The sequence below is a fragment of the Pseudomonas sp. MH9.3 genome (assembly GCF_034354675.1).
Lineage (GTDB): Bacteria > Pseudomonadota > Gammaproteobacteria > Pseudomonadales > Pseudomonadaceae > Aquipseudomonas.
On sequence record NZ_CP133785.1, the window covers coordinates 3,896,722 to 3,953,249 of the forward strand.

The following is a 56,528-nucleotide window of genomic DNA, read 5'->3' on the forward strand; positions in this document are numbered from 1 at the left end:
TATTGGATCTATAACTTCGCTTTTATGCATTTCCTGCAATCCTTGCAAATGACATGGCTTGGTTTGTGTCGGTTCTGCAGCTTGAAAAATAGATAAGTTTTTAAGGGGCGTTTTACCTGAGCTTTTTGGAAAGTCTTTCGAGATTTATTGTCATTCACTAAATGATAATTGTCCCTCACGTCTGCAGCATGTGACATTTTACGGGTAGGGTCATTCCTTATTTTGTTACAAATGCTCAGCTCCGTAGGCCCTCATATAGGGTAGGCGGCATACACCTTCGTAGCGACATACAAGAAAAACGAAAGCATCATCGTGAGGTTGCGCAGCCTGTACATGGCCTGCGTCCGGCTGGCGTATTTTTCAACAGACATTCTCGCAAGCATCCGCGCCGAGTGATCGTTTAACACTCCCATCTCGATTCCGTGCAGATAAGCCGAGTTAGCGTTTGTTGTAGTAATCGTAGCCTCAATGCGTAGGAATCCGAATACGGCGCTCAATGCCATGATTAATAGGGTTGCCAAGTACATCGTTGATACGTTCATGCCTATAGGACCAAAAGGCATTGTCTGCGCCAGATAGGCGCAAGCCGCCATTGAGGCTCCGAGGACGAAGCGGTCAAAGTTGGCAGATTCAGTGCTCGCGCTTTGGTGGAGCTTTACACTCCGTTCATCCGCACTCATTTTCAACTCCCATGAATGGTTACTAACGGTGGTTACCGATGTGGCTACCAGCGGTCTGCGAGGTGGTGAGCGAGACAGACGATTTGGTCTGAATGAGACCATATCGTCTGTCTCGACCAGTCAGCTAAATGGAACTTGGGCGTATGTCCGTTCCATTCTGAGTACCCGAAATCCTGAATTTTTGGGTTTCTCCTGAGCTGACCTCGGCTGCCGTTTCCTTCACAGGCTGACCGATCTGCATTGCACAGAGGCCGTTGCCTTCGTCATCGCCGGCGATGCCAACGATATGCCGACCTGGCTTGACCTTGAATTTCACAATTTCGCCGGTGTCGATGCGCGCGACCTTTTTTCCGTCGATGAGCACGGTGGCTAAGCAGCCGCCAGACGCCCAAAAACCATTGTCTCGACTAACTGCCAGTGTCGCACCACCAGCAACGTCTGACTGATAGGCGTAGACCCTGTCGGCAGGCACCCGCTTTGCAGCGCTAGGCGCTACTGGTGTGCTTGAACATCCAGCCAGTAGTGCGAAGGTGACGGTGGCGAGCAAAATCCTGTGCATGTTTCTTCCTCCGTGGTTGATGGATCACTTTACACCAGCCCCCTACATCTGGTCTTCGGCGTAAATCGCGGCGCTGATGATCGCACCACCAACTCGACGCTTGCCGTAGCACAACGGGACCGGGTTGCCGGAGGCGGTGGTGTTCTTGGCGCTGCCAAAGGCGTAGCCGGGGGTGTTCTCTGGCGCGGCGCTGGTCTTTAGGCCGCCCGCCTGGGGGCTGAGCATTTGGATAACACCACCAGCAGCGAGAGCAATCCCTGGGGCAAGCGTAGCGCCGTTGGTGAACGGACTGGCCACGATCAGCACAATTCCGATGATGGTCTGAAGTATCCCAGCACGCTTGCTACCGGTGATCACGGGGACGACCCGTATCTCCCTGGCTCCGCCGAGTGTCAGCTCGGATTCGCCAACATTCTTCCTGTTGCGGAAAATTGCGAACTCCAGACCGATGGAGCGTGCTCGCGCGATATCGCTCAGGAGCCCTGGGTGATTCACATCTATTGCCCTCAGCGCCTCCCTGGTGTCGCCATGAGCGGATAGGGCATAGGTGTGTCTACGGCCGTACTTTTTGGCCAGTGAACCACTGAGCAGAATGGTTGTGCGCGGTGAATATTCGATGGCAGTCATACCCGATCCTCAGCGTAAATAGCAGCGCTGATGATCGCGCCACCCCAGCGGCGATGGCCGATGCAAAGAGGTACGGGCAAGCCTGATGCAACGGTGTTTTTTGCACTACCAAAGGCATAGCCAGGAGTGTTCTCGGGCGCGGCGCTAGACTTCAAGCCCTGTGCTTGCGGGCTCAACATCTGAATTACGCCGCCGGCGGCCAGCGCGATGCCCGGCGCAAGTGTTGCGCCATTTGTGAAAGGGCTCATAACGATCAGTACGGCCCCTATGATCGTTTGCAAGATACCTGCCCGCTTACTGCCGACGATCACGGGGGCGATAATGATGTCGCCATGGCCTTGATAATTTAGCTCACTCTCCCCGATGTTTTTCTTTCCTCGGAAAACAGCAAACACAAGTCCGCGCGACCTGGCGTTTGAGATGAATCGCTCAAGGCCGGGAATCTGCATGCACAGCGCTTTCAAGGCTTCCGCTGGCGTGCGCACGGCAAGGTCGTAGGACCTGCCGAACTGCCGGAGTTGTCCGTAGAGTTTGATGGTGGTCATAGGGGAGTTATCGAATGCGGTAGCGGCCATGTGGCCTCCTATACGGTGATCGAAGGGGCAGGTAGCCCAAGGCGAATGGCGAGCACTGCGCGTGACATATGCGCCTGGTCGATGGTCAGCTGTTCCTGGCGCGGGTCGTAGTTCCACACCCGGTTGTAGATCGTTTCGCTTGCCCTGGCACCGCGGAATGTTCCCCGCATCAGATCCGCCGAAACCCGGGCCTCTTCCTCGGTGAAGTAGGGGCCATCGATGGTCACTTGCTGGCCATTGCGGACGTGCTGGACCTCCCACACCAAGTAGCCTGCGTCCGGCCCCTGAATCAGTTCGTAGGGTTTGAATTTAAGTGTGTTGCATGCGTCGGTGAATCGCTCCTGATAGGTGGGCGTGTGGTCCGCGGTGTTGCTGTCTTGGTCTGTCATGGTTTCCTCTGTGCGCCGCTGGCGCTGGTCGTGGGCTGGTGCTCGGTGGTGTTGCTCGGTGTCGCGCCACGTTTTCGTGATTCGCAAAACGTGGCGCGGAAAATAGTCATTTGCCGACGATGCTCAGGGCGGGCGGCAGCTTTGGGCCGAACGGCGCACCAGGGGCGAATGGATCTGGCAGTTGGTCTTCTGGGCATTCCCTGATGAACCGGATCATGGCGGCGTGGCAGGCTTGATACAGCGGGCCACCGGCGCCCCATTCCTCGCTCTTGCGGTCGGCGCTGTCCTCTAGCTGGGATAGGTAGGCCAATCCGCGAAGGCTGGTGTCATCGTCTGCGCTGGCCTGCTGGCGATGTACTGGGTTGACGCCCAGCAGGTCGCACATCTGGTCGAAGCCCAACGCCTGCGCCAGCCCCTCGCGGTCGAACATCAGGGATTGGCCAAACCCAGCAAGTGCGCTCCACGCTCCGCTGCGGGTGGCCTCTTGGTGTTCCTGGGCTCGCTCCTCCAATTCAGCAATGGCCTGCCGGGTGAAGGGGAGGAATGCTTTCAACTTTCCCGCCTGCCGACGAAGGGCTCGCCGCTCACTGCGGATAACGTCGAGCTGTTCAGCAATGGCGCGACAGATTCGCCGGGTGGTGATGAGCTGTGTGGCGGCGCTGCTGCCGGGTTTCATACCGATGTTGCACAAGCGGGTGATAAGGCTGGGCGTCATTGGTGCGCCTCCAGAGGTGTGGCGTCGTAGCTGGCGCGCAGGTCGGCGCCAGCCGTGCAATGGCGGCTGGTGGGTGCGTAGCAGCTCCGACAAACCATGATGTGGTTGAGGTAGCGGTCACGGGCTTGTCGCCACTGAAGTGTGGCAGTGGCAGCGCTTGCGTGTGGGCTTGTAATGAGCGGTGGAGTGCGCTCGACAGGGCTGGCCAGGACCAGCCGCGGGCGAGGCCGGCCATCCACTTTTGGCGAGTCGACTCCGGCGATAGCTGGCGGCATGTGATCGAGCAGGCCGGAAAGGAGACTCATGGCGTCACCTCGGTCTGATCGCCGGTGATCCATTGTTCCTGTGATTCTAAAAACACCGGCAACAGCGGTAACAATGGCAACAGCCCCGTAAACCGTGGCCTCCAGACGTTGCCGATGCTGCCAAACTGTTGCCACCGGTTTTTTACCGGCAACAGTGATAACCAAATGAAAGGAGAGAGCGGATCTCTTATGTTGGAAGTGAGGTGTGCGTTGCCAGTTGTTGCCACTTTATTTATAGGGTGGCAACGGCTGTAAGCCACGCCACACAAGGCCGTTGCCGGTGTTGCCACTGTTGCCAGTGATTCTAGGTTCCTGTGAACTTGGGCAATCTGGATTGCTGGTCTTTGAGTGACGTTCATACGCCACCGCCTTCACGATCCATGATGTCTGGATCGATCACATAGAGACGAGCCTGGCCACCACCAGGGAGTCGGTAGTTTTTGGTTTTACGCTCGTTGTCGCGGCGTGCGAGGACGTTAGCGCTCTCCAGAGCCTTGATGATGCGAGACAGGCCATAGCCGTGCGCCGCCTCGATAAGCGCCGGCTTGTTGAACAGGTATAGGCGGTTGGCGCCCACCAGCTCCCAGTAACCGGCCCGGTTGAAAACCTTGGTGTCAGGCGTTTGATCGTCGACATCTGAAAAGCGGCTGCTACCGTGGCGGTCGATAAAGTCCAAGATGCCGGCCAGGATCTGCCGGTCTTCCGCGTTGCCGCTACCCACCCTGCTGAGCCATTCGCCGTACAGTAAGCGGCAGTCAGCTAGGGCCGTACCCGGCACCCATGGCAGCAGGCCGTAGGCGATGGCCATCTCGCCGGCAAGCGCGATCACGGCGAACCGATCAGCCACCCGGCCTGCCTGGGCGTTGTCTTCCACAAAGCTGGCGCGAACGCCGGCGAAGTCTTCCAGCAGGCCTGTGCGGTCGTCGCTTTCGAGCAGCTTCTCGACAAAGACTGGCCCAAGGTGGCCATGGTGGGCGCCGACGGCCACGGTGAGTTGTCGGTGAAAGTCCGCTCCCTCAAGCCCGTGCAATTCGTCAAAGGCCCGGTGTGTCCGTGTGCCGGCGTTCACGTCGACCATGCGCAACTCGGCGCCAGCGTGTGCGGCATTGCCGGATATGGCCGCGTGTTCAGAGAGTGAGCGCTCGCCGCTGGAGAGTGTCAGCAGGCGCCAGCTCAATTTGGCGCGGCCTTCGCGCTCGCGGGTCATGGTGCCTTTGCCCTGGCCGTTGGCGAGGGAATACGCCATTTCCTGTACGCGCTTGGGGTCGGCGCGCTTGATCTCATCCAAGGGCAGGATGGTGTCATTCCGGCTCGATGCCTCGATCTCCAGGCCGCCCTTGGTCATGTCCCAACTGGCGGCGAACACGCCCGGGTCGCCCCATACCGACGATCCGATCAGTTGCGCCAGTGACTTGCCGCTTGAGCTGTCGCCCACCAGATGAACACCACCGCCCAGCACACCCACCAAACTCAGCAACGGGCCTGCCAGCGAGCAGCCGATCGCCAGCGTCAGTACCGGGTTGCCCGCGCACTTGGCGGCCACCTCTGATTGCCACAGCGCCAGCTCGCCACGCCGGCTGAAAAGTACCTGAGCCTTGTTGCTGGCCTGGTACCGCACATTGGCGCTACCGATGGTTCGCCCAGGCAGCACAAACGCGCCCGACTCATGCCAACCCGGCCGGCTGGTGGTGGCAAACACTTCTGCAGGATGCTGGTCGAGCAGGTACTCCATGAACGTGCCGCGCTTCTTGAGGGCAATGATGACGCCCATCCCGAACAAGGCTCGCCGGGCGTCTTCGCCGCTGCCGCCGAACACCTCCATGGCGATGATCCATTCTTTGATGCCGCCCTCTGTGACCAGGCGCAGCAACCGGCCTTCGCTGCCATCGTCGCTGTTGGTGGTGCGGGCGACGACGGTGACGGGGCTTGAGATCCACTCATCAGTGATAGGCCGGTCGCCGGTATCGCCCTCGGCGTCGTCCTGGTCAGCGGCTGCGCGCTTGAAGCTATGCCAGTAAACGCCCGGGCGCAGCTTTCGGCCCTTCTCGTTGATTACCCAATGCTCATACACCGCCCAGCAGGGGCGATCTGGCGCAATGGTCGCGGCGTCCGGCCGAAGGTTGATCACGTTGGTGTCAGGCTTGGACATGGGCGAGTTTCCAGTTGGCGAGGTCGTTGAAGTCGGTGAGGTCATCGGGGGCGCCTTCCGGCCACTCAGGGAAAGCCACTTGGCCACCCACGGCCGCCGCCGCTGCGTTTGCCGCTGCGCGCCCCGGGTTGCCATCGGTGAGCCGGTCGTCGTCGCCGGCGATGACGATTGGCTGGCCCGGGTAGCGAGCGCGAAGTGCCATCGCCGCCGGGATCAAGTTGCCCGCGTTCATGGCAGCGGCAACGACATAGCCGCCGTGCTGGTGGAGGCTGGCGGCCGTCGCCCACCCTTCGCAGATGCAAAGCACAGAACCTGGCTCGATGATGCCCAGCGGTGAATAGGTGCCCTTGATCCGGCCGCCGAACAGGAAGCGCTTGTCGCCGTCCGGCCCGATCCTTTGCAGGTTGACCAAGCGCCCATCCAGGTACAGCGGAATCAGCAGGTCAGCGCCACGTTGGCGCAGGCTGTAGGAACGAACCGCCTTGGCGACCAAATACGGATGGTCGGGCGCGGCCCGGCGCGCATTGCGCCACCAGTGGTTGGCCTTCTCGGCGGCCTGCTGCTGGCGCCGGTGTTGCTCGGCTTCGCGCTGGCGCCGGGCCTGGTCAACTCGCTCGCGGATCTGGGCCGCTTCGCGGGCGTCCGCCGGTTCGCGACTACACCAGGTGCTGGCGCCGCCGGCTTTCCAACTGCCGAAAGCGCCTGATGCAATGCCGTCCAGGTACAGCACATACCAGCCGTTGAGCGAGCCAGGCTTATCCTCTGGCACACGGAACCGGTGGATTGCACCGTCGGGCAATGGTAGCCAGTCGAGAGGGCCATAGACGGCCTGGAGCGCATCACGGAATTGGATCGTTGCGTCTGTCATGCGGCCCCCTTCGGCGGGGTAAACCGCTTGGCCAAGCTCTCCAGTTTCTGAGTCAGGCGCTCCAGCTCATCGCAGTGGCGGCCTTGGTCGCCTTCCGAGATGCGCAGCTCTAGGAAGCCGATCAGGGTTTCCACCAGCAGGGCATAGCTGGTGCTGTCGATGTGGGCGCCCGTGGTGGGCGGTACGTCGCTGCCCTTGCGCTTGATTGGGGTCACATTACCCATGGCCGACCTCCCGGCGATCAGCGCCAGCAAAGGCCCGGCAAACTTGACCGTTGTTCACGCCGTGCCAGCGGGTAATGTTGTCGATTGAATCAACCAGGCAGGCCGTCACTTGGGCACCAGCACTACGCATAACTACGCGCCCGCACTCTGCGTCGGCCTCGCTCAAGAACGGCCCTAGCAAAGCCTTGGGCGCCTTCGGGTGAGTGACGTAAAACAGTTCGGTGGCTTTTTTCAGGCAAGCCGATCCCGTCGACGCAGATGCGCCGTTTTGAATTTTCATGCTTAACCTCTTAGGTCAGGGCGTCGGCGCTTCACGTGAGTGCGCGGTGGCTTTGTACAAAATGTGGGGCTGATAAAAAGGATCGAATGTGAACGCGTGTGCTGGCTCATAGGGCGACCTCGCGGTATTGCTGAGCGCCGCCCAGGTCGTCCGATCCGAATAGGGCTTGATTGACGGCCTTCCGGCTTTCCAGCATCAGATCGTGTTCATCGTGCGTGCCGACGCCCGCCGCCACCCAGTCAGGCAGTTCCTTGCGGCGCCGCATCTCGTTCAAGTGCGTCCACCACCGGGTAGCGTGTGTACGCTCGGCAGAAATCGCCTCGGCCACCTCGTTACTGCGCTGGTCCTGCAGGTAGTGCGGCAATGGCGCTGCCTTCTGCACTTCGCCGTTCGCATCATCCAGCTCGTTTTCCATGCACTCACACCACTGGTAAACCTTGGTGTTCCAGTCGGTTATTTCGATGGTGCCCAACTGCGCGAAGGCGTGAGGCGTGCTGTCTTCGGGGAAGGTCTCAAGCATCAGCGTGAAGATTGCGCGCACGCTCTCGAGCGCACTGGTCACTTCGTACAGATCCTGGACGCCGGTCTCGGCTATTTGCTTGTAGGAACGGCTCATAGGTCCCCCCCGGCGCCCAGGCCAGCGAACCCGGACAGAGCGGCGGAAATTGCCTCGCGGTTGCAGTCGGCGGTGTTGGCGCCGTCAGCGGCTAGGTTCCACGCGACATCTACCAGATTGCGGACGTGCTGACTCGTGCCCTTGTCTGCCAATGCGGCATAGAGAACGGCCTCAACCTTGCGCAGGGCGATCTGGGCGCTTTCGAGATCCTCAAGCGTGTCGTGGGCGATTTCTTGGATGGTAAGGGCGAGATTATTCATTGCGCACCGCCGGCAGACTCCAGGGTACGAGCGATGGCCATGTGGGAGTTGTAACGGGCGAGGCGAACGGAGAGTGATGAGTTTGCGCGGAGGGCGCTCAGGGCCATGCGGCGGTGAGCAAAGGCGCGGATTGCGGACGGAATAAGGGCGTGATTCATCGGTACGGCTCCTAACGTTGAGGAACCGCCACTACCTGCTGCAAAACAGAATTGGGTGGCGGCTGTACGCAGGTTTGCAGACCGGGACGTTAGGAACCCGGCGCGCTCGAGAGCGCCCCACGCACAGCCACCATAAAGCGAAATAGCGGCCATGAAAAAAGCGCCAGCTTTCGAGACGGTGGCGCTTATGCGCCTAACGATAGTCGGGCTGCAAAACCCGGTCGCTGAATTTGCAGCGACGGGCAAACCATACCGACGAGCACGATTGCTTGCAACAAAAGTTATCGACCGTTTATCGCTGATCATGAGCATAGCTGTCATACCGCAACACTCCGGAGGTGCTTGGCCGTTAGGCTTTGGACGTAGCGCAACAGGGATGCTTTGCGGGCTGCGAAGTCCTTGCCCTGGCCGATCAGCAGCACGTCGCGTATCTCGATTAGGGTGACCAGCACCAGCTCATGGGCGCTGAGTTCGTCGCGATTGCGGCCGGCGAACTGTCCGGTGATTACCTGGTTGATTAGCTTGGCTTCATTGATGAAGTGATGGCGCTGGGGAGTTTTACCGCTCTCTTCGTACGCGATTGCCAGCGCATCACACAGGCCGCGATAGCCGACGGCCGATTGCTGGCGGGCCTGTTGCCATTTGGTCTGGTCACCACGTACCAGAGCGTCGATCTGCTCGTCGCACCAGATCTCAAAGTCCACAGAGAGCCAGCGAGCGAATTTCACCGCCAGCTTCTGATGGAGCCAGGTACCGCTGTTGGCAGTATTGCCTCGATGGGTCGTAACAAGAGTAATGCGGGATTTTCCCGTATTACTCTCAATCATCCTGCTCGCCAGTTTCTCTATGTACTCCTCGGTGGAGCCGAGACGCAGCCACTCGTTGGGAACCTTATCGAAGCGGGCAGCTGCAACGGTCGCGTTGATCCAACCGTCAGCATTGAAGTTGATGGCCTGGCCCTCGTATGAGAGGGGGACAATACGGGCGCTCATGCCGCCACCTTCGCACCTGGTTCCGCGATTAATGTGTAGACGGCAACACCACGGTGGATTCGGCCCCATTCGTCCGTCATCGTGATGCGGTTGGTGATGATCTTGTAGCCGGCATTGCGCAAGTCGCAGATACGGGCACCAGGACGGCAGATGTTCAACTCGCGCATGATGGTGAACGTGTCAGCAGGGCCCTTGCGAAGACGCGGAACAAGCCGTACTAGTTGGGCGTGGTTACTGGTATCGTAGAGGTGAGTTTTTTCTGGGCTGGCCTTATTGGGTTGGCCTTTTTTTTGGTCGGCCATTTATGCCGCCTCCCCTCGCAAGGCGATGCGCTGGCGCACCCAGGCGTGGACCTCAGCCAGCACAAAGCCAACTGGCGAACCACGCGACTTACTGTTGCTCAGCGGCACAGGACGGGGGAAGGTCGGGTCGTCTTTGAGGCGTTTGTAGACAGTGGCGCGGGCGAGGCCGGTGATGACTTCTACTTCAGGGAAACGAATGATGGTATTCGCAGGATCGAACCCTGTAGCGGAGGCAACTTCAAGATGACGTAGGTTGCTCATATCTGTTTCCCGTTATTGATGAGGACGGGAACAGGTTAAGGAGATAGGTGAACGCCTTCGATCCGAGTTTGGGCGGGTGGAAGTTTCCGGAAGGTTTCAGCTTGAGAAAGTTTCCGGATTGGTCCTCGCCCGAGAGGCCGCTTCGACGGCTACCAGAGACTTAATCTCTGACAGATCGCGCATCAGCCCATCGGCTAGCGGCGCCACAGTCTTGCGTAAGTTGCTCTCTCCCGCATCATATCTGCTGATCGCAGCTGACATTATGCGATCGGGAATATCGTTGTCTGTTTCCATCTCCCAGATTCTTAAGTCAAGGTAAGGCAGCAACCCATAGCGTGCCCACCGGTCGTAGAGGGGCTTGCCTCTTTTTGGGCTTGATTTTTTTTGGCCGGCTCTAGCGTCTCTCAGCCATGTGGAAAATGCTTCTTTTAGAGCGGCATCTGAAGCGCCAAGGTCAACCTGGACGATAGGAATCTCATTCCCGCCTCCACTGTAATGGCTGCCCTCTTCATCGTAATAGTTCAGCGACAACGGCGACGTAGCGTGTTCAACAGAATCCCACACCGAAATGGAGCTAGGGTTAATCGCCGCCCATCTTTTGCTGATCCCTTTTGCTGCTCTGCCGTTCCGCTCTGCTTCTAGGTCTCTGGTCCCTTGCCATACCAAGTCCATGACGCGTACTGATCTGATTGGCTGATTGTCGGCATGTGCCATCCACTCACTGATTTTTCCCTTTGAAGGGCTGTCGACAGGTCTTTCTCTAACACGCTTAGCTGACTCATTTATGGTCAGTGCCCAGAATTCTAGAGCAAATTCCAGCCACTGTTGTTCGCCGTGCTGAGAGATCCTTTCGTTGTAGAGGGGGTGTAACACGAGTAAGTCGTGACGGCGTTCTACTTGCTCGAGCCACTCAGCGGCACCAAATGATTCGCACCCCTGGTATTTAGAGAGATCGAACCAGTCGGGCAAGTCGTTTATTCGATCAATCTTTGCCATCCTTCTGCCCTCCCAGGCGACCGCATATTGGATAGATCGGGCTCATAGGCGAAGAGGTCGTCTACCTATCGCTCCGTCGCATTAGGCCCATTGGGGCCGTCTTATGAATACTGGCTATCTGGACAGTGGTGGCTTTCAGTCTATATACGTCTATGCGGACAATGGAAGGCCCGCATCAGGCCCGCTTGATCGACACGACATTACCCTTGGCCAAGTTGTCCAGATAGTCGGCATACCACTGCATCATGGTGGCGCGCTGGGCGAGGTACTGGGCTTTGTTGTAAACGCCAGCTATGCCTTGCTTGATATGCGATAGCTGCGCCTCGATGTGGTTTTCGTCAAACCCGTGCTCGTTCAGAATCGTCGAGGCGATATGACGAAAACCGTGCCCGGTCTGGCGGCCTTCATAGCCGAGACGACGTAGAGCCATCAGAAAGACCGTGTTGCTGCGGGGCTTGGTGGTGTCGCTCCGTCCAGGGAACAACATCGGGTAGGCACCAGTGAGCACCTGCAGATTTCGCAGTAGTTCGACTGCCTGAATTGGCAGCGGCACTAGATGTTCGCGTCGGCGTTTCATGCGCTCGGCCGGGATCGACCACAGAGCTTTATTTAGATCGAACTCCGACCATCGCGCCTCGCGCAGTTCAGACGGTCGACAGGCGAGCATGGAAAGCAAGTGCAGGCCGATCCGCACGTCAGCGGTGCCGTATGCCCTGATTGCGCGCAAGAGAGCCGGAAGCTCATCAAGGGATACATGGGCATAGTTCTCGGCAGGCTTGGTCAGGAGGAATTTATGCAGCCCCTCCAGCGGGTTGTGAGTGGCTCGGCCTGTTACTCGGGCCAGGTCGTAAATCTCCCGGCACATGCCGCGTACGCGGCTGGTCTGTTCAATGATGCCCTTCTGTTCCATGGAACGCAGGAACTCCATCCATTCCATGGGCAGGATCTCACGATAGATACGCTTACCGAATGCCGGGAAGACGTGGAGTTCGAGCGCGCCAATCATTCGCACGGCGGTACCGGCTGTCCAGCTCAAGCGCTTGGACGCGTACCATTCCCGCGCTAGCGCTTCGAAGGTCTGGCTAGAGGCTTCAGCCTCTGCGGTTTTTCTGGCTCGCTTGGTGGCAAGGGGGTCTCCGCCCTTGGCGGCGTCCTCTCTAAGCACAGCCGCTTTCTGTCGGGCCTGTGAGCCGGATAGCTGGTGGTCGCCCGTGCCATAGCCGCCCAAGCCAAGCCATGACCACTTGCCGTCTGGCTTCTTGTAGCGCAATTGCCAAGACTTGTTACCGTCTGGGCGCACTCGCAGATACAGAGCGTTGCCGTCCAGCTCCCGGTATTCCTTGGCTTCTGGCTCCAGTGTGGCTAGCACGGTGTCGGCTAAAGGGCGGCGTTTTATCTCGCTGCGCTTCATGTTTCTTGTACCCCTCAGTTTCAATTATTTTAAAAGGTACATGAAGGGGTACACGAAGGGAAGATATAGGGAGAGGCAAGGAGAGATAGCCAGAAACAAGAAAGCCCGCACTAGGCGGGCTTCTTGAGGTGATTCGTAGACTGTCTGAGACAGGTCTAAACAGCTATATGGTGCACCCGGCGGGATTCGAACCCACGACCCCTGCCTTCGGAGTCCTAAAAGTCGACGTTTAGAATCAATACGTTAGCGGGGATTAGCAGGGAAATCAACGGGTTGTGTTCGCTAAGGTTAGCTGGTTTTAGCCACGTTTAGCGGAGCGGGTGTGGCAAATTTGTGGCAATTTAGAATGTTTTTTCTGGTAGCCGCCCGCCTTCAATACTTATATCTGTCGAGTCCTTTGATGCTGGCACTTTGTATTTGAGTTATTTTAAGCTGAATGGGATGCAGGTCAGCCTCCAGGAAGCTTGTAATGACGGATCGACAATCTAACTTTTCTCACCTAGTAACGCTGAGCCCAGAGCTGGCAAAGCTAGGATCACGAGCCGAGCAGTATTTCAAAGACGATCCGAACACAAGCCTGCTCAAGTCACGCCAATTCGGTGAGTTGCTCGCTCAGGAGACTGCTGCGCGTCTTGGAAAATACAAAGTCGAAGCAGAGCAAACCCAATTGGAGCTAATCCAGACGCTCAGCCGTCTTGGTGTCCCGCGTGAAGTGACTGATTTATTTCACGTTATTCGAAAGCTGGGTAATCGAGCTAATCACCAATTTGCTGATGATCTACGTTTAGCCCTCCAAGCACTTAAATTCGCAGCCCAACTAGGCCTATGGTTTCAGCGCACTTTTGGTCGGGAGGGCATTCAGGCTAAAGCTTTCGTCATTCCTGAAGCACCCATGGTCATTCCTGAAGAGGTACAAATGGAATTGGCCAAGCTGCGCGAGCACAAAGCGCAGCTAGACGCCCAACTTACGGCCGTCCAATCCGAGGCTAGCGCAGCCAGTCTACGTGCTGAAGCATTAGCTGAAGAGGCTCAACTCTGGGCGACTCTTGCCTCAGAGGAAGAGGCAAGTAAACAGCAACTGCAGGCCAAGCTAGCTGAGCTTCAGGTGCAAGGTGTTGCTGATATCTCTTACTCAAAACAGTTCCTGCAGCGTGCATTTGCTGCAGCAAAGTTGGTAGAGATGGACGAATCTGCTACTCGCGTGCTAATCGACGGCCAACTTGCCGCCGCAGGTTGGCAGGTGGATACAGTGAATCTGCGCTACAGCAAAGGAGCTCGCCCAGAAGCCGGTCAATATAAAGCCATCGCGGAATGGCCAACGAAGAATGGCCCAGCAGATTACGCACTGTTTCATGGGTTAGAGCTGCTTGGCTTGGTTGAGGCCAAACGCCAGAGTCGTAACGTTTCTGGGGACATCGACCAGGCCAAGCGCTATGCCTGTGGTGTGACCGCAACCGATTGCAAACTACCTGGCGGTCCTTGGGGTGAGTTTAATGTGCCCTTTGTTTTTTCCAGTAACGGTCGCCCGTACCTCAAACAGCTGGAACATCTTTCCGGTATCTGGTTTTGTGACTTGCGCCAAGCCAGCAATCTACGTCGCGCTCTGGATGGATGGTATAGCCCAGAAGGGCTATGGGAGCTGTTCAAACAAGACATCCCCCGCGCGGAAACAGAGCTGGGGCAAATGCCATTCGAATTCGGTTTCGATCTCCGTGGTTACCAGCGCAAAGCCATTGAGGCCGTTGAAGAGAGTCTGCGTGAGGGTAAGCGCTACTGTTTGCTGGCCATGGCCACCGGTACCGGCAAGACCAAGACTTGCATTGCATTGATCTATCGCCTGTTAAAAACTCGCCGCTTCCGCCGTGTACTTTTTCTCGTAGACCGTGCTGCTCTGGGCGAACAGGCTGCAAACAGCTTCAAGGACACACGCGTTGATACCTTACAGACCTTTGCCGACGCCTTCAGCATCAAGGAGATCGACGAGGCGCTGGCTGACCCGGAAACATGTGTGCACATCGCCACTGTACAGGGCATGGTGGCGCGTATTCTCGGTAACGAACCGAGCAAGGTTCCACCAGTGGATGCTTACGATTGCGTGATTATCGATGAATGCCACCGTGGCTATCTACTCGACCGCGAGCTCTCGGAAACCGAATTTAGCTTTCGTGACCAGCAGGACTACATCTCCAAGTATCGCAAGGTGGTCGAACATTTCGATGCCGTACGTATCGGCATGACCGCCACTCCTGCCCTACATACCTCAGAGATCTTCGGACATCCGGTGTACTTCTATAGTTACCGCGAGGCAGTTTTGGACGGGGTATTGGTTGACTACGACCCACCACTGGTGATCAAGACCGAACTCTCGGAAAACGGTATTCACTGGAAAGCTGGCGAAAAGGTGCAGGTCTACTGTCCGGATACTCAGGAGATTGAGTTGTTCGATACCCCGGACGAGCTCTCCTTTGAGGTCGCCGAATTCAACAGAAAGGTTATCACTGCGCCTTTTAATGAGGCCGTATGCGGCGAGCTGGTAAAGCATATCAACCCGTTCGGCCCGGACAAAACCCTGATCTTCTGCGTCACTGACGAGCATGCTGACCTAGTGGTTGATAGGCTAAAAAAGGTCATGGCCCAGCATTACCCCGACGAGATTGGCGATGATCACATCCGCAAGATTACAGGCCAGTCGGACAAGCCATTGCAGCAGATTCGCAATTTCCGTAACGAGCGCCTGCCCGCTATCGCCGTAACCGTGGATTTGCTGACTACCGGTATCGACGTCCCTGCTATCTGCAACCTGGTATTCCTGCGCAAGGTGAATAGCCGCATTCTCTTCGAGCAGATGCTCGGTCGCGCTACCCGCCGCTGCGAGTCCATAAACAAGGAAGAGTTCCGCGTCTTCGATGCCGTAGGTACGTACAGCGATATGCTGCAGAACACCAACATGCGTCCAGTGGTGGTCAACCCGAATATCAGCTTCAACCAACTCAGTGAGGAATTTCGTGAGCAGCAAGGAGAACAGGCCCAGGCGCTGATCCGTGATCAGTTCTTGGCTAAGTTCCAGCGCAAGGCTCGTCACTTAGATGACCGCCAGCAGGCCTTGTTGCAAGAAGGCGTCGGCATGACTCCCCAAGAATTTGGCAAATTCCTCAAAGAAACCCCACTGGTAAAGATTGCCCAATGTTTTTGTGATAACCCTTGGCTCGGGGAGCTACTGGATGCAAAATCGGGCAAGCCACGTGATGCCATTCCGATCTCTCAGCAGCCCGATAGAATCGTCGATGTCGCTCCTTATTTTGGCGCTGCGGATGATTACCTGGATCGTTTCGCAAGTTATCTCAAGGAACACGGCAACGAGATTCCGGCACTGGTTGCCGTGTTGCAGCGCCCGCGTGATTTGACTCGCGCCGATTTGAAAAAGCTCGCAGTTACACTCCAAATTGCCGGCTTTGATGAACGCTCTCTTGGCACCGCCTGGGCGCACCGTAGCAACGAGTCCATCGCTGCCGGCATCCTTGGTTTTATCCGTCAAGCGGCCCTGGGCGACCCTCTAGTACCTTTCGAGCACCGTGTCGACCAGGCGTTAAACCGCATTCGTCAGCGCCACCCAGAGTTCAGCTCTTTGCAGAAACAATGGCTGGACAAGCTCGGCAAGCAACTCAAACGTAATGTTGTGCTAGACCGAGATGTGCTGGACACCGGGCCGCTGGCTGAGGAAGGCGGTTTCGGGCGTATTGATCGCTTCTTCGATGGTCACCTGCAGGAACTGCTGGCCGAGCTCAACGAAGCCGTATGGGCACAGCAAGCCTGACAATGCTATAAGGCGCACCATTTACGGTGCGCCCATTCGTTTTACGCCCGATTGGGCTAAGTATTAGAGAGCCCCATGAGCCAAGTTACCCACGATATCGTCCAGAAACTCTGGAACCTCTGCCATGTATTACGCAGCGATGGTGTCACATATCATCAATATGTCACCGAGCTGACCTACCTGCTGTTTCTCAAAATGGCCAAGGAAACCGGCCGTGAAGATCAGCTGCCTGAAAGCTACCGGTGGGATGACTTGGAGGCCGCAGCAGCACGTGCCGATTTGGATTTCTACCGTGCGTTGTTAATTCACCTCGGCAGTAAGGACAGCCAAGGCAGCGCCATCACCCGGCAAATTTTCGCCAGCGCCGGCTCCTTTATTCGTAAACCGGCCACATTGACCAGTTTGGTCAAAGCCATCGACGAACTGGACTGGTACTCCGCTCGCCAGGAAGGCTTGGGTGACCTGTATGAAGGTTTGCTAGAAAAAAACGCGGGGGAGACTAAGTCCGGTGCCGGTCAGTATTTCACCCCGAGGTCCTTGATCGACAGTATCGTCAAATGCATAAAGCCGCGTCTGTTCGAGACTATTCAGGACCCCGCTGCGGGCACCGGGGGCTTCCTCATTGCCGCCAACCACTATCTGGCTGAGCATTGCGATGTGAGTGGTCTTAGCGTCGAGGAGTTCCAGCGTTACCGCCGTCAGTTCCACGGTATCGAATTGGTGCTGGACACCCACCGACTGGCACTGATGAACCTAATGCTGCACAACCTGCAGTCCGACGGTGAGACTGGCGTACGCTTTGGTGACACCCTATCTCCGGATGGCGAGAGCCTACCGCCGGCAGACCTGATTCTCAGCAACCCCCCTTTCGGTACTGCAAAGGGCGGCGGGCTGCCTAGCCGCGGAGACCTGCGTTACCCAACAGCTAACAAGCAGTTGGCGTTTCTCCAGCATATCTACCGTAGCCTCAAGCCTGGTGGTCGCGCTGCCGTGGTGCTACCGGACAATGTGTTATTCGAGGCCGGTACTGGTGCTGATGTCCGCCGTGATCTGATGGATAAATGCAACCTGCACACCATTCTACGTCTACCGACCGGTATCTTTTACGCTCAGGGAGTAAAGACTAATGTGCTGTTCTTCCAGAAGGGCAGCATTAGTGACCCGCGCCAGGATCAAGGGTGTACCCAACGCACCTGGGTCTACGATATGCGCAACAATATGCCCAGCTTCGGCAAGCGCACCCCGTTCGGTGCCGCCCAACTCAGACCCTTTGAGCAGGCCTACGGTGATGATCCCAATGGCAATAGTACCCGCGCCGAGAATGTCGAAGGCATCGGTGAGCTGAGCCGCTTTCGCTGCTTTAGCCGCGAATATATTCGGAATGAGCGCAATGATTCCCTGGATATCAGTTGGCTGAAAAATGCCGACAGCCTTGATGCAAGCTCTCTGCCGGCTCCTGAAGTGTTGGCCGGCGAAGCTATGGCTGAACTGACAGAGGCCTTGCACGAGCTTGATGAATTAATGAAGGCGTTGGGTGCAGGGGATGAGGCCATAGAACAGAAACGTCTGCTGGCGGAGATGTTGGGGTTGGAGATGGTTGAGGCTCAGGCAAATGAATGAGTTACCGCGTGGATGGGTGCAGGCCGAAATAGGTCAAATTTGCGACCTTATTAATGGTCGAGCCTTTAAGCCGGAGGAGTGGTCTGCATCGGGACTTCCGATAATTCGTATTCAAAATCTGAACAATGCTGCCGCTAAGTTCAATTATTTCCAAGGCGATTTATCATATAATCACATGGTGGAAAAAGGTGATTTGCTTTTCGCTTGGTCTGGCACACCTGGCACTTCTTTTGGTGCTCATATTTGGCATGGGGGACGTGCCGCCTTAAATCAGCATATTTTCAAGATAGAATTTGATGGCAAGGCAATTGAACGCCGTTTTTTGCGTTATGCAATTAATCAAAAGCTTGAGGAACTCATTGGCTCTGCTCAAGGAGGAGTAGGGCTCCGTCATGTGACCAAAGGGACATTTGAAAAAACACTTGTTTCTTTTCCGCCAAGTAAAGAACAAGTCAAGGTTGCTGAAAAAATTGATGATCTGCTAGCTCAAGTCGACACGCTTAAAGCCCGTTTTGAGTCTATTACGCAGCTGCTTAAACGTTTTCGCCAGTCAATCCTTTTTACCGCCGTTTCTGGGCAGCTGACGGAGGAGTGGCGAAAGTCCCAAAAGGCAGAAGAATGGGGCTTTTGTAAGGTCGGAGACTTTGTAGAGCGAATCGAGGCTGGAAAAAGCCTAAAGTGCTATGAGCGTCCTCCGGTTGCAGGTGAGTACGGAATCATCAAAATTAGCGCTGTCACTTGGGGGGTTTATGACGAGGAGGAAAGCAAAACTCTCCCAGAAAAATCCTTATTTTTAGAGACCCGAAGAATTATGCCCGGTGATTTTCTAATTTCTAGAGCTAACACGTTAGAACTACTTGGGAATCCCGTGATAGTTGGCAAAGTTTCTAAAAATTTGATGCTGAGCGATAAAGTTCTTCGACTCGTAATGCCGGAAAGTTATAAACAATGGCTGTCAATATTTCTCCGTTCTCACTCCGGACGAAAGGAAATAGAGGCTAGGTCGACAGGTAATCAATTATCTATGCGTAATATCGGCCAGAAAGAGTTACTCGACATTAATCTTCCGAAACCAGGAAGAGAGGAGCAAGCCGAGATAGTCCGTCGTGTAGAACAACTCTTCGCCTTTGCAGGCCAGCTTGAGAGCAAAGTTCAAACTGCCAAGACACGTATCGACCTATTGACCCAGAGCATTCTAGCGAAGGCCTTTCGTGGTGAGCTAGTGACACAAGATCCTAGCGACGAGCCGGCGAGCATATTGCTGGCACGTATCCGTGCCCAGCGGGAATCGCAACCCAAGGTGCGGCGTGGGCGAAAGAGTGCAGCAACAAACTGATCCAAGCGCCCGTAACGGGCAAGGCAATGTATTAAGGAGGTAGTGCGGATGGCCATTTGGCTAGTGCGAGCGGGTTCCGCCGGGGAGTTCGAGGAAAAGTTTATCGGCGAGCGCCGAGTCTATGTGACATGGGCTGACTTGGACGTGAATCTCGGCGATCTCCAACATCGTGAGCAACTAAATACTGCCTTGGCTGAGCGCTTCCCCGATGCCAAGCCTAAAAGATTGCAGAACTGGACCAGCCAGATCTGGCCTTTCGCTCAGCGTATGCAGTTGGGTGATTGGGTGGTGGTGCCTCTCAAAACTCAACCGGTAATTTATATAGGTGAGATTATTGGGGACTACCAGTTTGCTGGTGATAGTTTAAATCCATTCTTCCACTGGCGTTCATTAAAGTGGATTGGTGAGGCTATTCCTCGCTCGAACTTCTCTCAGGATTTACTCTACAGCTTCGGTGCTTTTATGACTATTTGCCGGATTCAGCGTAATAACGCCGAAGGTCGGCTCAAGGCCATGGCAGCCAATGGCTGGCAGCCGGAATCCTTGCAGGATTTAGTCAAGGACGAGGTAACTGCGTCGGACGAAGTCGCGGTAGAACAGGCGGAAACTGACCTGGAGCGCACCGGCAAAGATCATATTGTGCGGCTAATAGAGCGCCGCTTCAAAGGTCACCGGTTGACCACGTTGGTAGCGGCCATACTACGCGCGCAGGGCTTTAGTATCTGGCAAAGCCCGGAAGGTGCCGATGGTGGCGTGGATATCCTGGCCAGCAATGGCTTGATGGGCTTTGGCGAACAGAACCTCTGTGTCGAGGTGAAGTCCGGTACCGGTCTAGTCGACCGGTCGACGGTGGATAAGCTGTTGGGGGCTATGAGCAAATTCAACGCCAGCCAGGGCTTGTTCGTTGCCTGGGGCGGTTACCGTAGCAATGTGCAGAAGGAACTGGCTTCCAGTTTCTTTCGTTTGCGACTATGGAGCCAAGATGACTTGCTGGAGCACCTATTCCTAAACTACGACCGATTGGATGAAGGCATCAAATCGGAGCTACCACTGAAGCGCATTTGGACTGCGGTGCTAACCGAGGATGTTTGAAACGACACTTACGGGATTCGTGACGTCTGCCCTAACACAGGACACAACAGCAGCAACTGCCATATAAGAGACGAAATCTAAGATGATTGGCCGTCTTTAATAAGCCTCAACTTACCCAGTTTTTGCAAACACTCACGCATATATGCGCCATCCCGCCTCATTTCAGCACGCAAGTCGTCTATCTCCTTGGGTGAAAGGGTAAACAGCGACCGGATTGGTGGCTCCTTACTCGTGCGTAGTTCATCCATCTTTTCCGGGTCAAATTGACCTCTAGCGAATTTCATTCCGTGAACCTCTACAAAATCAAAATTTGCATGGCACTCACGGCCCCAAGGGTCATGCACCCACAAATCACCATACCCGTCACGAATGACGTAGTACTTGCCGGGATCTTTTCGAACCTTAGGGGGAGCAACGCCGTGAAATTCTTGTGCCTCCGGATCGAAGCACCACGCAAACTGTATTCGTTCTAACATAAGGCCTGCTCACTGATCTAGGTCTGAAGCGTCTCGGTAACGTGTGGTACGAGCACTCTAGCGCTGAGCACAGCATCGGCTCTTCCGGTCATTTTTTCTGACGGAACTCTTAATTTTTAGCAATGGAAAAGTGCGTTGCACCGAGTACACCACTCTTGCGCTGCGCGCTGGCTCATTGGAAAACTTAAGGACGGATGGCTTGCATCAGCAACCTCCAAAACCAATGCGAAATCTTTGAATCGACGCGTGCGTTCGAAAGATGGAACGCTCATGCCTGTCACATTGACTACTCGGGCACTACCACCCATCTCCACTGTATCAACCTCTCGCCACTCACACCGCCAGCCTATTACCCATGAGAAGTCTCGGAGTTGATAGTCACCGGTATCGCTTTGGCATTGAGCGAGTTTCCGGCTGGAGTGGTCGAAGACGACAAATATCGGGCTTGGGTAGCCAAGCAGCTGAGTATTGTCAAAGTTCAAACCTTCTTTTTGGTTGACGGATACGACGAAGGCTTTTGCTCGTCTCTGCTGCCGTACCAAGTGCCATATGGCAAGGCAAAGAATTGAAAGGGCAACCAGGAAAAATTGAAATACGTTGACTGTACGGTTCTCGGTCGAAAGCAGCATGCCCATCAAGGACCCTATCGTCGCGAACCCCGAGAACCCAGCTGCGGGGATGGCGATACCACCAGCGATTCTGGTTCTGACTGTATTCAAAACGCTTTTCATAAATGTCTCCAATGTCACTTATAGGAGACATCGTAGGCTATGAATGTTCAATTGTCACTTATAGAGCGTGAACTCATAGGGCGTGGTCCGATAGTGGGGGTACTCATAGCATCCTCTCCTTTGTGAGAGAGAATGATGACGACTGACCCACGTACAGCCTTCGGCTTACGTCTGATTGAGATTAGGAAGGCGAAAGGTTGGTCCCAGGAGCGGCTAGCACTGGAAAGCGGCTTAGCACGTAGCTATCTCGGAGGCGTGGAGCGCGGTCAGCGCAATATCGCGTTGCTGAACATCTACAGGCTTGCAGAAGCGTTGGCGATCACACCAGGGTCATTGCTGGATCCTCCAGCGGCAAAGTGAACGAGCGATTTCAGCGCTAGTCTCCTCTAGTCAGCGAAGGAGGGTAGCGATGAAAACCCCATCTCGATCCATACGCTCAAACCGCCGTGGTCGCCCCAAAAGTGAAACCCTATTCACGCTCTACCAAATTCAGATCACAGGTTGGGAATTTGGATGGTCGTTCAGCCTGGTTCCATCTCAGGACGAATGGAAGAAGGCCGGGTATTTTGACGAGTTCTCTACCCTTACCCTCAAAGGGAGGGTCTGCATGCCTGAGCACTTCAAATACCCGGATGTTACTCTGGATCTGATGTCTGATTATAAGTTGAGGCAATCAGCGAGTCGGCCTAACGGCATAGGATCGATGTCTGCATGTGAAGGACAGCTACGCGGATTTATATGCATTCCATCGACTGGAATCGTGTCGTTACTTAGTATCGTAAATTCCCTCGCCAGCATCGAAATAATCGGTACTCCGCTGCGCTATAGAAAAGGGCTCATAAGTTCGATCAGCATAGGAACGATCTTGGAGTGACATCAGGCATTGGTCGTTTCGAGGTATCTTGGAGCCAAGGCCGCTCTGGGCGGCAATCCAGCACATGGCTGCAATGGGTTCCAGGTAAACGCGGGTTGGACGCATTGAAATCATAAGTTGTCCCCAAGGCCGCTGAGACTAATTTCTACCGAAATCAGTCTCAGCGGCCACATTCTTTGTGCTTGGTCGGGCCAGCACAAAGAATGTGTGAAATTTTATGGGGACAGGGAATCAAAGGGCTGCGTCCAAGGTAAAGTCAAGCCATCAGTGTGTAACCATAATGGTTGAAATATGGGAGCAGTGCGGCTACATATTGGTCGAGATCTTGGCAGGTATATGGGCACATAGCGGTGAGATGGGGGCAGCATTGCGTAGGCTATTCCGCATACTCAACGATCAGTTTTCACTGCTATACAAACCGGTTGAACCTCACGAGCTGCGCTTAGAAGGCAGCCTGGGAGAATGCGGCATATTTTTTTTTACAGGCGAAATTTTGATGGTGCCACAGTTGGTATGTCATTTCCTTCAAAACCTAGGCATTTATTGGTCCTCTGAATTGGGAGACCAAGAGTTTGTTGACATTGTCAGTAAATCCTAATATAGCAATAGGCCATCTCTAGGTCTGTGTTTCTCACCGCCTCGTTTTCCATTCTGCACCGACGGCCCCAGCAGATGAGCTAGGCGATATCAGCAATAAATGCACCTAGATGTTGACGTTGGCACAACCGTTTGATCCGGAGTGAATTTGCTAAAGACATCTAACCAGCATCCGCTACTCAAGCCGTGCGTCGTAAGCGCCATTTGCTGAAGACCCGATAGATTGATCAAGGACAGATCCATGAACGATAAGTGTGTAGTGATAGACCTTTCTGCCAACGAGGCGGGCGTGCTAGAAGACTCCGCGGAGCAGCTTCAGCATGGGGCATATCAAAAATTGAGGGGCGGGATCGAAAAGCAACTCAATAGCCTCGGAACGTTCTCCTACCGAGACATCAAAGATACGGATATAACTTACCAAAGAGTGCATAACGCGATCTTGATCGAAGGCAGCCGTGGCAGCGGAAAAACTACATTTCTACTAAAGTCAATGGAAAAACTCAAGCGAGACGAAGAGTTGCAGCTAAACGTGCTGAGGCTTATCGATCCTACTCTGATAGAAACGAAAGAAAATATCGTCGTTGTTATTCTTTCAGCGATTGAGACATCTCTCGCCCAAGTTCAAGGTGACGCTAGAGCGTTAGATGAAGCTCGTGAGGGTCTCGCGGAGGGGCTGGGACTTCTTGATGGGATTGGGGCTAGTTCAGTCTACGGATCTGAATGGGAGGATGCTAAATGGGTTATGAGCCAAGGCTTACGAAAAGCAAAAAAAGGACGAGATTTTGAGAAGAAGTTAGGCGTATACATAGAGTGCGCACTGGATTTTCTAAAAAAGAAAGCGTTCGTTCTGACTTTCGATGATGTAGATACGAACTTTGCTCATGGATACGTGATTTTAGAAACGGTTAGAAAGTATCTGACCCATCCAGGTTTGGTTATCATACTTTCAGGTGATATTGAGCTTTATGGCCGTCTGCTACGCAAAAATATTTACATGGCATTCGGCGAACAACTTTTAAAGTTCGATCCGGTGTTGATGGGCTTGAGTAATCAAAGAGTGGGAGAAGCTGTATTAGAGCTCGAAGAACAGTATCTTCTCAAGATTGCGCCACCTCAGAACCGAATTTCAATGGTGCCGTTGGGCGGCCTTAAGCAATATTCCGAGGGGGCGATTGAAGTTGTACTGGTAGGTGGCAATCTAAAATCGGTTACCAAGGTGGAAGTAAGGAGGTGGGCCAGTGAAAGTATTAGTGAGTTGATGCACGAGACGCCATACGTCTCCACTCACCCCTTCTTCAACATAGTCGCTATGGAACCGCTGCGGCTCGTTATCGGATATATGCGGGCGCTTGATGCTAAGGATGAAAGACGATATAGCGAGGTATTCACAGCCTTCTCGACTCGCTTACACGCTCAAGGAATTCCGGCCGATCTAATTTCTAAGGGCGATTTAGACAGCTCATTACGGGTAGTTCTTGAATGGATGAGCAAGCAAAAGGACGCACCTGACCTCGTAAGATTTGGCGTGTCCTCTGATGTCAGTCGCGCGATTGTCGTGCATTGCTTAGCATTGGCGCTGGCCCAGAAACTTAAAGGGCATGTGGGTAACGCTCTGAAAGCGCTCTTAGGTCTTGCCTTGCCCCTAGCGATGATGAGGCGGCCCGTGTTATTGGACGTAGGAGTTAGAAGTGCGCTATTTCGTTTTCTGTGGAGTCAATCAACTGTAACCGCATCAGAGTTAGCGGCGAGATTGGGAGCTGTTGATCGTAGTAATGAGCGAGCCAATAAGTTGCGAGGATCATCATTCGGTTCGGTAGGGCTAGCCAATAAAGTTGACTCCAGGTTTATGTTGCATGCTTGGTATGGAGTGAGCGAAGGGAAGCCTTACGTGAAAAACGTAATAGATTCGAAGGTTTTATCTGAGCACTCTAAGAGTTGGCTAAAGCCATTTGGTTCTGAGGCTCAAGATTTGCAGTTGCGCAATGGAACTGGTTGGCTCTTCATTGATGACTTAATAGAAGTTCGCTGTGGAAGACTTGGAGAGGTGCTTAGGCTTCCAGTAAGTAAGCGTTTTAATGAGCGCGGAGAAGTGATGCGTTCTATCTCGGCTCTTTCATTGTTTGGTGTTATATCGGATCTTCTGACAGCTGATGATATCGAGGAGTTAGACACATTTGGTCAGTTTGACGTAATTCCACCATTTGAGGATGTCGAAACAACTTCTAATACATCTGACAATGATCTTGATGAGGACGATGAGCTAGATGAAGGTGATGACGAGTCCGATACTAAAAATCAAGAAGCTTACGATATTTTCAAAGCAAGCATGAGGCGTTGGCATCACTATGCGCGTAGTCTTGAAATGAAAATGTCTCCCGCATTATTGGGTCGAATCGCTTTGCGGCTTCATGACGACCTGCTGAGTTTGGACGAGAAAGTAACGGCTAAGTGGCGGAGCGGGGAGATTTTGCATAGGCAGATAATTTGCATATTACATGGAGTTCTGGCAACTTCTTCATCGATGCAGGGGCGCAAGGAAACTTCTAAGACCTCTGATCAGGCGTTTGTTGATCTTTTAAGGCGATTTTTTGATGAGGATATGCCGGTGCTAGCTGCCGTATTATTATCCTGTCCGCTTGTATGGATGTTTCTGAACCCTATAGGGTTGGGTTGTAAGCACACGCTTTTCGATGCCGCGACTAACGCACTAAAACGTATGGCGACAGATAGTCACACCCCAGAAGCCTATCTCACCGGATTTGAAAATGAATCTATAGAAGTCTTGATCGGTCCTACTCGCGGAAGTTCTTATAAGATTGAGATTGTGAGTTTTTATGCGCTGCTGAACGTTGTGCCGCGTTATGCCGCCAAGTAACTCAAGCTTGTATCACTCTACTGAGTCAGAACTCTTCCAAGCTTGGGAAATAGTGACTTATGCAAAGGCTGTATTTCTAAACGTCGACTTATTACGTTCAATGGAAGATATGGTCCGAGAAGGTTGCGATACCCATGTCGCTTGCCTCTACGAAGAGGGCCTCACACGGGTCCAGGCCGAAAGTTGGCTAAAAAGTTTTAACCAGGGCCGCTTCATGCAAATGAGCCGACTGAATCCTCAGGTGACGGATGACGTACTGGAAAAGCGCCTGATGAGAACCGTCCGGGAGCTCTCGTTGGGCGACGCTCACGTTCAATTGCCACCTTTGCTTAGTCGCCTAGCTGAGATGTTTTTGTGTGAAGGAAGCGATGGCTCCATCCGTGTCCGAACGCGCCTGTTAGAGCCTTGGCAAGCCCTCATTCTCGTTGTGCCGCCTTTGTTGGTCACCTCAGCCTGGATCGCTAAGCAGTTGAAATGGTCTGGACATAGCCCGTTTGACTATCAAGACCGAAAGGGCGCGATCTTCCGTTTTCAGCGTTGGCTTAGCGATTCGACGTTGCCGCTTGATGACGACCCGTTTCTCGATCACCTATGCCGGACGCAGGGCTTGGATGAAACTCACTTGCATCTGAATGGTACAACCGAGGCGGAAAAAGTATGGTGCGATGCGTTAGTTAGCCCGCAGAAAGTAGTAGGTGGGCTGACTTATAAAACACTCGAGCGTGAATTTGGTCTGCATGTGGCAATAGGCAATGGTGTTGATCGTTTATTGCGGCAGGAGGACTACGAACTTCAACCGACCACATTGATGCTACGTGTTGAAGTTGCGGCGACGCTAAAGGCTCTACTGTTACGCTGTGCGGTTGAGGGGGCGGCGACGCAAGGTATACAGGAAATAGTGATGTCAGCACAAGGCGCTCTTAGCAAGGCGCGGGAGATGTGTCTACCACACTCTACTCGACGATTGGGAACGGTTGTGACCGAGGCTTGGCAGTTGGTCACATTGCTCACGAGCTTTAATAATCGTACCTTGTCCGACCATCTGGGTTACGTATTCTGGCATTACGCACTTATCCGAGCTCAGTTTTGCAGACTATTGGTGCAACAAGCGCAGCATAAAGGTTTTGACCAGTTTCAATATATAACTCTTAATGAGTTACGGGAAGCTACGGAGCAGGACTACGCCGAACGCTTCCGACAGATTGAGCGCGGTCATCAGCAGGTTGTGGACTTTCTAGAAGGCCGCTTTGCCCCGAAAAATCATCCAGACAAGACTGCGGCGCTGATTGGTAAGATCTTGCGCGGCTATTTAAAGTTTCTGAGTGAAGATGAAGATGGTCAAGTATCGTCTGAGCAAGGCTCGTCGCAATATGGCTCTTTGTCTGACTTGATAGAGCGGGTACAGGAGCTTGAAAGGGGTCGATCTGAAGTTCCTCAATCGATCCGACGCTTGCGACTAGGGCTGGTACCGCACTTTATAAAGCAGACGACATACAGCGAGCGAGTCTCTTTTTTTTCAAACAATGATGTCCGTCCATTTTGCCGCGATGTTCGACTACGCCGTGAGACCGATCATAGTGCACGGGCGCTAATAGCATTGCTCCAGCGAACGCGAGGCCTAGAAGGCCTAATCCGTGGAATCGATGCTGCTAGCAATGAGCGGCATGCTGGGCCGGAGGTGTTCGCCCCGGTGTTTCGGCGGATGCGTGCCGCCGGCATTCGCCGTTTCACATATCACGTAGGAGAGGATTTTGCGCATTTGGCTTCTGGCTTACGGGCTATAAGCGAAGCGGTGATGTATCTCGGCCTAGATGCAGGATGCCGAATTGGTCATGGTACCGCGGCGGGCGTGAGCCCGAAAAAGTGGTGGGGCTCGGTGCAAGGTTACGTGGTGTTGCCATTGGAAGAGCGCCTTGATGACCTTGTGTTCGCTTGGGATACCATGGTCAATGCTCGGATTCACATAGAAAGCATAACCCTGATTGAGGCTGAGATCCGTTCGCTGACCATGAGGATCTGGCAGAACCCGACTCTCACTCCGGATGTTCTCTCCATGGCTTGGAAACTGCGAACTTTAGATCCTTTAGCAAAGGAGACCGGTAGCAGTGACGTAGATCCGAATCGTCGAAATGAAGCACTGCGTTATGCAGAGGCTCGTGATCGGCATCCGGAGGCTCATGCCCAATTTTTGCTGAGGCATGGGATTGGCGCAACAACGCAACAATTGCAGCGGTGTCAGGAAGAAATCGTTGTTTTCAGAAAGGATGACGTTCTAAGCCCCAAAGTATTACGTGGCCTGCAGCAGGCGATACTTAAGCGTCTTGCGGACTGCACCATTGCAATCGAAACTCTTCCTACCAGTAACGTACGTATCAGTATTCATGAGGGGTATGACGAACATCATGCAAGTAACTGGCTGGGTTTAGGTAAGCATCCGATGAAGAGCTCTGTTGCAATAGTGATCGGCTCCGATAATCCCGGTATCTTCGCAACCGGTTTGCGCCAAGAATATGCACATCTCCTAAGGGTATTGCGAGGCCGCGCTAAGGATCTAGGTGACCCCTTACTATCGGAGGCACTGATACAGCGAATGTGTACTGATGCGAAAAGATTTCGTTTTTGATTCTTCATGGAATTACGGAGTGTGCTCAATAATCAAGGTCAACTGAAATCCGTAATGGGATATTTTTCGGCAGCGTCGGCGTACAAACATGGCGCTGGGTAAATAGGTGGATAATCCAATTGCGGTAGTTTTGACTCTATCTGTTTCACCACGGTTCTATGAGTTGTAGTGCGTGCGCTAACCTACGATGACTTGTTAATTGCCGAACTGGTTTCGTCGCTTCGGTACTTATGGGCGTCAAGCCACCAGGGCCGCTTTGGGCGGCTGTCCCATAAGTACGCCTTGTCTTAGCTGACACATGACCTAACCCACGGCTAACGCTATCTCCGTCACTGAAAGTCTTCATATCAGCCGCCCACTGATGCCGAAAACAGTACGCAGTGACGGGCTGCTTGTGCTGTGGCCATAGGTCTTTGGCTAAGCGTCGTACCTCAACGGTAAAATTCACTGCACTTTCAATTTTGACTTCTTGCACGGGCACCTCTTCGCTAGAGTATGCGAATTTGCATATTTCTCGAATAAGGGGGTGAGGATCGTCCACGCTGTATTTAATGATGCGGCCCGGCTGTCCTTGGCCGGCTTTTACCTTGGCACCCCGAATACAAAACGCAATAAATTCTTCACCGGTCGTTGGATGAGCTTCTCTGCATACGGCTATTCCGTAACAGAGCTCCGCAGGGCGGCAGCCTGTCAAAGCGGCGACGAGTATTGGTAAGGCATATTTGCCATGGTTGGCACGCTGATACAGGTCATGCCGCCAACAGGATGGCAATCCCCGGAGAGCTTTGCGTTTACTGCTACGCTTGCGTCTTGGAGAGATGAAGCCAATGTCACGTGCTTCGCGTAACTGTTCCAATTGCCTCAAATGCAATGTTAATTGGTGCATCAAACGCTCGGATTGGGTTGCATCAGCTGTCTCAGTCAGGCGGGCCATCAGCATTTCATGATGTTGGAGTAGAGCGTATTGAACCGCCGCTAGCCGCTTGTAGAAGGTGCTACGAGACTCCGTTGCTTGTAGTGCCTCGGACAATCCGCCGGGTGCCTCGAACGACCGTCTTATCAAGGTCGTAGCCAGTCTCAGGTACTCGTCAGTCGTCCTTTTTTGAGGTCCTTCGCGTGTCTCTGATCCTGTACGCAGGCCTGTTGCAAATGTCCGACATCGGTTGGCCAATTGATATAGGGGGATCGGTGGGCTGAATATCATTGCTTCGCTCCTTCCACTGGAAATTATCTAGCTGGGCATTTGTTACGCTTAGGCATAACTGTTAACTGGTGGGGCTGAGTTTTTGACAGCGAGGTCGCATGCCGACGGTACGCGCACGAGCTACCGACATCTCGTTTTCAGTCGTGCCGTGCCTTATGGTTTTTTCTCTTCTTGTATGGGTGACCCTGTGTCACCTCAAACCGTGTTTTACGTGCCACACAGTCAGCCAAAACGATGCCTTGCATGCCACCCAGTCAGGTGACTGTCAGTCCTGTGTATAACTCACTCTTTCATTCGGTTGCGCTCATGTATTGCGCTTCGGATGGATAGCAACTTGTTGTAGATGTCTGGATTACTCTCAGCCAAATGGTCCAGATCGGCTTGGTTGATTTGGAAGCCTATGTTGGTCTGGTTCTCGATGATTTGTAGGTGTTCGATATGAATGCTGTGGCCTTGAGTTTCCTTGCTGAGCAGCATGCGCTTTAGCTCTTCCACTGCGTTTTTGATCTGTGTTGGTCGATACTCCCATTGCGCGTGACCACGATGCCTGCCCTGGGAGTCGCTAATCACAATTTTTTCCTTCAGATGATACTGGTTGTACTTTCGAGAACGTGACTTGCAGATATAGCCTTGGTCCTCAAGCGATTTGATCTTACGCATTACCTGACGCTCACTGATCCCCGCTTTCTTCGCGATGGTCTGGACTGAGGGAATTGATAAACCTGTTCTGAGATCACAGTGGGATTTGATGACGCAGTAGACCGCAAAGGCATCTGGCCCAAGCTTTGCGAGCTCGTGATCCACCATGGCCTGGAAAATGTGAAACCAATGGGTATTAGACTTCAGTTGATCCTCTGGGCCTTGTCGATCACTGGTATCAACCGATATCTCAAGATTGCTCATTTTCGCCCCTCCACCTGAGCCTTTTTGGTCGGGCGTCCGACAGTGCGCCGATCAGTTACTTGGGGTGGAGGCGAACCTCGTGCAGATGTGGCCACCGCCCCATGACGCATCCACTGCCTCAAGTCACCCAGCCTCCATCTCAAGCGAGAGAGACCAGGAACGGGCTCAAGCCCTGGCAGTTTTCGTTGGCGTACTGTCACCAAGCTGAACCCGGTTAGCGCTGCTACCTCCGCGACACCAATGAGAACGTCATCTCCAAGTTTCTGGATTTTCAGGATTGTTTCGTAATCTACTGTCATCTTGGTTCCGCTCGATTACTCTGGAATGACTCCAGTTTTCGCTAATCAAGCTCGCAGTCACTAGGACAGCTTTTTGGTAAAGGGGGGCATTCGTTTGATGATACCGAGGACCCAGCGTCAGCTACTTCTACCCGACCTCCCACAAGACGATGCCTTGGATCTTGTAGCCGCTGAATTGGACAGGCATAGGCAATCGGGCCGTAAGAGCTTTTTGGTTCGGGCTTCTGTGGACCAGATAGATTATTTTTTCAGGGCGGTATTGCGTGCGTCGGGCCTGACGAAGGTGGGGCTTGAGCAGAAACTGACTGATTGGCAGATTTATGGCTTCAAAGACGCTGATGGGAGAACAGTACGGCGTTACATCAGCGGTCAAACACAAATGGCGTGGTCGACCTATCAGAGGATGCTTCTGTGGGCTTTCAACGAAGGTTGGCTTCGAGCGCACATCTTCGAGTTTCTAATTTTGCAGTCATTTTACAGAGAGGCAGCCCAGCTTGCAGTGCGGGCGATAGCGGAGAAAACCAGAAGACAAAAAACGGTTATTACCCTGACGCAAGAGGATTTGCTTAGCGCTTTTGACGAGGCTTATAGGTCGCAGGAAGGCGAGAGGCTTGCCGCGGCGGTGAAGCGCGCGGCATCAGATAGTAAGTTTAAAGGAGATGCTATCGAACTGGGTTTTGAGTTCGACTAATCATGCTAGTTTGGCCGCTAGCTCCTCAGCTGTGATGTTGTAATAACGCTTCAGCATGTTCACCTCTCGATGTCCCGTCACGCTAGCAAGCTCGATCAAATTCGGTAGCTTGGTCGCAAGCCGACAGGTCGCTTCGTGCCGCAGGTCGTGGAAGCGCAGATTGATTAGGAAGTCTTCCTGAGGCATTACCCGCGCCACTTCGCAATCTCCCAAGTATTTCAGCCTGGCTCGCTCCATGCCTCGCCCAAAGGCCTTCTTGAGCGCCTCAGCGGTTGTGGGGAAGACTCGCCCGCACAGCGAGCGCGGCAAATTCTTTAGCAACTGAATAGCTTTCGGTGAAAGCGGAACGGTTCTGGGCAGACCGTTTTTGGTCGCGGGAAGATGGGCGGTTCTACGATCCAGATTCACATGCTTCCAGCGGAGCTCAAAAATTTCGCCACGGCGCATGGCTGTCTCAATCGCCAGTTGGACGATGGGCCGTATCCATGGATTGTGTGAGGCGTCGGCATAGGTGCCGTCAGCACGGCGCTCACGAAGCTCCAGGGCGTTTAGGATGTATTCCTCTTCAATTGGGTCGAGCCGCCGCGAGCGTTCGTCGTTGTAGCTGGGACGGCTGACCATCCTGACGGGGTTCTCGGCAAGATGAATTCCCCACTCGCGGCGAGCAACCTCGATCACACACTGAAACAATGCGAGTTCGCGCTTAACCGTGTTGCCCTTGCGGATCTTCAGGCGTTCATCACGATAGCGGGCAAAATCGGAGGAGGTGAGGGTGGCGACGATGCGTGTCGCCAGCGGGTGGCGCTTGAGCGCTTCCAGACGTTTGATTTCCGAATACGCACCTTTGTGCTTCGGAGCAATCTCAGAGATATAGCGATCAATAAGTTGATGAAAGGCGGTGCGTTCAGCCTCGGCGCGAGAGACAAAAATACCCCGGTCGATTTCGCTTTCGATCATGCGTGCCCAGGCTTGGGCATCGGATTTGGTTTCGAAGGTTTTGCGCTGGGCCGGATAGCCCTTACGGCGGATTTGCGCTTCCCACTGATACTCGCCGCGATTCCTAATTGTTGCCATTTCGACCATTCCCGCCACGTTCAAGTGTGGCAAATTTGTGGCAAAAACGACTTTCAGGACTAGGACAGGTTTCTGTCAGGAGCGCTATCCCCTTGTAATACAAGGGAAAGAAGATGGTGCACCCGGCGGGATTCGAACCCACGACCCCTGCCTTCGGAGGGCAGTACTCTATCCAGCTGAGCTACGGATGCTTGTGCGGGCGCCATCATACCCATGTCGACCTTGGGCGTCCATGCTGGGTTTGGCCGCTGGATCGTAGGAAACCCTCCCGCCAGGGCTCTGCGGCGGGGGCCGGTGGTCGATGGGGTGGAACGCTGTTCTCACACGCTGATCAGACTCACCGGACACGCGGGCGCTTTTCGTTCTTTTTTTCGAACAGACTATTGCCCTGCACCCCCATTGCTCCTAGGATTCGTTTGAGATTTCAAACGCTCTGTCTCCCGTGCGCCGTTTCACTCACGTTGCGCGCTGGGGCTGATTTCCCTGACGGCAGCCCACAAGGCGCCTTTCTACAACTCTAATTCGCTCCGCGTGCGCGCGGTGCTGTTAAGGAAAGCCGACATGCAGCTCAAAGATACCCAGTTGTTCCGCCAGCAAGCCTTTATCGATGGGGCTTGGGTGGATGCGGACAACGGTCAAACCATCAAGGTCAATAACCCGGCCACGGGCGAGGTTCTCGGCACCGTGCCAAAGATGGGCGCCGCGGAAACCCGCCGTGCCATCGAGGCCGCCGACAAGGCGCTGCCGGCCTGGCGTGCGCTTACCGCCAAGGAGCGCGCGAACAAGCTGCGCCGCTGGTTCGAGCTGCTGATCGAAAACCAGGACGACCTCGCTCGCCTGATGACCTTGGAGCAGGGCAAGCCGCTGGCCGAGGCCAAGGGCGAGATCGTCTATGCCGCGTCCTTTATCGAGTGGTTTGCCGAAGAGGCCAAGCGCATCTATGGCGATGTGATTCCCGGCCACCAGCCCGACAAGCGCCTGATCGTGATCAAGCAGCCTATCGGCGTGACCGCTGCCATTACCCCGTGGAACTTCCCGGCCGCGATGATCACCCGTAAAGCCGGCCCGGCCCTGGCCGCCGGTTGCACCATGGTGATCAAGCCGGCGTCGCAAACGCCGTTCTCGGCCCTGGCTCTGGTTGAGCTGGCGCACCGTGCCGGTATCCCGAACGGTGTGCTGAGTGTGGTCACCGGCAGCGCCGGCGACATCGGCGGTGAGCTGACCAGCAACCCGATCGTGCGTAAATTGTCGTTCACCGGCTCCACCGAAATCGGTCGCCAGCTGATGGCCGAATGCGCCAAGGACATCAAGAAAGTGTCCCTGGAGCTGGGCGGCAACGCGCCGTTTATCGTGTTCGATGACGCTGACCTGGATAAGGCCGTCGAAGGCGCGATCATCTCCAAGTACCGCAACAATGGGCAGACCTGTGTCTGTGCCAACCGCCTGTACATTCAGGATTCGGTGTACGACGCGTTCGCCGAAAAACTTAAAGTGGCCGTGGCCAAATTGAAGATCGGCAACGGCCTGGAAGACGGCACCACCACCGGCCCGCTGATCGACGAAAAAGCCGTGGCCAAGGTCAAGGAGCACATCGCTGATGCCCTGAGCAAAGGCGCGAAGCTGTTGGCCGGTGGCAAGGCGATGGAAGGCAATTTCTTCGAGCCAACCATTCTGGTCGATGTGCCGAGGAATGCCGCCGTGGCGAAGGAAGAAACCTTCGGCCCGCTGGCGCCGCTGTTCCGCTTCAAAGACGAAGCCGAAGTGATCGCGATGTCCAACGACACCGAGTTCGGCCTGGCGTCCTACTTCTATGCCCGCGACCTGGGCCGTGTGTTCCGCGTGGCTGAAGCGCTGGAATACGGCATGGTCGGCGTCAACACCGGGTTGATCTCCAACGAAGTGGCGCCGTTCGGCGGCATCAAGGCGTCGGGCCTGGGCCGTGAAGGCTCCAAGTACGGGATCGAGGATTACCTGGAAATCAAATACCTCTGCCTGGGCATCTAAGCCCCGGTTTGGCATTGCAGTAACGCAAGGGGCACGAGAGCGCTGACCCTTTGCGTGTTTCACACCGTTATTCGCAGTGGCCGGGAACGCTGTGGCAGTCGATCATCGCATGCTGCCGCAGTGGCTTCCCCGCCACGTATTTCCTTGCACAGCGCCACCCGATGAGTGGCGAATGAGGACTTTATGAGCAAGACCAACGCTTCCCTGATGAAACGCCGCGAAGCCGCTGTACCGCGCGGTGTTGGCCAGATTCACCCGATCTTCGCCGAGTCCGCGAAGAATGCCACCGTGACCGACGTTGAAGGTCGCGAGTTCATCGACTTCGCCGGCGGTATCGCCGTGCTGAACACTGGCCACGTGCACCCGAAAATCATCGCCGCCGTGACCGAGCAACTGAACAAGCTGACGCACACCTGCTTCCAGGTATTGGCGTACGAGCCGTACGTGGAGCTGTGTGAAAAAATCAACGCCAAGGTGCCGGGGGATTTCGCCAAGAAAACCCTGTTGGTCACCACCGGTTCCGAAGCCGTTGAGAACGCCGTGAAGATCGCCCGCGCCGCCACCGGCCGTGCCGGCGTGATCGCCTTCACCGGCGCTTACCACGGCCGCACCATGATGACCCTGGGCCTCACCGGCAAAGTCGTGCCGTACTCGGCCGGTATGGGCCTGATGCCCGGCGGCGTGTTCCGTGCGTTGTTCCCGAACGAGCTGCACGGCGTGAGCGACGACGATGCCATCGCCAGCATCGAGCGCATCTTCAAGAACGATGCCGAGCCGCGTGATATCGCCGCCATCATCATCGAGCCGGTGCAGGGCGAGGGCGGTTTCTATGTTGCGCCCAAGTCCTTCATGAAGCGCCTGCGCGAACTGTGCGACAAGCACGGCATCATGCTGATCGCCGACGAAGTGCAAACCGGCGCTGGCCGTACCGGCACCTTCTTCGCCATGGAACAGATGGGCGTTGCCGCCGACCTGACCACCTTCGCCAAGTCCATCGCCGGCGGTTTCCCGCTGGCCGGTGTGTGCGGCAAGGCTGACTACATGGACGCCATCGCTCCGGGCGGCCTGGGCGGCACCTACGCCGGCAGTCCGATTGCCTGCGCGGCTGCGCTGGCGGTAATGGAGGTGTTCGAGGAAGAGCACCTGCTGGACCGTTGCAAAGCGGTGGGTGAGCGTTTGGTGACCGGCCTCAAGGCGATTCAGGCCAAGTACCCGGTGATCGGTGAAGTGCGCGCCCTGGGCGCGATGATCGCGCTGGAACTGTTCGAAGACGGCGACAGCCACAAGCCGAACGCTGCAGCGGTCGCCGCCGTGGTGGCCAAGGCGCGGGACAAGGGCTTGATCCTGCTGTCCTGCGGCACCTACGGCAACGTGTTGCGCGTGCTGGTACCGCTGACCTCGCCGGACGAGCAACTGGACAAGGGCCTGGCGATCATCGAAGAGTGTTTCTCCGAGCTCTAAGCATCTGATTACACAGATGAACCCTTGTGGGAGGGGGCTTGCTCCCGATAGCGGTCTATCAGCCAACAAATAGAGGGCTGACACACCGCTATCGGGAGCAGGCCCCCTCCCACATTTATTTTGTGCCCGGCATCACATCAGTCGGCGATCACGCGGTTTTTGCCCAGGCGTTTGGCCTCGTACATGGCGGCGTCGGCGCGGGCGAACAGGCTGTCGAGGGTCGAGTCGCTGTCGCGCAGGCTCGCCAGGCCCTGGCTGACTGTCACGTTGAAGGCGCGGCCGTCATAACTGAAGCTCAGCGCCTGGATCTCTCTGCCCAGGCGCTGCGCCACCTGCAGCGCCATCTCCGGTGCGCAACCGGGCAGCACGGCGGCGAACTCTTCGCCTCCAATGCGTCCGAACAGGTCGCCACGGCGCAATACCCCTCGGCCGCTTTCGGCGATACGCCGCAGCACCTGATCGCCCTCCAGGTGGCCGTACGTGTCGTTGATGTCCTTGAAGTCATCGATGTCCAGCAACAGGAACGCCAGCGGCGCGCCCTGGGCACAAGCGACGTCGAAGGCCTGGTTGGCGCATTCGAAAAAGTGCCGGCGGTTGCTGCTCTGGGTCAGTACGTCGGTAGTGGCCAGGCGGTGCAACTCCAGCTCCAACTGCTTCTTTTCGGTGATGTCCTCGGCGATGCCCACCACGATCAGCGGTTTATCGGGATCGGCCTGCTGATTGATGTAGCACTTGTCGCAGAGCCATCGAATTTGCCCGTCGGCGGTGATGATGCGGTATTCACGGTCTTCCACGGCGCCAGTGGTCAGCACGCGGGCCAGACTCTGTTCGGCGTAGTCGAGGTCTTCGGGGTGAATGCTGTTGCGCCATTCACGGTGGTCGGCGAGCAGCAGGCTTGCCGCTCGTCCAAAAACCCGCTCGTAGGCCGGACTCACATAGAGCACGCGACGTGTTTCCCAGTCGACAGCCCACAGCACCGCATTCACGCTCACCAGCAGTGAGCTCAGCAACTTCTCGCGCTCACTCAGACGCTCGACTTCACCCTGGGCATGCATCAGCGCAAGCAGGGTGGCAGCCGCCGCCGGGCGGGGCGGTTCAGCGGTTGGAAGGTCAGGCGAAAGGGGCTTTTCGTGAACCATCGGCACAACTCTCTCTGGGCGCGCCGCAAGGTGGAACAGCGGTCACAACAAGGGGCCACCATGATGGCGAAGTGTTCTTTGAGAGAGGGTAAATGCGTCGAAGTTCCATGAACGGCACGGATTGTCGGTGCCCGGAAAATGACGTCAGAAACAGGATAAGTGGGAGGGCGGACCCTCCCACGGTACCGTCAGACCGCCGCAGGACGCAGCGAGTAGGTCTTCAATTGGTGGGCAAAATCGCGCAGCGACTGGATACCGCTGGCCTCGGCCTCGTGCACCCATTCCTTGATCGCCGCCAGCATGTCATGACCGTTCGAGCTGGTCTTGAGCCAGATCTGTTGCAGCGCCAGACGCTTCTCGTAGATCACTTTCAGGGCCTGGCTGTGTTCCAGCAGGCTCTGGATGCGCAGGTGATGGCGATCGTCCAGCAGGCTGGTTTCACGGGACAGCAGGCGCTTGGCGCGATGGAATTGGTGGCGCACCGAATGGTCGACCCTGGCCAGCTCCTGCTTGACCAGCGGGCCGATCACCAGCTTGCGGTACTGGGCCATGATCTGGAAGCGGTTGTTGAGGATCGCCATGGCGGTGTCCATGTCCAGATGGCCCTTGCCTTCGACGCGATGGGCAATCGGCGCAACCCGCTGCACCTTGGCCAGACGCAGGAAGCTGAACACCTTGATCCAGGCCCAGCCCATGTCGAACTCCCACTTTTTCACCGACAGCTTGGCGGAGTTGGGGTAGGTGTGATGGTTGTTATGCAGCTCTTCGCCGCCAACGATGATGCCCCATGGCACCAGGTTGGTGGCGGCGTCGCGGCATTCGAAGTTGCGATAGCCCACGGCGTGCCCCAGACCGTTGATGACGCCGGCGGCCCAGAACGGAATCCACATCATCTGGATCGCCCAGATGGTGATGCCGATGGTGCCGAACAGCAGCAGGTCGATCACGCCCATGATCGCCACGCCCAGCAGCGGGTAGGGCGTGTAGAGCTTGCGTTCGATCCAGTCGTCCGGGCAGTTCTTGCCGTAGATGCGCAGGGTTTCCGGGTTTTCCGCTTCTGCGCGGTACAGCTCGGCGCCCTTGCGCATGACGGTGGACAGGCCCTTGATCACCGGGCTGTGCGGGTCATCGACGGTTTCGCACTTGGCGTGGTGCTTGCGGTGGATAGCGGTCCACTCGCGGGTGTTCTGCGCCGTGGTCAGCCACAGCCAGAGACGGAAGAAGTGTTTCAGACCGGCATTGAGCTCCAGGGAGCGATGGGCTGAATAGCGATGCAGATAAACCGTGACCCCGACAATGGTCACGTGGGTCATCAACAGGGTGACTGCCACCAGTTGCCAGGCTGACAGATCGAGAAAACCGTTGTACCACATAGGCTGTATGGCCCTCAGATAAAGAAAAGAACAGCTCACGCATTATCACTAAGCCTACACAGAAAACCAGACACCCTTTCAGATAGGAGTGACTGGATGTTTCTTATTCTATAATCCGTAACCTTTGTAGGGCGATGCTGTTTTTTGGGTAAGGATTACTGGGCATATGCTGTTTTCGTACCGAGGTGCCCTGCTGACGGGGCTGGTCTACCTGTTGGTTTCCATCGCGTGGCTGCTGCTCAGCCCCCTTTTATTGATCAACTTTCTCGATGAACCACCGGCATTGCAGTACGGTTTTCAGGTGAGCGGCTCTATATGGGTGGCGCTGAGCGCGCTGCTGATCTGCCTGATCTGCGCCCGCGCTGCCCGTACCAACCGTCTGCTGCGCCCCTTGAAGGAAAACCGCGAGCGTCTGCGCCAGGCTGCCGCTGTGTTCGATTGCACCCGCGAAGGCGTGTTGGTCACCGATAGCGCGGGCCAGATCGTGCATGTCAATCGCGCGTTTATCACCATCACCGGCTACCGCCGTGAAGAGGTGCTGGGGCGGCAACCGAGCCTGTTCAAGTCCGGGCGCCATTCGTCGAATTTTTACCGGCAGATGTTCGAGACCCTCGAACTAGAGGGTGAATGGAGCGGCGAAATCTGGAACCGGCGCAAAAGCGGCGAGATTTATCCGCAGTGGCAAACCATCCGGGTCATCCATGACGACGACGGCCATGTCAGCCATTACGTCGCGGTGTTTTCCGATATCAGTGCCATCAAGGACTCCGAGCAAGAACTGGCGCACCTGGCCCATCACGACCCGCTGACCGACCTGCCAAACCGCCTGCTGTTCAGCGACCGCGCCGAACAGGCGCTGGCGTCGGCGCAGGTGCACAAACGTGGCTGTGCGTTACTGCTGCTGGACCTGGACCACTTCAAGATCATCAACGACAGCCTTGGCCACAACGTCGGTGACCAGTTGCTCAAGCGCGTGGGCGAGCGCCTGGCGGGCCTGTTCGGCCCCGGCGTGACCCTGGCGCGTCTGGGCGGGGATGAGTTCGCCGTGCTGGCGGAAAACTGTCCACAGGTGACCCAGGCGGCAGCCCTGGCGCACCGCATGCTCGCGGCGATGAAGGATCCGTTCGTGTTCGATGGCAACCAGCTGTTTATCAGCGCCAGCATTGGCATCAGCCTGTTTCCCGGCGATGCCCTGAGCGCCGAACAACTGCTGCGCAACGCCGATTCGGCGCTGTTCAAGGCCAAGAGCGCGGGCCGCGAAGGCTTCGCGCTGTACACCGAAGAGCTCACCGCCCACGCGCAAAGCCGGGTGGAAATCGCCGGCGAGTTGCGGCGCGCCCTCGACCGCGACGAACTGCGCGTCTACTACCAGCCGGTGCACAACCTGCAGGACGGCCGCCTGATCGGTGTCGAAGCGCTGGTGCGCTGGCAGCACCCCGAGCGCGGCCTGGTAGCGCCCGGCGAATTCATCCCCATCGCCGAGCGCACCGGGCTGATTGCCGATATCGACGGGTGGGTGATGCTCCAGGCCTGTCGGCAGATGTGCCGATGGCTGGCCGAGGGCAGGCCGCTGGGGTTCATGGCGGTCAACGTCTCCAGCCGGCTGTTCGCCCGGCGCGAGCTGTACGACCACGTGGCGCGGGTGCTGCACGACACCGGCCTGAACCCGGCTTTCCTGGAGTTGGAGGTCACCGAAAGCGCGGTGATGGACGACCCGGACATGGCCCTGGAACAGCTGCACCGCCTGCGCGAACTGGGCCTGCGCCTGGCCATCGATGACTTCGGCACCGGATATTCTTCCCTGCTGCGCCTCAAGCGCCTGCCGGTGCACAAACTCAAGATCGACCAGGGTTTCGTCGCCGGGTTGCCGGAGGATGACGATGACGTTGCCATCGTACGCGTGGTGATCGCCCTGGCCAAAAGCATGGGCATGCAGGTGCACGCCGAAGGCATCGAGCGGGTGGAGCAGGCGCGGTTCCTGCTGGCGCAGGCGTGCGATATGGGCCAGGGATACTGGTTTGGCAAGCCCAAGCCGGCCACAGACATTGAATGGTCAAACTCCCTCGCGATTCGAACTTGAAACCCAGTCGACTGTGGGAGGGGGCTTGCTCCCGATTGCGGTTTACCAGTTGGCACATTGATCAGTTGATCCGCCGCCATCGGGAGCAAGCCCCCTCCCACAATTGCATCTTCGTTCGAATTGAATTTTTAGTTATATAAACATTCTTAAATAGTATTTTTAAGAATATCCGCGCTTATCTACTATCGCTCCCACGCCGCAAGCAGTTCCGCCACTGCCAGGCACTATTCATTTCAGGAGCGAGACCATGAGCGCATCTCTTCGTAGCGTCGACGGCCAGGACGAAGCAGCCATTTTGCGTGAGATCCAGAGCGCGCTGCGCGACCTGCGGTTCGGCGCGGTGGAAATCACTGTGCACAACGCACAGGTGGTACAGATCGAACGTAAAGAGAAATTCCGTTTGCAGAACCCGGGTAACAAACCGAGCTAGGCAGCCACGGCGATTCGCAACACCCGCAACCATAAGAAAAAGCCAACACCCAGAATTCTAGGAGCTTCCATGTCGTCGATTCGCCGTTATGCCCTGGCCGCGCTGGCCAGTGCCGTGTTTGCCGGTTCCGCCGTTGCCAAGGACTACGAGTTGCTCAACGTCTCGTACGACCCCACCCGTGAGCTGTACCAGGACTACAACGCGGAGTTCACCAACTTCTGGAAGCAGTCCCACCCCGGCGACACCGTCAAGATCCAGCAATCCCACGGTGGTTCGGGCAAGCAGGGCCGTGCTGTGATCGACGGCCTGCGTGCCGACGTGGTGACCCTGGCCCTGGCCGGCGACATCGACGAAATCGCAAAATTGGGCAAAACCCTGCCGGAAAACTGGCAGACCCGCCTGCCGGACGCGAGCACGCCGTACACCTCGACCATCGTGTTCCTGGTGCGCAAGGGCAATCCCAAGGGCATCAAGGACTGGGGCGACCTGATCAAGAAAGACGTGTCGGTGATCACGCCGAACCCGAAAACCTCCGGCGGTGCGCGCTGGAACTTCCTCGCCGCCTGGGCCTATGGCCTCAAGGCCGGTGGCAGCGAAGCCAAGGCCCAGGAATACGTGAAGGAACTGTTCAAACACGTGCCGATCCTCGACACCGGGGCGCGCGGCTCGACCATCACCTTCGTCAACAACGGTCAGGGTGACGTGTTGCTGGCCTGGGAAAACGAAGCGTTCCTGGCACTGAAAGAAGACGGCGGCGCCGACAAGTTCGACATCGTCGTGCCGTCCCTGTCGATCCTCGCCGAACCACCGGTGGCCGTGGTCGACAAGAACGCCGAGAAAAAGGGCAACACCGAGATCGCCACCGAATACCTCAAGCACCTGTACAGCCCGGCTGGTCAGGAGATTGCGGCGAAGAACTTCTACCGCCCACGCGATGAAAAAGTCGCCGCCCAATACGCCCAGCAGTTCCCCAAACTGGACCTGGTGACTATCGACAAAGACTTCGGCGGCTGGAAAACTGCCCAACCGAAATTCTTCAACGACGGTGGCGTGTTCGACCAGATCTACACGGCGCAATAAACATACCGGCCTCCCTGTGGAATGCGGCCCGCTCCCACAAAAACTCATTCCTGCAGTGGTATCTACCCTTTAACCAAGGACTCTCATGTCGCGTCGTATCTCCCCCGTCATACCCGGCTTCGGGCTGACGCTGGGCTACACCGTGGTGTACCTCAGCCTGATTGTGCTCATCCCCCTGGCGGCGATGTTCGTCCACGCCGCTCAACTCACCTGGGATCAGTTCTGGGCCATCATCTCCGCTCCGCGCGTGCTGGCGGCGTTGAAACTGAGCTTCAGCACCGCGCTCTACGCCGCGCTGATCAACGGTGTGATCGGCACGCTGCTGGCTTGGGTGCTGGTGCGTTACACCTTCCCCGGTCGCAAGATCATCGATGCGATGATCGACTTGCCGTTCGCCCTGCCCACCGCCGTGGCCGGTATCGCGCTCACCGCGCTGTACACGCCGACCGGCCTGGTCGGGCAGTTCGCTGCCGACCTGGGCTTCAAGATCGCCTACACGCCCCTGGGCATCACCCTGGCGCTGACCTTCGTCACCCTGCCCTTCGTGGTGCGCACGGTGCAGCCGGTACTCGCCGACATCCCCCGGGAGATCGAAGAAGCCGCCGCCTGCCTGGGCGCCAAGCCGCTGCAGGTGTTCCGCTACATCCTCGTGCCCGCGCTGCTGCCGGCCTGGCTCACCGGCTTTGCGCTGGCGTTTGCCCGAGGCGTGGGTGAGTACGGTTCGGTGATCTTCATCGCCGGCAACATGCCGATGAAGACCGAAATCCTGCCGCTGCTGATCATGGTCAAGCTCGACCAGTACGACTACCGCGGTGCCACCTCCATCGGTGTGCTGATGCTGGTGGTTTCCTTTGTGTTGCTGCTGCTGATCAACTTGCTGCAGCGGCGCATCGAACGTCCATAAGGAGGCGCGGAACATGTCCCAATCGTCTATTTCCGCCGCGTCCTCGGCCAATGCGGCCCGGCGTGGCAGCGCGGTGTCGCGGCGTATCCTGATCGGCCTTGGCTGGCTGGTGTTTGCGCTGTTTTTGCTGCTGCCGCTGTTTATCGTGGTGTCCCAGGGCCTGAAGAACGGCCTCGGCGCGTTTTTCGCGGCCATCCTCGAACCCGACGCGCTGTCGGCGCTGAAACTCACGGTGATCGCCGTGGCGATTTCGGTGCCGCTCAACGTGGTGTTCGGCGTCAGCGCGGCCTGGTGCGTGAGCAAGTACTCGTTCCGTGGCAAGAGCATCCTGGTGACGCTGATCGACTTGCCGTTCTCGGTATCGCCGGTGATCGCGGGCCTCGTCTACGTGCTGATGTTCGGCGCCCAGGGCTTCTTCGGGCCGTGGTTGCAGGAGCACGATATTCAGATCGTGTTCGCGTTGCCCGGCATCGTGCTGGCGACCATTTTTGTCACGGTGCCGTTCGTGGCCCGTGAGCTGATCCCGCTGATGCAGGAGCAGGGCACCCAGGAAGAGGAGGCCGCGCGCCTGCTCGGCGCCAATGGCTGGCAGATGTTCTGGCACGTGACCGTGCCGAACATCAAATGGGGCCTGATCTACGGCGTGGTGCTGTGTACTGCGCGGGCCATGGGCGAATTCGGCGCGGTGTCGGTGGTGTCCGGGCACATTCGCGGCGTCACCAACACCCTGCCGCTGCACGTCGAGATTCTCTACAACGAATACAACCACGTTGCCGCGTTTGCGGTGGCCAGCCTGTTGCTGATCCTGGCGCTCTTCATCCTGCTGCTCAAGCAGTGGAGCGAGAACCGTATCAACCGCCTGCGCAACAGCGCCGGTGAGGAATAAGTCATGTCGATCGAAGTCCGTAATGTCAGCAAGAACTTCAACGCTTTCAAGGCTCTGAACAGCATCAATCTGGACATCCAGAGTGGCGAGCTGGTGGCGTTGCTGGGCCCGTCCGGCTGCGGCAAGACCACCTTGCTGCGCATCATTGCCGGGCTGGAAACCCCGGATGACGGCAGCATCGTGTTCCATGGCGAAGACGTCTCCGGCCACGATGTGCGCGATCGCAACGTCGGCTTTGTGTTCCAGCACTACGCGCTGTTCCGCCACATGACCGTGTTCGACAACGTCGCCTTCGGCCTGCGCATGAAACCGAAAAACCAGCGCCCGAATGAAAGCCAGATCGCCGCCAAGGTTCACGAGCTGCTCAACATGGTGCAGCTCGATTGGCTGTCGGATCGCTACCCGGAACAACTCTCCGGCGGCCAGCGCCAGCGCATCGCCCTGGCGCGCGCGTTGGCGGTCGAGCCCAAGGTGCTGCTGCTGGATGAGCCGTTCGGCGCCCTCGACGCCAAGGTGCGTAAAGAGCTGCGCCGCTGGCTGGCGCGCCTGCACGAAGACATCAACCTGACCTCGGTGTTCGTGACCCACGACCAGGAAGAGGCGATGGAAGTCGCCGACCGCATCGTGGTGATGAACAAGGGCGTGATCGAGCAGATCGGCTCACCGGGTGAAGTCTACGAAAATCCGGCCAGCGATTTTGTGTATCACTTCCTTGGTGACTCCAACCGCCTGCACCTGGGCGAAGACCAGCACGTGCTGTTCCGCCCGCATGAGGTGTCGCTGTCACGCCATGAGCTGGAGGATCACCACGCGGCCGAGGTGCGCGATATTCGCCCGCTGGGCGCGACTACGCGGGTGACGTTGAAGGTCGAAGGCCAGAGCGAGCTGATCGAAGCCGAAGTGGTGAAAGACCACGACAGCCTCACCGGCCTGGCGCGCGGGGAGACGTTATTCTTCAAACCCAAGGTCTGGCAAAAAGCCTGACAACCCCGCCATACCCAATGTGAAAATCGGGCCGATGTGGGAGGGGGCTTGCTCCCGATAGCGGTGTATCAGCCACCTGTTCAGCAGCTGACCCACTGCCATCGGGAGCAAGCCCCCTCCCACATTCAGATTTCACTCGGTTTTAGATCACGGCGTGCCATTGGCCCGGAGCGCGCTTCGATCTGCTGTTTCAGCTCGCGTCGCAACCCCAGCAAAAACGCCGCCTCCGCCACCACGAACAACGGCCCCACAATCAGCCCCGACACATCATCCACAAACGCGGGCTTGCGGCCTTCGTAGTAGTGCCCGACAAACTGAATCACCCAGCCCACCACGAACAGACCGATGCCGCTGCTCAGCCACACCAGCGTGCTCTGCGCGGCCAGCGCGTGCCCGGCCCACACCGACAAGCCCATCAGCACCGTCATCAGCACGCCCAGGGCCAGTTCCAGGCGCAGGTAAAACCACGCCGAAAACAACGCCACGATCACCGCGGGTGAAATCCACAGACCGCCGACTGTCCATTCGGGGCGCGACAGCAGTACGGCCACCGCCACCACAATCAACGGAATACCGATGAAGTGGCTGGCGATATTGCGTGGGTCCCGGTGATAGGCGGCGTATTGGCTGAGGTGGTCGACGAGGCTTTTCATTGTTGTTCCTCCTGTTGGAGGCTTGAGCATAACCTACGAGCCGCGATAGGTAGAGAACCCGTAAGGGCTCAGCAACAGCGGGATGTGGTAATGCTGGTCGGCCTGCTTGACCTGGAAAATCACCGGGACTTCCGGGAAAAACGTCTCGCGGTTGGCCTTTTTGTAATAGTCGCCAGTCTTGAATACCACGCGGTATTCACCCGGCGTCATGCTGCGGTTGGCGGGGAACAGTTCGGCGATGCGCCCTTGCGGGTTGGTGACGCCTGCAGACAGCGATTGCCATTGATCGCCCACGTGCTGCTCCAGGGTGACGTTCACGCCGGCACTCGGCAGGCCGTTTTCCAGGTTGAGCACATGTACGCTCAACGGGTTGCCGTCGGCCTGGGCCAGGGTGCACAGGCCGCTGAGGCTGAGGGCGGCGAGGGTCATGCTGAGGGTTTTCATCGAGAAGTCCTTTTGAGGGAGTTGGAATCAGAGGGAAGTTTTCAGGCCCAGTTGCTCGGCGGCCTGTAGTGCGCAGGACTCGTCCTGGGCTGCGCCGCCGGCACCGGCGACGCCCAGCGCGCCGACCAGCTCAGCGTCGGCGAACAACGGCACGCCGCCACCGAGCAACAGCAACTCGGGCAAGCTGTTAAGGTTGGCGGCTTCGGGGTTGTTGCGCGCCCGTTCGGCAAACAGCCGGGTCGGCGTTTTGGTCGACAGCGCGGTGTACGCCTTGCGCTGGCTGGCGAAGCTGTTGTGCGGCCCGACGCCGTCCGCCCGCAGACCCAGCAGCAGGTTGCCGCCACGGTCGAGTACGGTCAGCGCGGCGCTGCAATGGGTGAGGCTCGCATCGGCCAGTTGGCGCGCGGTGTGCAAATCCAGCGTGGCGTAGCGGGGCAGTTGCGGCGTCGCCAGGGCTGCGGTGCAGACGGCGAGGCTGAGGAACAGGGCAGTGCGATGCATGGTGATGGCTCCAGAAAGCAGGCCGTCACGGTAGCCAGTGAACGTGGTCAGAAGCCGCACAATTTGATGACAGGTTTGTAATCAAACCCAGAGGTAAGGCATGCAGGTGTTGTTAGTGGAAGACCAGCCCGAGCTGGCGCAGCGTATGGCCCAGGGCTTGAGCGAAGCGGGCTTCGGCGTGGAAGTCGCGGCCAACGGCATGGCGGCGCAGCGGTTTGTGGAAAGCACCGTGTACGACCTGGTGATCCTGGATGTGATGCTGCCCGGGCTGAACGCCTGGAAGCTGCAACAGGCCATTCGGCAGCGCGGCGACACGCCGGTACTGTTCCTGACCACGCCGGGCGGGATCGAAGATCGCCTGCGCGGGTTGGAGTTGCATGAGGATGACTACCTGCTCAAACCGTTCGAGGCCAGGACGTTGGTGGCGCGGGTGAGGAAGCTGTTGCGGCGTGATCGCGGGCGGTGAATGCCTGGGCCATCGCTATCGGGAGCAAGCCCCCTCCCACAGTTTGATCTGTGAACACATTCAAGTGGGGAGCAAGTTTTCCCTGTTTAGCTTTGTGAATACAGTCAAATGTGGGAGGGGGCTTGCTCCCGATGAGGCCCCCAAAAACACCCCACATCCCGCTACCGCAACCCATCCCTGAACTGCCCCGGGGTGATCCCCGTCCAGCGCTTGAACGCCCGGCTGAAACTGCTGGTGTCGGCAAACCCCAGCAGATGACTGATCTCAGCCAATGAGCACTGCGGATCGCGCAAATGCTGCAGCGCCAGATTCTCCCGGCACTCATTGAGCAGCGCATCAAAGCGACACCCCTCATCCGCAAGATGCCGCTGCAGGCTGCGCAGGCTCAAGTGCAGCGCCTGGGCAATGCGCTCGGCGCCCGGCTCGCCGTCGGGCAATTGCGCCTCGATGGCGGCGCGTACCTTGCGCTCCCAGGTCAGCGGTTGCAGTTGCGCCAGGGTGCGCTTGAGCACGGTTTCGTTGTGTTCGGCCAGCTCCGGGTTGGCGTCGTCCAGGTGGCTGTCGAAATCGTGGGCGGCGAACTCCAGACGGTCCTCCTCAGCGCCAAAAAACACGGGTGCGCGGAACACCGTGTGCCACGGGCCGGCATCGGCCGGTTCGGCGCGGCGCAGGTACACGGCCAACGGCGCATAGTCGCGGCCCAGGCGGTTGCGGCAGGTGCGCACATAGATCGCCGCAAACGCATCGATGGCTTCCGGTGCCGGTGCCGGGCTGCCTTCGGGTTGCAGCAGACGAAAGCTGTAGTGATCGCCGTGACGGGTCAACTCCAGGCTCAGCGCATCGCTGACCACCTGGTGATAACGCACGATGCGCTCGAACACCTCACGCAGACTGCCGCTGGCCACCAGTGCGTAACCCAGCGCGTGAAACGTGGTGGGACTGACAAACCGCGACACCCGCAAACCAATCGCCGGGTCACCGCTGGCCTGCACCGCCAGCGCCCACAGGCGCGTGGTGGCCGACAGCGGATAACGCGCATTGGGGTCGTCCATCTGCTGCGGGTCGAGCCCGGCCTGCATGCACAGCGCGGCGCTGTCGAGGCCCAGGGCATCGAGCTGCTTGCGCAGGGCGCGGGTCCAACTGGCGAGGGACGTGGGTTCGGTCATGGCGATTGGCGCTTGCGGTCAACAGGTTGGCGTGTGGGGCTGATGCCCTGACGTACCGCGTGAGTCAGGATACATCCATCAATAAACAGAGGATGGGAGCATGGACGGTACTTCTGCAAGCCCCCGGCAGATGAACGCGCAACAGCGTGCCGCGCATATCCGTGAAGTGGTGCTGGCCGAAGGCGTGCGTCTGCGCCGGCAGCACCCCTGGCTGTCGCATCAGGACGCCCTCGGCGCGGGCATCCTGGCCTTCGCTTTGCTGGGCATGATCGGTTCGGCGGCGCTGTATATCACCGGGTATATGGCCTGGTGGGCGTGCCTGCTGCTCAATGCGTTTCTGGCCTCGTTGACCCACGAGCTGGAACATGACCTGATCCACAGCATGTACTTTCGCAAGCAGCGTGTGCCCCACAACCTGATGATGGGCCTGGTGTGGCTGGCGCGCCCGAGCACCATCAACCCGTGGATACGCCGGCACCTGCACCTCAACCATCACAAGTTCTCCGGCACCGAAGCCGATATGGAAGAGCGCGCCATCACCAATGGCGAGCCTTGGGGCTTTGCGCGTTTGCTGATGGTGGGCGATAACCTGATGTCGGCGTTGATCCGCCTGCTGCGCGCCAACACCTGGGGCCACAAGTTCAAGATCCTCAAGCGCGTTGTGTGGGTCTACGCGCCGCTGGCGCTGCTGCATTGGGGCGCGTGGTATGTCTTCCTCGGCTTCCATGCCGCCAATGGCATCGCCAGCCTGTTGGGCGCGCCGATCGACTGGTCGGCCGGCACCTTGCAGATGATGCAGGTGATCGACATTGCTGCTGTGGTGATCATCGGTCCCAACGTGCTTCGCACGTTCTGCCTGCACTTTGTCAGCTCCAACATGCACTACTACGGCGATGTGGAGCTGGGCAATGTGCTCCAGCAGACCCAGGTGCTCAACCCCTGGTGGCTATGGCCGATGCAGGCGTTCTGCTTCAATTTCGGCAGCACCCACGGGATTCACCATTTTGTAGTGAAGGAGCCGTTTTACATCCGCCAGATGACCGCCAAGGTGGGGCATAAGGTGATGGCCGAGATGGGTGTGCGCTTCAATGATTTCGGCACGTTTGCGCGGGCCAATCGGCTGGAGCCGACTGCGCACGCTTGAAAGAATTATTGCCGAAATGCAGGTGTGGCGAGCCCTAATGCCGTTCAGTTAAGCGCAGATTCCCTGTGGCGAGCAGGCTTGTCCTGCGTTGGGCTGCGCAGCAGCCCCAAAACCAGACGCTGAGCCGTATCAGGTACACCGCGTTTTGCTCGATTGGGGGCGCTTCGCACCCCAACGCGGGGCAAGCCCGCTGGCCACTGGAAGATCAGTTGGACGTTAAAGGTCCATCCGCACAGCTCGCCGGGCTGAACAGCCGCGTTACCAGCAGCATCGCCAGCACCGTCACGGTCAGCACGATCCAGGCGCTGACAAAATGGCCGGTGAGTTCGCGCAGCCAACCGGTCAGCCACGGCGAAATCGCATTGATCAAAAAGCCCACACCCTGCACGAACGCGGCCAGTTGCCCGGCCTGGCGCGGGTCGCGGTGGTGGTCGAGGGTCAGCAGCAGGCTCAGGGCAAAACACGCGCCCAGGCCGAAGCCGCACAGCGCTACCCACAGGTGCGGCAGGGTCTGCGGCGCGAGGATCAATCCCAGATAACCGATGGCCTGTGCCGACAGGCTTATGCCGAGCAGCGGGCGACGGTCGCTGCCACGTTGCGCGAGCACCGGCATCAGCAGCGCGGCAAGCACCTGGAAGATCGTCATGTACGCCAGCAGCGAACCGCTGGGCAGCACGTCCCAGCCCAGTTGCTGATAGTACGCGGGCAGCCAGGCCACCAGGCTCATGTAGCCGCAATTGACCAAACCGAAATACAGCGCCAGCAGCCACGCGCGACGATTGCGCAGCCCTTTGAAAACCGGTGCCACTTGCGCATTTCTCGCCGCGCCCAGGGGCAACCATGCCCACAACAGCAACGCCCCCAGCGCGGGCAGCAGCCATACGCCAAGCCCCGCCTGCCACTGCTGGAAATGCGTGGCCACCACCGGGCTGAGCAACGCTGCCAGCCCGCCGCCGGCCATCAGCGAGGCCGAGTACACGCCCATCGCCACCGGCACGCGCTGGTGAAATTCACGTTTGATCATTGCCGGCACCAGCGTCTGGATCAGCGCCACCCCCGCGCCGCCCAGCAGCGCCGTCACCAGCAGCGCCGATGCCTGGCCCAGCAGCCAGCGCGCCAGGCATGCCAGCAGAATCATCATCAGGCCCAGGGCGATGCCACGGCGCTCACCCAAGCGCGCCTCCACACGCACCCCCACCAGTGCCACCAGGCCCATGCACACCACCGGCAAACTGGTGAGCAGGGCGCTGCTCTGAAAACTCAGGCCCGTCGCCTGGCGAATCTCGCCGAGCAGTGGGCTGATGGAACTGAGGATCGGCCGCAGGTTAAGACCCAGCACCACCAGCAGGCCCCAGCCAGCAAGTCGGCCCGCGAGTGAAGAATTAAGCGCCATGCAGATCCGTCCCTGAACATCAAAAACACCCAGTATGAAGAGCCCGACCCCAACTTGCAGCTTGCAGCTAAAAACTTGATTATGTCTTTTAGTTATTAATAAATAGCTTCTTATTCCTTAACGGATATAAACCCCATCCCTATACTGTCCAGCAACGCTAAACGCTGCAGGAGGGCACACCCATGCACAGCGAGTCGATTCGTTACCTGATCGTGCCGGGCTGGCAAGGATCGCCAGAAGATCATTGGCAAAGTCACTGGCAGAACAGCCTGCCCAACAGCGCGCGCGTGGAGCAGGCCGACTGGCTCACCCCGCGCCGTGAAGACTGGGTGGCCGCACTGGCCGAAGCCATCGCGGCCGACAGCACGCCGGTGATCCTGATCGCCCACAGCCTGGGCTGCATCACCGTCGCTCACTGGGCGGCCACCGCGCCGGTGCACTTTTTGCGGCAGGTGCGCGGTGCCCTGCTGGTGGCGCCGGCCGATGTAGAGCGCCCGGCTTGCGCCCCGGCCCTGCGCAACTTCGCGCCGATTCCGACCGACTTGCTGCCGTTTCCCAGCCAGGTGGTCAGTTCCGACAACGACAGTGCCGTCAGCGCCCCGCGTGCCCTGGAACTGGCCCGCAACTGGGGTGCCGAAGCGGGCATCTTGTCCGGTGCCGGGCATATCAATGTGAAGTCTGGTCACCGGCGCTGGGAGCAGGGCTTCGCCTACCTCTATCGCCTGCAAAGTCGCCTTGAGCACCACGCCCGGCGTAGCGCATAAATTTTTCAACGCCCCGTCCCTGAGTGGATTGGGGCGGGAGCCTGCCATGAGTCTGCATGAAACCTTCGGCCAGCCACTGCTGACCTTCCCCGACGCCGAAAAGAGCCCGCTGAGCATCCGCGCCAAGGCACTGGTGTTTGTCGACCCACGTTCACGGCAATTGCGCGAAGACCTCGAAAGCCTGGCCCCACGCGCCTTGCCCGTGTTGATTCGCGGCGAGACCGGCAGCGGCAAGGAGCTGCTGGCGCGGCATATCCACCGAGGCAGTGATCGCAGCGGGCTGTTTGTGTCGGTCAACTGCGGCGCGATCAGCCCCACCTACGCCGATGCCGAATTGTTCGGTTATGCCGCCGGCAGCCACAGCGGCGCGGTGAGCAGCCGCGCTGGCTGGTTTGGCTCGGCCAATGGCGGCACCTTGTACCTGGATGAGATCGGCGACCTGCCGCTGCCGATCCAGGTCAAGTTGCTTGCGGCCCTGGAAAACCATGAAGTCACCCGCGTCGGTGCCCAGCAGCCAAGCCCGGTGGACGTGCGCCTGGTGGCGGCAACCAGCATCGACCTGGCCCAGGCCGTGGCGGCCGGAAAATTCAATGAGCGGCTGTTTCATTACTTGAGCGAAGGCAAGCTGGAGTTGCCGGCGCTGCGCGAGCGGGTGGGCGACATCCTGTCCCTGGCCGAATATTTCCTCGGCATCTACAGTCAACGCCTGGAGTTGCCGGTGCCGCTGATCAGCGAAGCGGCCCAGCGCGTGCTGGAGCAACACAGCTGGCCGGGCAATACCCGTGAGCTGGAAAACGTTATTCACTTCGCGTTACTGGTGAGCAGCGGCGATGAGATCCTGCCGGAGCATTTGAACCTGCCGGTGGCCGGTTCTGCGCTGGAACAGGTACGACGGATTTACCAGAGCGCCAGCCCTGCCGAGCAGGAAACCCTGCTGAAATTCCTGCATGAGCAAAATGGAATATCAACGTGAATAAAAGATATTGTTCGGGAATAAAAAATATCGGTATTGTCCGCTTCACGCCGCGATAGCACATCGCTGGCACCTTACATAAAAACGGTCGTCAGAGACGCCCCGCACTTTCGATTAAGGACACTGCATGAAAAAGGTTTTGCTGTTTACCGCATTGGCGGCTGCCCTGAGTGCCGGCTTCGCCCAGGCCAACGAGAAACTGGTGGTGGCCGCGACGCCGGTGCCGCACGCCGAGATCCTCGAGCTGGTCAAGCCGACCCTGGCCAAGGAAGGCGTGGACCTGCAGGTCAAGGTCTTCACCGACTACGTACAGCCCAACGTGCAAGTGGCCGAGAAGCGTCTGGACGCCAACTACTTCCAGACCCTGCCGTACCTGGAAAACTTCAACAAGGGCAAGGGCACCAACCTGGTCACCGTGATCGGCGTGCACGTTGAACCCTTCGGCGCTTACTCGAAAAAGATCCAGAAAATCGAAGACCTCAAGGACGGCGCCACCGTTGCCATCCCGAACGAGGGCTCCAACAGCGGCCGTGCCCTGCTGCTGCTGCAAAAGAACGGCGTGATCACCCTGAAAGACCCGACCAATGCGCTGTCCACGCCAAAAGATATCGCCAGCAACCCGAAACACCTGAAGTTCCGCGAGCTGGAATCGGCACTGCTGCCACGCATGCTCGACCAGGTTGACCTGGCGCTGATCAACACCAACTACGCTCTGGAAGCCGGCCTCAACCCGGCCAAGGACGCGCTGATCATCGAAGACGCCAAGTCGCCGTACGTGAACTTCCTGGTAGCCCGTCCGGACAACAAGGACAGCGACGCCATCCAGAAACTGGCCAAGGCGCTGACCAGCCCGGAAGTGAAAGCCTTCATCGAGAAAAAATACGGCGGCGCGGTCGTGCCGGCGTTCTGATGTAACGCAAAACCCCTTCAAGGTTTCAACGCCGACGGCTTCTACAGCGTCGGCGTTTTTTTGTTTAAGACCCAATCAAAACTGTGGGAGGGGGCTTGCTGCCGATAGCGGCGTTCCAGTCACTCAAGTAATAACCGAGACACCGTCATCGGGAGCGAGCCCCCTCCCGCTTTTATCCTCGGCACCCTGGCAACGTTTCTCAAAGTCGTGGGCGTGACGTTGCAAGTGGGCCTGATCGCCATTGCCACTTCCCTGCTGGTAGCGCTGATCAACGCCGCGCTGCTGGTGTTTCGCACGCCGTATCTGGCGCGCCTGGTTGCGTGGTATGTGGAGCTGGCGCGCAACACGCCGCTGCTGATCCAGCTGTTTTTTGTGTACTTCGCGCTGCCGGCCGGGCGTGGCGATGCGTATGCCCAGGACAACCTGGTGCTGTTCAGCTGGGCCAAGCAGAACCCGGGCTACCGCGTGCTGGACGAGAAACTCGGTGATGAAGCGTCGATTGCACCGGCGGTGAAGAAGGGCAATATCGAACTGCGTGACTGGGTGAATGTGGAGTTGGCCAAGCTGGGTGAGGAGAAGTTTTTGCTCAAGCTGTACGACCAATATGTGCGCAAGGAATTGAGCGATGACACCAAGCCTGAGAGTGTGATTGTCGAAGGCGGCAAGTGGAAGGGCTGATTATTCATTGATGGTCATGGCCCCATCGGTGGCAAGCCCCCTCCCACATTTGACGGTATTCACACATCAGAATCTGTGAACCCGATCCAGTGTGGGAGGGGGCTTGCCCCCGATAAGGCCGGTGCATGCCAAGACTACTCCGGCCAATGCCACGCCGGTGCATCCAGCATCCCTTGCCCGACAATTTGCGTCTGCCCCATCACCTTCTCCAGCACAATCGAGTTACACCCCTCATCCTGCTCCAGTGCGGCAATCAACCGGCTGGCATGGGACACCACCCACACCTGGCACTGCTGCGATGCCTGAATGATCAGGCGCGCCAACGCCGGCAGCAAATCCGGGTGCAGGCTGGTTTCCGGCTCGTTCAGCACCATCATGCTCGGCGGCCTGGGTGTCAGCAGCGCGGCGATCAGCAGCAGATAGCGCAAGGTGCCGTCGGACAACTCAGCCGCCGACAATGGCCGCAGCAACCCTTCCTGATAAAACTCGATGGCGAAGCGTCCACCCTGTAACGGCTCGATATTCAGCCGCGCACCGGGAAATGCATCACTGATCGCGTGCTGCAACGCCTCGGGGTCGCCGATCTCGCGAATGGTCTGCAACGCGGCCGCCAGATCGCGCCCGTCGTGATGTAGCACCGGTGTCCGCGTGCCCAGTTGCGGCTGGCGTACCGGCGCATCCACGTCACTGCGAAAGTGATCATAAAAGCGCCAGCCGCGAATACTCTCGCGCAGCAGTAACACCTCCGGCGAGCCGCGCAAATTACCGACCTGGTCGAACAGGCTCTGGTAATTCGGCGTGTGCTGGGCCAGCACATCCCAGGCGCGGCCGTCACGGGCGCGCACCATTGGCCCGGAGCGCTGCACCAGCAGGCTGGCCGGGCGGTAAATATGCCCGGCCCAGATGCATTCCTTTTTCACTTGCGGGTCCAGCGAGAAATACGACGCGCTGGGTTCAGGCAACCCTAACGAGATGGCATAGCTGAAGTCTTCGGCGGCAAAGCCCAGGCGCAGGCGTTTGACGCCCTGGCGTACGCTGGGCTCGACCGCCACCTCGCCATTGCGCATGCGCCGGCTGATAGTCTGCGGCCCGGCCCAGAATGTGGAATCCAGCCCACCCTCGCGCGCCAGTGCATTGATCACCCCGCCCTGGGCGGTTTCGGCCAGCAGGCGCAAGGCTCGATAGAGGTTGGATTTGCCGCTGCCATTGGCCCCGGTGATCAGGTTCAAGCGATCAAGCGGCACCACCAATTTATTGATCGAGCGGTAATTGGCCACCGCGAGGGTCTTGAGCATGGGGATTCATTCGGCTTGGGAACCATCGGAGTATGTAAGCCTCCATGCAGATAAGGAACCCTGAACTACGCTCACAGTCGCATACTCACTGGCAAGTCGGCATCACGCAAAAGGAGCCTGCATGGGCGGTCGTATTTCCACCTGTATTTTCGGATTTGGCCTACTGGCGCTACTGAGCGGCTGTAGTGAAGAAAACGCCGAGCCCAAGCAGCATTCCCGGGTCTTTGTGCAAACCGTTGCGCCGGCGGATTTCGCCGCAGCGGTGACCCTGACCGGTGATATCCAGGCCCGTGTACAGACCGACCTGTCCTTTCGCGTGGGCGGCAAGATCATCCAGCGCATGGTCGATGTGGGCGATCGCGTCACGGCCAAACAAGTGCTGGCCAGGCTCGATCCCAAGGATCTGCAGACCAACGTCGATTCGGCCCAGGCCCAGGTGGTCGCCGAGCAGGCGCGGGTCAAGCAGACCGCCGCCGCCTTCGTGCGCCAGGAAAAACTGCTGCCCAAGGGCTACACCAGCCGCAGTGAATACGATTCGGCCCAGGCCGCCTTGCGCAGCAGCCAAAGCGCATTGGCCGCCGCCCAGGCGCAGTTGGCCAACGCCCGCGAACAACTGAGCTACACCGCGCTGATAGCTGACGCCCCCGGTGTGATTACCGCGCGCCAGGCCGAGGTGGGCCAGGTGGTGCAGGCCACGATGCCGATTTTCAGCCTGGCCACCGATGGCGAGCGCGATGCCGTGTTCAACGTCTATGAGTCGCTGCTGGGGCAGCCTGCGCCACAGACGCCGATCACCGTGAGCCTGCTCGACAACCCGAGCATTCAGGCAGTGGGCAAAGTGCGTGAAGTCACCCCCGCCGTGGCTGCCAACACTGGCACCGTGCAGGTCAAGATTGCCCTGCAAAGCCTGCCCAAGGGCATGCAACTGGGTTCGGTGGTGAGCGCGACCGCCAAGGGCAAGGCCGCGCCCAGTGTCGAGCTGCCCTGGTCGGCCCTGACCAAAGACATCAACGACCCCGCCGTATGGCTGGTCGACGGCGACGGCAAGGCGCAGTTGCACAAGGTCAGCGTGGCGCGCTACCTCACCGGCAAAGTGATCATCGGTGACGGCCTCAAGGGCGGCGAAAAAGTCGTGGTGGCGGGTGGGCAGTTGCTGCATCCCGGCATGCTTGTCGAGATTGCCCAGCCAGGAGCGCAGCCATGAAGCGCCTGACCGCTCTGCTG

At 57.4% G+C, this 56,528-nt stretch carries 55 protein-coding genes and 1 tRNA gene (2 of these 56 only partly in view); 24 read left to right on the top strand and 32 right to left on the bottom strand.

Annotation, left to right across the window (positions count from 1 at the left end; all coding sequences use genetic code 11):
* The 19 genes from RHM60_RS17295 to RHM60_RS17385 all read right to left on the bottom strand — a co-directional run.
* Positions 1-30, bottom strand: the 5' portion of a protein-coding gene (locus RHM60_RS17295; RefSeq protein ID WP_322212293.1) for a hypothetical protein. It extends 1,596 nt beyond the left edge of the window; 30 of the gene's 1,626 nt are visible here — the first part of the coding sequence; the start codon lies at positions 28-30; its stop codon lies off the left edge, out of view.
* 221 nt (positions 31-251) lie between these two features.
* Complete coding sequence (locus RHM60_RS17300; RefSeq protein WP_322212294.1) at positions 252-680, bottom strand: hypothetical protein; 429 nt, start codon at positions 678-680, stop codon at positions 252-254.
* Positions 681-804: 124 nt separating this feature from the next.
* Positions 805-1,239: a hypothetical protein gene (locus RHM60_RS17305; RefSeq protein ID WP_322212295.1), complete on the bottom strand. Its 435-nt coding sequence runs from the start codon at positions 1,237-1,239 to the stop codon at positions 805-807.
* A gap of 42 nt (positions 1,240-1,281) precedes the next feature.
* Positions 1,282-1,866 (bottom strand): tail assembly protein, encoded by a 585-nt coding sequence (locus tag RHM60_RS17310; protein WP_322212296.1) that lies wholly within the window; start codon positions 1,864-1,866, stop codon positions 1,282-1,284.
* The gene (locus tag RHM60_RS17315; RefSeq protein WP_322212297.1) at positions 1,863-2,441 is read right to left on the bottom strand and encodes a tail assembly protein; all 579 of its coding nucleotides are present in this window, start codon (positions 2,439-2,441) and stop codon (positions 1,863-1,865) included. The genes RHM60_RS17310 and RHM60_RS17315 overlap by 4 nt, the downstream gene beginning before the upstream one ends.
* A gap of 8 nt (positions 2,442-2,449) precedes the next feature.
* Positions 2,450-2,830, bottom strand: coding sequence for a hypothetical protein (locus RHM60_RS17320; protein ID WP_322212298.1), 381 nt, complete (start codon positions 2,828-2,830; stop codon positions 2,450-2,452).
* Between the two features lie 106 nt (positions 2,831-2,936).
* Positions 2,937-3,545, bottom strand: coding sequence for a hypothetical protein (locus tag RHM60_RS17325; RefSeq protein ID WP_322212299.1), 609 nt, complete (start codon positions 3,543-3,545; stop codon positions 2,937-2,939).
* 301 nt (positions 3,546-3,846) lie between these two features.
* Positions 3,847-4,209 (bottom strand): hypothetical protein, encoded by a 363-nt coding sequence (locus tag RHM60_RS17330; RefSeq protein ID WP_322212300.1) that lies wholly within the window; start codon positions 4,207-4,209, stop codon positions 3,847-3,849.
* Positions 4,206-5,999, bottom strand: a complete 1,794-nt coding sequence (locus tag RHM60_RS17335; protein WP_322212301.1) for a DUF927 domain-containing protein — start codon at positions 5,997-5,999, stop codon at positions 4,206-4,208. The genes RHM60_RS17330 and RHM60_RS17335 overlap by 4 nt, the downstream gene beginning before the upstream one ends.
* Positions 5,986-6,867 (bottom strand): toprim domain-containing protein, encoded by an 882-nt coding sequence (locus tag RHM60_RS17340; protein WP_322212302.1) that lies wholly within the window; start codon positions 6,865-6,867, stop codon positions 5,986-5,988. Before RHM60_RS17340 ends, RHM60_RS17335 begins: the two co-directional genes overlap by 14 nt.
* Complete coding sequence (locus tag RHM60_RS17345) at positions 6,864-7,091, bottom strand: hypothetical protein (protein ID WP_322212303.1); 228 nt, start codon at positions 7,089-7,091, stop codon at positions 6,864-6,866. The genes RHM60_RS17340 and RHM60_RS17345 overlap by 4 nt, the downstream gene beginning before the upstream one ends.
* Positions 7,084-7,371: a hypothetical protein gene (locus tag RHM60_RS17350; protein WP_322212305.1), complete on the bottom strand. Its 288-nt coding sequence runs from the start codon at positions 7,369-7,371 to the stop codon at positions 7,084-7,086. Before RHM60_RS17350 ends, RHM60_RS17345 begins: the two co-directional genes overlap by 8 nt.
* Before the next feature lie 106 nt (positions 7,372-7,477).
* A complete protein-coding gene (locus tag RHM60_RS17355; RefSeq protein WP_322212307.1) occupies positions 7,478-7,987 on the bottom strand; it encodes a hypothetical protein in 510 nt (169 codons plus the stop codon).
* On the bottom strand, positions 7,984-8,247 hold the full coding sequence (locus RHM60_RS17360; protein ID WP_322212308.1) for a hypothetical protein: 264 nt from the start codon (positions 8,245-8,247) through the stop codon (positions 7,984-7,986). Before RHM60_RS17360 ends, RHM60_RS17355 begins: the two co-directional genes overlap by 4 nt.
* Before the next feature lie 475 nt (positions 8,248-8,722).
* Positions 8,723-9,397 carry a KilA-N domain-containing protein gene (locus tag RHM60_RS17365; protein WP_322212310.1) on the bottom strand — a complete coding sequence of 225 codons (675 nt, stop codon included), beginning with the start codon at positions 9,395-9,397 and terminating at the stop codon, positions 8,723-8,725.
* Positions 9,394-9,699, bottom strand: coding sequence for a helix-turn-helix domain-containing protein (locus tag RHM60_RS17370; protein ID WP_024072876.1), 306 nt, complete (start codon positions 9,697-9,699; stop codon positions 9,394-9,396). Before RHM60_RS17370 ends, RHM60_RS17365 begins: the two co-directional genes overlap by 4 nt.
* Complete coding sequence (locus tag RHM60_RS17375) at positions 9,700-9,960, bottom strand: helix-turn-helix transcriptional regulator (protein WP_078827593.1); 261 nt, start codon at positions 9,958-9,960, stop codon at positions 9,700-9,702.
* Positions 9,961-10,056: 96 nt separating this feature from the next.
* Entirely contained in the window at positions 10,057-10,956 is a 900-nt protein-coding gene (locus RHM60_RS17380) for a DUF6387 family protein (protein ID WP_169876187.1), read from the bottom strand.
* Positions 10,957-11,131: 175 nt separating this feature from the next.
* The gene (locus tag RHM60_RS17385; RefSeq protein ID WP_078827595.1) at positions 11,132-12,367 is read right to left on the bottom strand and encodes a tyrosine-type recombinase/integrase; all 1,236 of its coding nucleotides are present in this window, start codon (positions 12,365-12,367) and stop codon (positions 11,132-11,134) included.
* A gap of 469 nt (positions 12,368-12,836) precedes the next feature.
* On the opposite strand from RHM60_RS17385, the gene hsdR reads away from it, so the two are divergent.
* The 4 genes from hsdR (at position 12,837) to RHM60_RS17405 (ending at position 20,229) form a co-directional block, all read left to right on the top strand.
* Positions 12,837-16,181 (top strand): type I restriction-modification system endonuclease, encoded by a 3,345-nt coding sequence (gene hsdR, locus RHM60_RS17390; protein WP_322212313.1) that lies wholly within the window; start codon positions 12,837-12,839, stop codon positions 16,179-16,181.
* Between the two features lie 75 nt (positions 16,182-16,256).
* Positions 16,257-17,801 carry an N-6 DNA methylase gene (locus RHM60_RS17395; protein ID WP_322212314.1) on the top strand — a complete coding sequence of 515 codons (1,545 nt, stop codon included), beginning with the start codon at positions 16,257-16,259 and terminating at the stop codon, positions 17,799-17,801.
* A complete protein-coding gene (locus RHM60_RS17400) occupies positions 17,794-19,137 on the top strand; it encodes a restriction endonuclease subunit S (protein WP_322212315.1) in 1,344 nt (447 codons plus the stop codon). Before RHM60_RS17395 ends, RHM60_RS17400 begins: the two co-directional genes overlap by 8 nt.
* Before the next feature lie 48 nt (positions 19,138-19,185).
* Positions 19,186-20,229, top strand: coding sequence for a restriction endonuclease (locus tag RHM60_RS17405; protein WP_322212316.1), 1,044 nt, complete (start codon positions 19,186-19,188; stop codon positions 20,227-20,229).
* Between the two features lie 77 nt (positions 20,230-20,306).
* Here RHM60_RS17405 and RHM60_RS17410 read toward each other — a convergent pair whose 3' ends face one another.
* On the bottom strand, positions 20,307-20,705 hold the full coding sequence (locus RHM60_RS17410) for a hypothetical protein (protein WP_322212317.1): 399 nt from the start codon (positions 20,703-20,705) through the stop codon (positions 20,307-20,309).
* A gap of 116 nt (positions 20,706-20,821) precedes the next feature.
* Entirely contained in the window at positions 20,822-21,436 is a 615-nt protein-coding gene (locus RHM60_RS17415; RefSeq protein WP_322212318.1) for a hypothetical protein, read from the bottom strand.
* Positions 21,437-21,571: 135 nt separating this feature from the next.
* Between RHM60_RS17415 and RHM60_RS17420 the strand changes: the two genes are divergently transcribed.
* From RHM60_RS17420 to RHM60_RS17430, 3 genes are all read left to right on the top strand, one after another.
* Positions 21,572-21,796, top strand: coding sequence for a helix-turn-helix transcriptional regulator (locus RHM60_RS17420; RefSeq protein WP_322214635.1), 225 nt, complete (start codon positions 21,572-21,574; stop codon positions 21,794-21,796).
* A 1,352-nt stretch (positions 21,797-23,148) separates the two neighbouring features.
* On the top strand, positions 23,149-25,782 hold the full coding sequence (locus RHM60_RS17425) for a hypothetical protein (RefSeq protein WP_322212319.1): 2,634 nt from the start codon (positions 23,149-23,151) through the stop codon (positions 25,780-25,782).
* Between the two features lie 7 nt (positions 25,783-25,789).
* Complete coding sequence (locus RHM60_RS17430) at positions 25,790-28,405, top strand: adenosine deaminase (RefSeq protein ID WP_322212320.1); 2,616 nt, start codon at positions 25,790-25,792, stop codon at positions 28,403-28,405.
* A 1,486-nt stretch (positions 28,406-29,891) separates the two neighbouring features.
* Here RHM60_RS17430 and RHM60_RS17435 read toward each other — a convergent pair.
* A complete protein-coding gene (locus RHM60_RS17435; protein WP_322212321.1) occupies positions 29,892-30,512 on the bottom strand; it encodes a helix-turn-helix domain-containing protein in 621 nt (206 codons plus the stop codon).
* A gap of 453 nt (positions 30,513-30,965) precedes the next feature.
* Between RHM60_RS17435 and RHM60_RS17440 the strand changes: the two genes are divergently transcribed.
* Positions 30,966-31,502: a hypothetical protein gene (locus tag RHM60_RS17440; RefSeq protein ID WP_322212322.1), complete on the top strand. Its 537-nt coding sequence runs from the start codon at positions 30,966-30,968 to the stop codon at positions 31,500-31,502.
* Here the strand turns inward: RHM60_RS17440 and RHM60_RS17445 are convergent, their stop codons facing one another.
* Complete coding sequence (locus tag RHM60_RS17445; RefSeq protein ID WP_322212323.1) at positions 31,503-32,585, bottom strand: site-specific integrase; 1,083 nt, start codon at positions 32,583-32,585, stop codon at positions 31,503-31,505. It lies immediately after the preceding gene.
* Positions 32,586-32,690: 105 nt separating this feature from the next.
* A tRNA-Arg gene (locus tag RHM60_RS17450) sits at positions 32,691-32,767 on the bottom strand.
* A 370-nt stretch (positions 32,768-33,137) separates the two neighbouring features.
* Here RHM60_RS17450 and gabD point away from each other — a divergent pair.
* Both gabD and gabT read left to right on the top strand, forming a co-directional pair.
* Positions 33,138-34,580: an NADP-dependent succinate-semialdehyde dehydrogenase gene (gene gabD / locus RHM60_RS17455; RefSeq protein ID WP_322212325.1), complete on the top strand. Its 1,443-nt coding sequence runs from the start codon at positions 33,138-33,140 to the stop codon at positions 34,578-34,580.
* A gap of 183 nt (positions 34,581-34,763) precedes the next feature.
* Positions 34,764-36,041 carry a 4-aminobutyrate--2-oxoglutarate transaminase gene (gene gabT / locus RHM60_RS17460; protein WP_322212326.1) on the top strand — a complete coding sequence of 426 codons (1,278 nt, stop codon included), beginning with the start codon at positions 34,764-34,766 and terminating at the stop codon, positions 36,039-36,041.
* A gap of 137 nt (positions 36,042-36,178) precedes the next feature.
* On the opposite strand, the gene RHM60_RS17465 is transcribed toward gabT, so the two are convergent.
* Positions 36,179-37,180, bottom strand: coding sequence for a sensor domain-containing diguanylate cyclase (locus RHM60_RS17465; RefSeq protein WP_322212328.1), 1,002 nt, complete (start codon positions 37,178-37,180; stop codon positions 36,179-36,181).
* Between the two features lie 188 nt (positions 37,181-37,368).
* Positions 37,369-38,553 (bottom strand): delta-9 fatty acid desaturase DesA, encoded by a 1,185-nt coding sequence (desA, locus tag RHM60_RS17470; RefSeq protein ID WP_322212329.1) that lies wholly within the window; start codon positions 38,551-38,553, stop codon positions 37,369-37,371.
* A 166-nt stretch (positions 38,554-38,719) separates the two neighbouring features.
* Between desA and dibA the strand changes: the two genes are divergently transcribed.
* From dibA to RHM60_RS17500, 6 genes are all read left to right on the top strand, one after another.
* The gene (dibA, locus tag RHM60_RS17475) at positions 38,720-40,633 is read left to right on the top strand and encodes a phosphodiesterase DibA (RefSeq protein WP_322212330.1); all 1,914 of its coding nucleotides are present in this window, start codon (positions 38,720-38,722) and stop codon (positions 40,631-40,633) included.
* Positions 40,634-40,880: 247 nt separating this feature from the next.
* Entirely contained in the window at positions 40,881-41,063 is a 183-nt protein-coding gene (gene oscA / locus RHM60_RS17480; RefSeq protein ID WP_003170956.1) for a sulfur starvation response protein OscA, read from the top strand.
* A 69-nt stretch (positions 41,064-41,132) separates the two neighbouring features.
* Complete coding sequence (locus tag RHM60_RS17485) at positions 41,133-42,143, top strand: sulfate ABC transporter substrate-binding protein (protein WP_209987171.1); 1,011 nt, start codon at positions 41,133-41,135, stop codon at positions 42,141-42,143.
* 85 nt (positions 42,144-42,228) lie between these two features.
* Positions 42,229-43,047: a sulfate ABC transporter permease subunit CysT gene (gene cysT / locus RHM60_RS17490; protein WP_159953615.1), complete on the top strand. Its 819-nt coding sequence runs from the start codon at positions 42,229-42,231 to the stop codon at positions 43,045-43,047.
* A gap of 13 nt (positions 43,048-43,060) precedes the next feature.
* Complete coding sequence (cysW, locus tag RHM60_RS17495) at positions 43,061-43,933, top strand: sulfate ABC transporter permease subunit CysW (protein ID WP_209987174.1); 873 nt, start codon at positions 43,061-43,063, stop codon at positions 43,931-43,933.
* Positions 43,934-43,936: 3 nt separating this feature from the next.
* Complete coding sequence (locus RHM60_RS17500) at positions 43,937-44,917, top strand: sulfate/molybdate ABC transporter ATP-binding protein (RefSeq protein ID WP_209987177.1); 981 nt, start codon at positions 43,937-43,939, stop codon at positions 44,915-44,917.
* 125 nt (positions 44,918-45,042) lie between these two features.
* On the opposite strand, the gene RHM60_RS17505 is transcribed toward RHM60_RS17500, so the two are convergent.
* From RHM60_RS17505 to RHM60_RS17515, 3 genes are read right to left on the bottom strand one after another with little or no spacing between them, the layout of a single operon-like run.
* On the bottom strand, positions 45,043-45,570 hold the full coding sequence (locus tag RHM60_RS17505) for a DUF962 domain-containing protein (RefSeq protein WP_231422652.1): 528 nt from the start codon (positions 45,568-45,570) through the stop codon (positions 45,043-45,045).
* Between the two features lie 33 nt (positions 45,571-45,603).
* Positions 45,604-46,014 (bottom strand): hydroxyisourate hydrolase, encoded by a 411-nt coding sequence (uraH, locus tag RHM60_RS17510; RefSeq protein WP_209987183.1) that lies wholly within the window; start codon positions 46,012-46,014, stop codon positions 45,604-45,606.
* A 27-nt stretch (positions 46,015-46,041) separates the two neighbouring features.
* Entirely contained in the window at positions 46,042-46,515 is a 474-nt protein-coding gene (locus RHM60_RS17515) for a heme-binding protein (RefSeq protein WP_322212333.1), read from the bottom strand.
* 100 nt (positions 46,516-46,615) lie between these two features.
* Here RHM60_RS17515 and RHM60_RS17520 point away from each other — a divergent pair, with 100 nt between their 5' ends.
* The gene (locus tag RHM60_RS17520) at positions 46,616-46,981 is read left to right on the top strand and encodes a response regulator (protein ID WP_209987189.1); all 366 of its coding nucleotides are present in this window, start codon (positions 46,616-46,618) and stop codon (positions 46,979-46,981) included.
* Positions 46,982-47,142: 161 nt separating this feature from the next.
* Here RHM60_RS17520 and RHM60_RS17525 read toward each other — a convergent pair whose 3' ends face one another.
* Positions 47,143-48,147, bottom strand: a complete 1,005-nt coding sequence (locus RHM60_RS17525) for an AraC family transcriptional regulator (protein ID WP_322212334.1) — start codon at positions 48,145-48,147, stop codon at positions 47,143-47,145.
* Between the two features lie 100 nt (positions 48,148-48,247).
* On the opposite strand from RHM60_RS17525, the gene RHM60_RS17530 reads away from it, so the two are divergent.
* Positions 48,248-49,291: a fatty acid desaturase gene (locus tag RHM60_RS17530; RefSeq protein WP_209987194.1), complete on the top strand. Its 1,044-nt coding sequence runs from the start codon at positions 48,248-48,250 to the stop codon at positions 49,289-49,291.
* A 205-nt stretch (positions 49,292-49,496) separates the two neighbouring features.
* Here RHM60_RS17530 and RHM60_RS17535 read toward each other — a convergent pair whose 3' ends face one another.
* The gene (locus RHM60_RS17535) at positions 49,497-50,684 is read right to left on the bottom strand and encodes a CynX/NimT family MFS transporter (RefSeq protein ID WP_209987197.1); all 1,188 of its coding nucleotides are present in this window, start codon (positions 50,682-50,684) and stop codon (positions 49,497-49,499) included.
* Between the two features lie 182 nt (positions 50,685-50,866).
* Between RHM60_RS17535 and RHM60_RS17540 the strand changes: the two genes are divergently transcribed.
* The 4 genes from RHM60_RS17540 to RHM60_RS17555 all read left to right on the top strand — a co-directional run bounded on the left by RHM60_RS17540 (position 50,867) and on the right by RHM60_RS17555 (position 54,009).
* Positions 50,867-51,448 carry an alpha/beta hydrolase gene (locus RHM60_RS17540; protein ID WP_322212335.1) on the top strand — a complete coding sequence of 194 codons (582 nt, stop codon included), beginning with the start codon at positions 50,867-50,869 and terminating at the stop codon, positions 51,446-51,448.
* A 46-nt stretch (positions 51,449-51,494) separates the two neighbouring features.
* The gene (locus RHM60_RS17545) at positions 51,495-52,421 is read left to right on the top strand and encodes a sigma 54-interacting transcriptional regulator (RefSeq protein ID WP_209987203.1); all 927 of its coding nucleotides are present in this window, start codon (positions 51,495-51,497) and stop codon (positions 52,419-52,421) included.
* A gap of 127 nt (positions 52,422-52,548) precedes the next feature.
* Positions 52,549-53,331, top strand: a complete 783-nt coding sequence (locus RHM60_RS17550; protein ID WP_322212336.1) for a MetQ/NlpA family ABC transporter substrate-binding protein — start codon at positions 52,549-52,551, stop codon at positions 53,329-53,331.
* Positions 53,332-53,478: 147 nt separating this feature from the next.
* Positions 53,479-54,009 carry an ABC transporter permease subunit gene (locus RHM60_RS17555; RefSeq protein ID WP_322214636.1) on the top strand — a complete coding sequence of 177 codons (531 nt, stop codon included), beginning with the start codon at positions 53,479-53,481 and terminating at the stop codon, positions 54,007-54,009.
* A gap of 134 nt (positions 54,010-54,143) precedes the next feature.
* On the opposite strand, the gene RHM60_RS17560 is transcribed toward RHM60_RS17555, so the two are convergent.
* The gene (locus tag RHM60_RS17560; RefSeq protein WP_322212337.1) at positions 54,144-55,304 is read right to left on the bottom strand and encodes an AAA family ATPase; all 1,161 of its coding nucleotides are present in this window, start codon (positions 55,302-55,304) and stop codon (positions 54,144-54,146) included.
* A gap of 121 nt (positions 55,305-55,425) precedes the next feature.
* Here RHM60_RS17560 and RHM60_RS17565 point away from each other — a divergent pair, with 121 nt between their 5' ends.
* Complete coding sequence (locus tag RHM60_RS17565; RefSeq protein ID WP_322212338.1) at positions 55,426-56,508, top strand: efflux RND transporter periplasmic adaptor subunit; 1,083 nt, start codon at positions 55,426-55,428, stop codon at positions 56,506-56,508.
* Positions 56,505-56,528, top strand: the 5' end (the start) of a protein-coding gene (locus RHM60_RS17570; protein WP_322212339.1) for an efflux RND transporter periplasmic adaptor subunit. It continues 1,047 nt past the right edge of the window; only the first 24 of its 1,071 coding nucleotides appear in the window; the start codon lies at positions 56,505-56,507; its stop codon lies beyond the right edge, outside the window. The genes RHM60_RS17565 and RHM60_RS17570 overlap by 4 nt, the downstream gene beginning before the upstream one ends.

Bases quoted from the DNA above. Each gene is read 5' to 3' on its own strand.
- RHM60_RS17300 (WP_322212294.1), bottom strand. From the start codon at position 680: ATGAGTGCGGATGAACGGAGTGTAAAGCTCCACCAAAGCGCGAGCACT.
- RHM60_RS17305 (WP_322212295.1), bottom strand. From the start codon at position 1,239: ATGCACAGGATTTTGCTCGCCACCGTCACCTTCGCACTACTGGCTGGA.
- RHM60_RS17310 (WP_322212296.1), bottom strand. From the start codon at position 1,866: ATGACTGCCATCGAATATTCACCGCGCACAACCATTCTGCTCAGTGGT.
- RHM60_RS17315 (WP_322212297.1), bottom strand. From the start codon at position 2,441: ATGGCCGCTACCGCATTCGATAACTCCCCTATGACCACCATCAAACTC.
- RHM60_RS17320 (WP_322212298.1), bottom strand. From the start codon at position 2,830: ATGACAGACCAAGACAGCAACACCGCGGACCACACGCCCACCTATCAG.
- RHM60_RS17325 (WP_322212299.1), bottom strand. From the start codon at position 3,545: ATGACGCCCAGCCTTATCACCCGCTTGTGCAACATCGGTATGAAACCC.
- RHM60_RS17330 (WP_322212300.1), bottom strand. From the start codon at position 4,209: ATGAACGTCACTCAAAGACCAGCAATCCAGATTGCCCAAGTTCACAGG.
- RHM60_RS17335 (WP_322212301.1), bottom strand. From the start codon at position 5,999: ATGTCCAAGCCTGACACCAACGTGATCAACCTTCGGCCGGACGCCGCG.
- RHM60_RS17340 (WP_322212302.1), bottom strand. From the start codon at position 6,867: ATGACAGACGCAACGATCCAATTCCGTGATGCGCTCCAGGCCGTCTAT.
- RHM60_RS17345 (WP_322212303.1), bottom strand. From the start codon at position 7,091: ATGGGTAATGTGACCCCAATCAAGCGCAAGGGCAGCGACGTACCGCCC.
- RHM60_RS17350 (WP_322212305.1), bottom strand. From the start codon at position 7,371: ATGAAAATTCAAAACGGCGCATCTGCGTCGACGGGATCGGCTTGCCTG.
- RHM60_RS17355 (WP_322212307.1), bottom strand. From the start codon at position 7,987: ATGAGCCGTTCCTACAAGCAAATAGCCGAGACCGGCGTCCAGGATCTG.
- RHM60_RS17360 (WP_322212308.1), bottom strand. From the start codon at position 8,247: ATGAATAATCTCGCCCTTACCATCCAAGAAATCGCCCACGACACGCTT.
- RHM60_RS17365 (WP_322212310.1), bottom strand. From the start codon at position 9,397: ATGAGCGCCCGTATTGTCCCCCTCTCATACGAGGGCCAGGCCATCAAC.
- RHM60_RS17370 (WP_024072876.1), bottom strand. From the start codon at position 9,699: ATGGCCGACCAAAAAAAAGGCCAACCCAATAAGGCCAGCCCAGAAAAA.
- RHM60_RS17375 (WP_078827593.1), bottom strand. From the start codon at position 9,960: ATGAGCAACCTACGTCATCTTGAAGTTGCCTCCGCTACAGGGTTCGAT.
- RHM60_RS17380 (WP_169876187.1), bottom strand. From the start codon at position 10,956: ATGGCAAAGATTGATCGAATAAACGACTTGCCCGACTGGTTCGATCTC.
- RHM60_RS17385 (WP_078827595.1), bottom strand. From the start codon at position 12,367: ATGAAGCGCAGCGAGATAAAACGCCGCCCTTTAGCCGACACCGTGCTA.
- hsdR (WP_322212313.1), top strand. From the start codon at position 12,837: ATGACGGATCGACAATCTAACTTTTCTCACCTAGTAACGCTGAGCCCA.
- RHM60_RS17395 (WP_322212314.1), top strand. From the start codon at position 16,257: ATGAGCCAAGTTACCCACGATATCGTCCAGAAACTCTGGAACCTCTGC.
- RHM60_RS17400 (WP_322212315.1), top strand. From the start codon at position 17,794: ATGAATGAGTTACCGCGTGGATGGGTGCAGGCCGAAATAGGTCAAATT.
- RHM60_RS17405 (WP_322212316.1), top strand. From the start codon at position 19,186: ATGGCCATTTGGCTAGTGCGAGCGGGTTCCGCCGGGGAGTTCGAGGAA.
- RHM60_RS17410 (WP_322212317.1), bottom strand. From the start codon at position 20,705: ATGTTAGAACGAATACAGTTTGCGTGGTGCTTCGATCCGGAGGCACAA.
- RHM60_RS17415 (WP_322212318.1), bottom strand. From the start codon at position 21,436: ATGAAAAGCGTTTTGAATACAGTCAGAACCAGAATCGCTGGTGGTATC.
- RHM60_RS17420 (WP_322214635.1), top strand. From the start codon at position 21,572: ATGACGACTGACCCACGTACAGCCTTCGGCTTACGTCTGATTGAGATT.
- RHM60_RS17425 (WP_322212319.1), top strand. From the start codon at position 23,149: ATGAACGATAAGTGTGTAGTGATAGACCTTTCTGCCAACGAGGCGGGC.
- RHM60_RS17435 (WP_322212321.1), bottom strand. From the start codon at position 30,512: ATGAGCAATCTTGAGATATCGGTTGATACCAGTGATCGACAAGGCCCA.
- RHM60_RS17445 (WP_322212323.1), bottom strand. From the start codon at position 32,585: ATGGTCGAAATGGCAACAATTAGGAATCGCGGCGAGTATCAGTGGGAA.
- gabD (WP_322212325.1), top strand. From the start codon at position 33,138: ATGCAGCTCAAAGATACCCAGTTGTTCCGCCAGCAAGCCTTTATCGAT.
- gabT (WP_322212326.1), top strand. From the start codon at position 34,764: ATGAGCAAGACCAACGCTTCCCTGATGAAACGCCGCGAAGCCGCTGTA.
- RHM60_RS17465 (WP_322212328.1), bottom strand. From the start codon at position 37,180: ATGGTTCACGAAAAGCCCCTTTCGCCTGACCTTCCAACCGCTGAACCG.
- desA (WP_322212329.1), bottom strand. From the start codon at position 38,553: ATGTGGTACAACGGTTTTCTCGATCTGTCAGCCTGGCAACTGGTGGCA.
- dibA (WP_322212330.1), top strand. From the start codon at position 38,720: ATGCTGTTTTCGTACCGAGGTGCCCTGCTGACGGGGCTGGTCTACCTG.
- oscA (WP_003170956.1), top strand. From the start codon at position 40,881: ATGAGCGCATCTCTTCGTAGCGTCGACGGCCAGGACGAAGCAGCCATT.
- RHM60_RS17485 (WP_209987171.1), top strand. From the start codon at position 41,133: ATGTCGTCGATTCGCCGTTATGCCCTGGCCGCGCTGGCCAGTGCCGTG.
- cysT (WP_159953615.1), top strand. From the start codon at position 42,229: ATGTCGCGTCGTATCTCCCCCGTCATACCCGGCTTCGGGCTGACGCTG.
- cysW (WP_209987174.1), top strand. From the start codon at position 43,061: ATGTCCCAATCGTCTATTTCCGCCGCGTCCTCGGCCAATGCGGCCCGG.
- RHM60_RS17500 (WP_209987177.1), top strand. From the start codon at position 43,937: ATGTCGATCGAAGTCCGTAATGTCAGCAAGAACTTCAACGCTTTCAAG.
- RHM60_RS17505 (WP_231422652.1), bottom strand. From the start codon at position 45,570: ATGAAAAGCCTCGTCGACCACCTCAGCCAATACGCCGCCTATCACCGG.
- uraH (WP_209987183.1), bottom strand. From the start codon at position 46,014: ATGAAAACCCTCAGCATGACCCTCGCCGCCCTCAGCCTCAGCGGCCTG.
- RHM60_RS17515 (WP_322212333.1), bottom strand. From the start codon at position 46,515: ATGCATCGCACTGCCCTGTTCCTCAGCCTCGCCGTCTGCACCGCAGCC.
- RHM60_RS17520 (WP_209987189.1), top strand. From the start codon at position 46,616: ATGCAGGTGTTGTTAGTGGAAGACCAGCCCGAGCTGGCGCAGCGTATG.
- RHM60_RS17525 (WP_322212334.1), bottom strand. From the start codon at position 48,147: ATGACCGAACCCACGTCCCTCGCCAGTTGGACCCGCGCCCTGCGCAAG.
- RHM60_RS17530 (WP_209987194.1), top strand. From the start codon at position 48,248: ATGGACGGTACTTCTGCAAGCCCCCGGCAGATGAACGCGCAACAGCGT.
- RHM60_RS17535 (WP_209987197.1), bottom strand. From the start codon at position 50,684: ATGGCGCTTAATTCTTCACTCGCGGGCCGACTTGCTGGCTGGGGCCTG.
- RHM60_RS17540 (WP_322212335.1), top strand. From the start codon at position 50,867: ATGCACAGCGAGTCGATTCGTTACCTGATCGTGCCGGGCTGGCAAGGA.
- RHM60_RS17545 (WP_209987203.1), top strand. From the start codon at position 51,495: ATGAGTCTGCATGAAACCTTCGGCCAGCCACTGCTGACCTTCCCCGAC.
- RHM60_RS17550 (WP_322212336.1), top strand. From the start codon at position 52,549: ATGAAAAAGGTTTTGCTGTTTACCGCATTGGCGGCTGCCCTGAGTGCC.
- RHM60_RS17560 (WP_322212337.1), bottom strand. From the start codon at position 55,304: ATGCTCAAGACCCTCGCGGTGGCCAATTACCGCTCGATCAATAAATTG.
- RHM60_RS17565 (WP_322212338.1), top strand. From the start codon at position 55,426: ATGGGCGGTCGTATTTCCACCTGTATTTTCGGATTTGGCCTACTGGCG.